This is a genomic window from uncultured Finegoldia sp., from assembly GCF_947252345.1.
Lineage (GTDB): Bacteria > Bacillota > Clostridia > Tissierellales > Peptoniphilaceae > Finegoldia.
This window is the reverse complement of sequence record NZ_CAMXVC010000001.1, coordinates 1-57671: the sequence shown is the minus strand read 5'-3', so window position 1 is coordinate 57671 and position 57671 is coordinate 1. Positions and strand designations below refer to the sequence as shown.

The following is a 57671-nucleotide window of genomic DNA, read 5'->3' as shown; positions in this document are numbered from 1 at the left end:
CCTCGAGCTGTTTTTCGTAATCCATATCTACCCCTTCTTAATATCTTTCACAGTAATATCACAAATTTTTATCAAATCCACGGGATTGATTTTAATTTGCGTGCCAATTTTACCCCCTGACACATAAATATACTCTTTGTCTTCGCAACTCTCGTCAATAAAAGTCCTAAACTTCGTCTTCATTCCGATAGGAGAGCAACCGCCTCTGATGTAGCCGGTTGTTTTGAGCAAATCCTTGACGTGAATCATTTCGAGTTTTTTCACTCCACAGGCTTTCGCACACTTTTTCAAATCCAACTCGTCTTTCACAGCTACGACGAACACAAAATGCTCGTTGGTATTCGAAACGGTTACAAGCGTTTTGAAAACGAAAGATTCATCCTCGTTCAATTTCTTGGCGACATTTTCGCCGCTGACATCATCTCCTACGGAGTATTCTATAAATTTATACCCAATTTTTTCTCTGTCGAGTATTCTCATTGCATTTGTCTTTTTCATAAAACATCCTTTCGTTATTAATATTATACTACAACAAAAATATTTGTGGTTTATTGACGATTTCTGATGATTGGAGAATATTAAAAAATTTTGCGAGAAAATTATATAAAATGTTATACTAAAAATATAAATAAAAGGAGGGAAATATGAGAAAGAAAAACATTTTTAAAATTTTTCTTGTTCTTATGTTAATTGTTATCACAGCTTGTTCTAACAATCAAAAAACTGATAACAAACAGGAGTCAAAAAGTGAAAAGAAAATCAGTGATATGAGCTTTGACGAAATCAAGGCCAAGGCAAAGGGGAAAACTGTGAATTTTTATGGATATGGCGGAGATATTCTCAGAAATGATTTTATCGACAAGACATTCATTCCATACGCAGAAAAAACTTACGGAATCAAAGTTAAAAGAGTTCCAATGGACATCGACGCAATCAACAATTTGTTGATGAACGAAAAGCAAGCCAACAAACCGAGTAACGTAGATGTTGTGTGGATTAATGGGGAAAACTTCTACTCCAACAAAAAACAGGGGTTGTTGTTCGGTCCATTCACCGACAAGCTTCCAAACTTCAACAAATACATCGACAAAGAATCTTCTGATGTAAAATACGATTTTGCAAATCCGACAGATGGCTACGAAGCTCCTTATGGAAAGGCTCAATTGGTTTTGATTTACGACACTGCAAAAGTTCCAAATCCACCTAAAAATCTCGACGAGTTAAAAGAGTGGATTAAGAAAAATCCGGGCAAGTTCACTTACGCACAAATGCCTGATTTCACATCTTCTGCATTCGTGAGAAATATCATCAGCAACACCGTAGGTTACAAACAATTTATGGACACAAGCAAAAATTTCTCCGAAGAAGAACTCACAGGAAAAATAAAACCGGCGTTGGATTATTTGAAAGAAATAAAACCATACTTGTGGAAGGAAGGGAAAGTATATCCTAAAGACCAAGGAACGCTCAACAATATGTATCGTGACGGCGAAGTTTATATGACGATGAGTTACAATCCATCGGCGGCAGATGCGGAAATTGCAAAGGGAAATTATCCAAAAACTACGAGGACATTCCTTTTGGACAAGGGTATGATTGGAAACACTCACTTCTTGGCGATTGCAGAAGGCTCTCAAAACAAAGAAGGGGCAATGTGTATGATAGATGCTATGCTTTCTTTTGAAATGCAATTGGAAAAAGCACAACCAAAAGTGTTGGGAGATATGCCTGTTTTTGACATCAACAAATTATCAGCTGATGAAAAACAAAAACTCGATAAAATGGATTTGGGAATCGCAACGCTTCCACTAAAAGAATTGCAAGAAAAGAGAATCCCTGAAATGCCAGCGAAACTTGTGCCACAATTTGAAAAGATATGGGAAAAAGAAATTTTACAAAAATAAAACCTTACATTTATGTAATGCCAATAGTTGTATTTGTTTTAGCGATTACTTTTTTGTCAATGGGTCAATCGCTAAAACAGAGTTTTGGCATTTACGAGCAAATAGGTTTGACCAAATTCACAACAAAATACTACCGTGAAATTCTAAAATCAAAGGAATTTATCGACTCTTTGAAATTCACGTTTGGCTATTCGATATCCTCGTCTGTGATATCTATATTTTTGGGAACTGTGTTGGCGTTCTATTTGAAGGCAAAAAAAGACAAATACGTTATGGATATGATTCAACTTGGAATAATACTTCCGCATATGATTGTCGGGGTTTTGATTTATCAAATGCTCGGTCAAACGGGATTGATTTCGAGGATTATGTACGATGTTGGAATTATCAAAAATTTTGAACAATTTCCATCCTTCGTTTACGACAAAAATTCTATTGGAATTGTGATTGCATTTGTATTCAAAGAGATGGCATTTGTAGGCTACACGATGAGCTCCGTTTTGATGAGAATTTCTGATGAATACAAAAGTCAGGCTTATCTTTTGGGAGCGAATAAAGTTCAGACTTTTTTTAAAGTCACATTGCCGATGATTTTTTCAAACATTGTGTATTGTTTCGTCGTGATATTCACATACACATTTTCATCGTATGAACTTCCGGTTATTTTGGGGCCGAGTTATCCCAAGACTTTGTCGGAAATTTCGATGATTTACTACACTTCTGCTGAAATGGAAGACCATTTGTATTCGATGGTCATCAACAATATTTTGTTATTGATAGGGGCGATAGGATTTGTGATTTTTTGCATCAGTTACAACAAGATGATATCAGAGGAGGCCAACTATGAATAAGAAAATAACGAGAATTGTGCTGACGGTGTTTTTCGTAGTTCCTGTAGTTTATATGATTATGTGGGCTTTTGTAGAAAGCTGGCCGTACAACAAAATGGTGCCACAACTTTTTACAGTGAGGGCGTGGAAATCGCTGTTGACGAACAAAGACAATTTAACCATAATTTTGAAGAGCATTGGAATAAGCAGTTCAGTTGCGATATTGTCGATTGTTTTTACATATCCGGCTGCAAAGGCGATAGCGTTGTACAATTTCAAATTCAAATCGGTTTTTAGAGTCATACTTTTTATTCCCATACTTCTTCCGGTCATGAGCTTGGCGATAGGGCTGCACTTGAATTTTCTTAGATTGTCACTTGCAAACAAAGTGTCCGGCGTTATGATTGTGCATATATTTCAGTGTATTCCGTATTGCTTTTTGATAATCGAGCCTGTGATAAGCTCGGTTGGGATAAATTACGAAAACCAAGCCAGACTTTTAGGGGCAAATGATGTTCAAACGTTGATTCACATCAATCTGCCACTTTATTTGCCAGCACTCTTGGCGGCATTTTTTATGAGTTTCATCGTGAGTTTCAGCCAATACATCGTCAACTTTTTGATTGGCGGGGGATTGGTCAACACTTTTTCGACGGTGATTTTCCCTATACTGAAAGAAAAGGACAGGCACGTTTCGAGCGTGTACTCAGTTGTATTTTTGTTGATTTGTTTTGCGGTATATTTTGTCAGCAATTATTTTTCGAGAAGGATGGTTGAAAATAATGAATAAATTAGAATTACGAGATATAACATTCAAATACGACGACAAATTAATCCTCGACGATTTTAATTTGAAGGTAAAGGACGGGGAATTTATCACGTTATTTGGAAAATCCGGAGTGGGCAAATCCACGATACTGAAAATAATTGCGGGATTGGAATTTCCGACAAAGGGGAAGGTTCTGTTGGACGATTTGGACATAACAAATATCCCAGTTCACAAAAGAAATATAACGATGGCGTTGCAGGATTCGTACTTGTTTCCGCATATGAATGTCGAGAAAAACATCGCATTTGGAATGAAAATAAGGAATATGGACAAGAAAAAGATTAAAGCCAGAGTTGAAGAATTGTTAGAGCTTGTAGAATTAAAAGGCTACAACAATAAAAAGCCCAGAGAATTATCGGGTGGCGAGAAAAAACGCGTGAGCCTTTGTAGGGCGGCAAGTTTCAATCCGAAAGTTTTACTGTTGGATGAACCTTTCGTGGGACTTGATGATGAGCTTCGTTTCAAATTGCGAGATATTTTGAAGAAGATTCACACGCACAACAATATGACCACGATTTTGGTGACACATGACAGGGACGATGCGGAAATTTTATCGGATAGGATAGTGAAATTATGAAAATAATGGTCGATTTTGACAACACGTTGGCGGTCAGACACAGAGATGTGGACGATTTCTTAGCGCTGATGTATCTAATCAAGAAAAATTGCGACATAAAATTGGTGACGACGACCTTCGGCAACGACACAATTGAGGTAGTCAATGGCGCCACGGAAAAAGTGTTCGACGATTTGAAATTAGACTACGAGTTGGCGTTTGGGAATGAGGATGCGGCAGAAAAAATCGTCGATAAAATCCACGAAAACGAAAATATCACTTTGTTGACGTTGGGAAGCTTGGACAACATCAGAAAAGCTTACGAACTGGACAATTCGATTGTGGACAAATGCAGGATTGTGTCGATGGGTTCCATCACCGAAGATTTGATTATCAATGGCAAGAAGATGGACGAGTTGAATTTTTCTGTCGATTACAAGTCGAGCGAGGTTGTGCTCAAAAATTTCAAAGACATCAGCATAATAAACGCCAATAATTGCCTCGATTATTATGTGACGCTCGATGAAATTGACGATATTTTTCAAAAATACGAGTATCTGCGAGAAAATGCCTACGCTTGGTTTGATTTTCACTCAAAAGATTACAAGTTGGACTATATCATAATCTGGGATTTGATTGCAGCGGTTTTCGCTACGGACTGCGAATTGTTTTCTGACAACTACAAAAAAGTTTCGTTCGAAAAACTCAATACGGGATTGTTGGTCGAAGACGAAGACGGCAAAGAAATTAATTTTCCGGTTTTAAAAAGCAGATTGGATTACATCAAAGCCTTGAAAAAAGTTTTTTGAGGCTTTTCTTGCGTAATTTATCATTTTGTGTGTTAATATATTGTAGGGGGATTAATAATGCAGGATAGTTTGAACATTAGATATATATATCACAGCTCGTTTTCGTTGGAGTTTGAGGACAAGATTATTATTTTCGATTATTTCCAAGGGACGTTGCCAAAAAATGTGAACGACAAAAAGGTTATATTCGTTGTGACGCATTCTCATGCCGACCACTACAACGAAAGTATTTTTGATTATGAAAATGCGAGTGATGTTACATACATTGTCAGTGAAGATGTTTACGAAGATGTTTTCGATTATGACACTAAGGGCAATGTCGTGTTTCTCGGTGAGGACAACATCGAATTGTTGAAGAAGCATTTCGACAAGAATGTAGTCAAGCTCGAAGTCGGAGAGTCCGTTTCGGTCTATGGAGTTGATTTTACAGCTTATGGTTCAACTGATATGGGAATCAGCGTGTATTTTGAAACAAATCACTTGAAGTTTTTCTTCGCAGGTGACCTCAACAATTGGGCGTGGGAGGAAGACACCGAGGAAGACAGAAAAAGTATGCAGGACAGATTTTCGAAGGAAATCGACAAGCTCGGCAATTTGGATATCGGATTTTTCCCAGTTGACCCTCGTTTGAAAAAAAACTACGATTTGGGCGTAAACGAGTTTGTAGAAAAGTGCCATCCGAAAGTTTTGTTTCCGATGCACTTCACGCAAAATCCGGCGATTGTGGACGAGTTCATCGACACTCACGATTACGAGGACACGAAAATTGTGAATATGAAAAAAGAACACGATACTTTTCAGATAATAATAAAATAATTGCATTTCAAAAATGCTTTTGATAGAATATATATTATACAAAAGGGAGTAGCTTAAAAATATTGTGTCGTCATTACGGTATTAACCCGGCACAAAACCACTTTGGTTAGCAAGACTTTTGCCATTTATGGTGAAGGTCTTTTTTATTATAAAACAGGAGGGAAAAATTGGATTGGTATAAAACAAACAGAGAAGATGTACTGGAAAATCTCGACACAGACATTGAAAAAGGTCTATCGAATGACAAGATTGCATCTTTGATGGAAAAATACGGGAAAAATTCTCTGAAAGAAAAAAAGAAGAAGTCGATGGCAACCAAATTAAAAGAGCAGTTTTTGGACCCGATGATAATTATTTTGCTTTTCGCATCTATCTTGTCGATTGCAATTGGAGAAATCACAGATAGTTTGATTATCATAGCGATTGTCATCGTGAATGCACTGCTTTCTATTTATCAAGAGGGAAAGGCAGAACAGGCTATCGAGGCGTTGCAGAAAATGGCGAGCCCAAAAGCGAAGGTAATCAGAGACGGACAGGTGCAACACATCGATTCCAAAGATTTGTTACCGGGAGATGTCGTCGAGTTGGAAACGGGGGATATTATTCCAGCTGATTTGAGACTGATAGAATCTACAAATTTAAAAATCGACGAATCATCGCTGACGGGAGAATCTGTTTCCGTTGAGAAAAACGCAAACGACGAGATAACTTCAGATGTGTCAATCGGTGACAGGACAAATATGGCGTACAGCTCCTCCATCGTCAGCTACGGTAGGGCGAAGGGCGTAGTTGTAGAAATCGGTCAAAACACAGAAATCGGGAAAATCGCGACTAGCTTGTCGGAGGTCGAAGACGAACAAACTCCTCTTCAAAGAAAGCTCGCACAGTTGTCCAAGCAACTCGGAATAATCACAATAGTCGTGTGTGCAATCGTGTTTGCTGTCGGATATTTCTTGTATGATTTTGACGCGTTGAATATGTTGATGACGGCTGTATCACTCGCAGTTGCGGCGATTCCGGAAGGACTTCCAGCAATTGTCACAATTGTTTTGAGCCTTGGAATGGGAAGAATGGCAGACAAAAACGCCATCGTCAAGAAATTGTTGGCAGTTGAAACGCTGGGAACAACAACAGTGATTTGCTCGGACAAGACTGGAACGTTGACACAAAACGAAATGACGGTGAAGAAAATACACATCGACGGAAAAGACATTGACGTCACGGGAACTGGATACAAACCAGAAGGCGAGTATTTGATTGACGACAAAAAAATCCAAGACGATGACGTGAAATCACTTAAGACTTTGCTCAACATTATGAGCCTTACAAATGATTCAAAATTAATCGAAGACGACGGATTGTATAAAATCATTGGGGACCCTACGGAAGGGGCACTTCACACAGCCGCTGGAAAACAAGGCATAACAAAAGAAATGTCGAATGAAAAATATCCGAGAGTGGAAGAAATTCCTTTCGATTCAGAAAGAAAAATGATGACAACATTCCACGACAAATTCTCGAATCATAAGCTCGTTTCGTTCACAAAAGGCGCACCGGATATAATAATCGAAAAATGTAGCCACATTTTAATCGACGGCGAAATCAAACCGTTTACTGAACAATTAAAACAAAAATTATTGGACAAAAACAGCGAATACGCAAAACAAGCGCTGAGGGTACTTGCGTATGCTTTTCGTGAACACGACGATTTGCCAAGCGAGATAAATTCTGACACAGTAGAAAAAAATATGGTATTCGTAGGGCTTTCGGGAATGATTGACCCACCGAGATTGGAAGTTAAAGATGCCATCAAAGAATGCAAGACTGCGGGAATAACGCCGATTATGATAACGGGGGATTATTTGGAAACAGCAGTTGCAATCGCAAAGGATTTGGGAATTTGTACGGACGATTCACAGGCGATTATGGGAAGTGAACTCAACGATATGACAGACGATGAAATCCGTGAAATCGTCAAAGTCAAGAGAGTCTATGCGAGAGTTTCGCCACAAAACAAAGTTCAAATCGTAAAAGCGTTGAAGGAAAATGGACACATCGCAGCTATGACAGGAGATGGAGTAAACGACGCACCTGCAATCAAAAAAGCGGACATTGGAATTGCGATGGGAATCACAGGAACTGACGTTGCGAAGAACACTTCGGAAGTTATCTTGACGGACGACAACTTTGCGACAATTGTCCACGCAGTTGAAGAAGGAAGAATAATTTATTCCAATATCAAAAAATTCGTATCATTCTTGTTGAGCTGCAACATCGCAGAAATTCTAATCGTGTTCTTGGCGATAATGTTCAAATGGGACACTCCATTTATCCCAATCCAATTGTTGTGGCTAAATTTGGTGACAGATTCATTCCCAGCGATGGCACTCGGAGTTGAAAAGGGAGAAACCGACATTATGAACAGAAATCCTCGTTCACCGAAGGAACCTATCATCGACAAGAATATGAGAATTAGCATCGCAGTGCAATCAATAGCGATTACGATTGCGACGTTGTTCGCTTATCACTACGGACTAAATCACTTCGACGGACACATCGAATCTGCACGAACAGTAGCATTTGCGACTTTGATTTTGTCCGAATTATTGAGAAGCTACTCGGTGAGAAGCGACAACAAATCTGTATTTCAAATCGGAGTATTCTCCAACAAAGCATTGGTGATGGGAACGTCATTGTCGTTGGCAATGATGTTGGCAGTAATCTACATCCCTGGAGTGAACAAAGTATTTGAAACAATACCACTCCACATCGAACACTACAAAGTAATCTTGCCATGCGCATTTTTGCCATTTGTGGCTGGAGAAATATTCAAATCCATCAAAAGCAAAAATTAAAAGACAAAAGACGTATCTGGTGAATTGACTTCACTTTCGATACGTCTTTTTTTATTGGGAAATTTAGAAAATCAAATTAAAAAAATTAATTGAAGAAATTTATTTTCACAAATCTTTTTGGTCTGCCGATGTTGTTTTGGATGTTGTTGTCGATAAATTCACCGTAGCCGTTTTTGACCAAACTGTTGATTATTCTGTTGGCACTTCTGACGCTAAGACCAAGTATCTCTGAAATTTCATAACTAGAGAAGATGTACTTGTTTAATTTCAGCATCGAATCGTACAGCTGATGGATTCTCTTGGGGATGATTCCCGTATCCTGCGCAATCTCCAGAACGTCGTCGTTTGAAATCAAATTCAAAGGATGCAGTTTTTCGCCATCATCATAGTGGTGAAAAGACAATCCGTCAAAATACGAGATGTTGTTGTCATACTCATCCAAAGCCTTCTGGGAATTTTTCAAAGCCTTTTTGACGGAAATGTCAGAGCCAATCCCTGCCTTAAAACAGTTAAGCTTGTTTTCCTTCAAAAAATCCGACACCAAAGCCATACTAAACCTGTTGTTGTAGTAATTTTTCGTGGAAATAATAGTGATGCTGTTGTCTTCGTTAAAATCGACAAAGGCATCGATGGATTTTGAAAATTTCGTAAAAGGTGATTTGTAATCCAACACGTCTGCACAATTCATCGGTTTAAATCTGTAGACGAGGATTTTTGACTTGTCCAATTTTGAAATCTCAATTTCCAACAGCAAATCTGCGATGTTGTTTTTCAAATCTATAATCGAAGGAAACATTCTGTATACTGGAAGCTCCAGACCCTTGAAAAGCGAGTAAATATATCCGAATGAAGTGACGACATAGTCGATTTTCTTTTCGTAAAACAATTTTAAATGCTTTGTTATATAATAATCTTCGTTTTTTTCGGGCGAAGATTCTTCAATGTAGAAGTCTTTTATCGAGTAATCAAACTCGCAAATAATATCCTCGATGGTCGTGTCGGAAATTATATCGAAGGAAATTTTTGCATTTTGCGTTAGGCAATCGTCTGCCCTCATTTGCTCCAAACACTTTATCAAAGAAATCGAACCGTGTTTTGCAAAAGAAATCGGAACATTCAAATCGTACTTCAGCAATTCAAAATACACTCCCATTCCTGTCACAAAAATCCCGTCGACATCTTTTGCGATACTATCTACGATGTCTTTTATTATTTTTACTTTGTCTAAAATCAAATTACAATAAGTTATATCCTCAAAATTTTTATCTATAATTTTGTTTATTAAATTCACACTCTCTCGAGTTCCTATAATTGCTAACTTTACCATATTTTTCTCCCTGAGAAATCTTTTCCCATTTATATTATATCAAAATAATACGATTTTAAAATAATCAAAGGGAAAACACTTGACAAAAAAATAAAAAGACACAATAATATACTTAAAGACATAAAAAAGACATAAAAACAAATTAAAAAAAGAAAGGAAGTATTTTTATGGAAAATCAATTTTTTTATGCAAATCATCCACTGATGTACATAGCTTGTTCTGTGGGAATATTGTTGGTTTTGTTCCAAGCGACGGTGGTTTTAAGAAAAACTATCAAGTGCGCTAAGGAAAAGGGAATGGATAGCAAAAGAGTAAAAAAAGGAATCACAACTAGTGCTATTTCAAGCGTAGGGCCTGCATTGGGAATCGTTGGCAGCATTTTGGCGTTGATTGTATCGTTGGGCGCACCAGTTACAGCTCTAAGAATGAGCGTAATCGGTGGAACAAATTACGAAACAATGGCTGCGAATTTCGGTGCCAAAGCGTTGGGCTCTGAACTTTCTACAAAAATGGATCCAGTTGTTTTTGCAAACTGCTTGTGGGTTCCAGCGATGGGAGTAATGGGCTGGCTAATCGTTATGTTTATTTTTGGTCACAGAATGGACAAAATAAATAATTTACTCACAGGAGGAAGAGAAGCGTTGCTTCCAGCAGTAAGCGTCGGGGCGATGCTCGGAGCGTTTGCGTATTTTAATGTAGACAATTTAATGAAAATCACTGTCAAACCACAACTTGCTGTATCTACAATAGCGGGTTTTGTTATTATGGTAATTTGTCAATATATTGGCAAAAAAGTAAATTGGATTAAACAATGGTCGCTTACATTTGCAATGTTTGGCGGAGCGATTATTGCGAGCTTTTTTATGTAGGAGGTAAATTATGAATACTTACGAAAAATACACAAAAGATGTTCAAAAATTTGGAAGAATGACTATGATTTTGGGTATGATTGCAGTATTGCTTCCACCATTGATGATGGCGTTTTATTTCAGAATTATGCCTCCAGTTGCTGCGATAATTGCGGGAACTATAAGTCAAATTTCCGTTTCGGGGGCGTTCTATATAAGTGAGCCAATAAGTTACTATCCGATTTTGGGTTCGACAGGATTGTACGTGTCGACATTGTCGGGTAACAGCGTCAATATGAAAATCCCAGCTGCAGCTACATCGATTGAAGCTTCCGGATACAAAGCAGGAACCGAAGAAGGACAGTTGATGGGAACAATGGGAGTGGCAGTTTCGGTATACGTTGCTGTGTTCTTCGTTATTTTGGCGACTGTGTTGGGTCAAGGTGTCATCTCCAACATTCCAGAATCAATCAAAAATGTTTTGACATTGATAATCCCAGCGCTTTACGGTGGAATTTTCGCACAATTTTCGGTCAAATCATTCAAGACTGGAATTTTCGCATTGGTTGTTTCATTCATTATGATAAATTTGATGGCGTTTTTGCACTTGAAGAATTTGTCATTCGTAATCACATTGACGACAGTATTTTCATCGATAGCCGTTGCTAAAACTCAATTGGAAACGATAAAGAAAAATAGTTAGGAGTGTTTTATGGTAGATTTAGAAAAACTAAAAAATATATTTAAGGAATTGGTCAATATTTACTCTCCATCGAAAAAGGAAAAAGATGTGTGCGATTATGTTGTCAATTACTTAAAAAATTTGGGCTGCGAAATTTATCTCGACGAATCTCAAGATAAATACGGCGGCAATTGTCCGACGATTTTCTCCGTTTTAAAGGGAAACAAACCCTCAGCGATAACACTTTCTGCGCATATCGACGTAGTAGAACCAAACAAGGGCGTCAAAATAATTGAGGACGGAAATATTATCAAAACTGACGGGACTACGACATTGGGAGGCGATGACAAGGCTGGAGTTGCAGTTATATTGTACGCGTTGGAATATTTAGTGAAAAACAACATAGACCACGAAGATATTTACTGTATGATAACTCCGGGAGAAGAAGCCGGAATGCTCGGAGCGAGAAATGTGAACTGGGATGAGGTGTACAAGCATATTAATCCTGCAAAAGATACAATAGTATTGGATAATGCTGGCAAATCAAAATACATCGCATACCAAGCTCCTGCTTGCAACACTTTTGAAATAACTGTTCACGGGAAAAAAGCTCACGCTGGAATTGAACCTGAAAAAGGAATAAGCTCCATCAAAGTTATTTCTGAAATAATATCCAAGATGGATATTTTGAGAATAGACGAGCTGACAACTGCGAATATTTCATACATCAATTCTGATTTTCCGTCAAATGTTGTTCCCGACAAGACAACTTGCACGGGAGAGTTGAGGTCTCACTCTTACGAAAAGATAGAAAGTGTTTTGAGTTCGTACGACAATATTTGCAAACAAGTGTGCGACAGATACAAAGCGACTTATGATTTCAATCACATTCAAGCGTATCCGTTGTTGAGGTCTTTGGACGAGCTCAAATTGGCAAAGAAATTCCAAAAATGTTATTCAGAAATTGGAGTAGAAAGCGAACTTCAAATAATCGGTGGTGGCTCAGATGCAAACTTCTACGCTGAACAAGGTTTTAATGCGATAATAATAGGAGTTGGAATGCAAAAAGTTCACACTACCGAAGAATATTTGGAAGTTGACGAAATGAAAACAGCAGCAGAGGTGCTACTAAAATATTTAATGAGAGATTAGGATGAATATTATAGAAAAGATTAAAGAGTATGAAGGATTTTTGATTAAAGAAAGAAGGATTCTTCATCAGTTACCAGAAATTGGATTGGACACTTACAAAACTTGCGAAGAAATAGAAAAAGTGTTGGTTGAAAACAAAATTGCCCACAAAAAAGTTTTGGGCTCGAGAGGTATCATAGCGACAGTGGATTCGGGAAAGCCCGGAAAATGTCTAGCGATAAGAGCGGATATGGATGCACTAGAAATAAAAGAGGACACTGATTTGGATTTCAAATCACAAAATGGATATATGCACGCTTGCGGACACGACTGTCATATGGCGAATTGTTTGACGACGTTGTTGGTGTTGAACTCTATGAAAGATAAATTTTCGGGAGTCGTGAAGTTTATTTTTCAACCGGGAGAGGAATACCCTGGCGGAGCGGAGCTTATGATAAAAGAAGGCGCGTTGGAAAATCCTAAAGTGGACTGCATTATCGGTCACCACGTTGGAGGATTATTTCCTATAGTTCCCCACGGAAGCGTTGGGTTTAAAAGTGGAAACCTAATGGCTTCGATGGACAAATTTGTCATAAAAATCGAGGGAAGCGGTGGCCACGGCTCGATGCCGGAAGGTACCATTGACCCAATTGTTTGCTTAGTCGACATTGTTCAGGCAATCAACAGGATAAAATCGAGAGAAATCAGCTCATCGGAAAGGTGCGTAATTTCTGTGTGCAAAGTCAATTCTGGAATTAATCAAAATATAATACCATCCACAGCAGAAATAGAGGGAACAGTTCGAACTTTCAATGATGACATCAGAAAATACATCAGAAAAAGGATAGGAGACATTGCAGAACATTATTCCATAGCGAACAGGTGCAAAGTGAACTACGACTACGCATGGAAGTATCCTCATCTTGCGAACGACGAAACAGTTGTGGAATCGCTCAAAAAATCCACGAGAAAGATTTTTTCTGAGAATATAATATACAACATTGAATCGGAAACTATGGCGGCGGATGATATGTCGTATTATCTCGAAAAAGTTCCAGGTGCGTATTTTATGTTGAGCAATTTGAAAATGGATAAAAATGGCAAAACTTATCCAAACCACAATGCAAAATTTGACATAGACGAAGGAGAATTGTACAAAGCTGTTGCAATATGCGTACAATTTGCGCTCGACTATTTGAACTAAAAAGCCAGAAACAAACCCCGAAATCCACAACTGCGGATGGAGGGGTTTTTGTGTTGGTGTTGGCTTATGCGTTTGAGGGAAATTTTCTGAAATCTCTTTTGGATTTTTGAAGTAAAGAGGTGTTTGATGAGAAATTTGTGCTGGATTTATAGTATTATTTTCAATTTGCTATGGTATAATAAAATTGGAGGATAGTATGAATTATTTTAATTATTGGTCGAGCGTTTTGATTTTGTTCGCGTGTGTATTTTTGTTTGCGAGGACGATATCGAATGAAAAACAAATAGTGGAATTTTTCTCGAAACTAATCTACGTTGTTATAGTTCCCGTGAATATTGCGATTAGTTTTAGCGAAATCAATTACAAGAATTTCAACGTCAATCTCGTCGTGTTTTTCGTGTATTTGTGGGTTTTGTCCAAGATTATGTCGATGATTTTTCAAATCAATCCCAAGGATGCAAAGTCGATGGAACCTGCGTTTATTTTCTCGAATGTAATCGTTATGAAGCCTTTCTTGCAAAGCGTTATGGACAGGAATATTTTGAACAACCTTATAATAATAGCCTGTGTGATATATCTTATATATATGTTGTATGTGAGAGCTCACAACGTGGCTGATTTTTTGATGGCCTTGGGATTTACGGCTTTTTTCTGCGTCTGTTCATTTTACAAAATTTCGTACATATTATATCCTCTAAATGTGATTCAATCGGCAAGCGCTGTCATCTTCATTATAGCATTTGCTATTTCTATAAGCGGCATAGATTTCAAAAAGCTTTTGAATGTGACGAGCATAATGATGACTTTGGTGAATTTGTTGATTATTCCCGTGTTCACATTTGTAGTGGTGAGTGCCGTGACGAACAATCAAAAATTGATACAGTCAATAATTATGTACACGGCAATCGGGCCGACGTTTTTGATATCTGTGGATTACTACAAAAACAACAACCGAAAACTGTCGGAGCTTGGATTTTTGTTCTCGATTGTCACGGTGCATTTGATTAATTATTTATTTTTCTAAAATATGAAGGCGAGGTGTTCGCCTTTTTTGTTGCAACAAAAAAATTGCCATATTGTCGTCTACTGACAAACAAAATGACAATCCTTGAATTTATTCTACCGGTCTGTAGTCTTCTGCCAATGCGTCACGCAAATACACAAATAATTTGTCGTATTGTTTTATCGAATTGTAGTATTTGTTGTTTGGAAGAATGTAGTATTTTTTGTAATCTTTCGTGAAAGCCTTGATGATTCCCTTTCCATTTCTGTCTACCAAGGGCTTGTCGATGTCAAGACCCGATATTAAAATCACCTGAGTCGAGTAGTTGTTCTTGGTTACGGTGTTAAACCCACCGATTGTAGTCAATTTGTAGATTGAATTTGTGTGTTTCAAATACAACTTCACTTTTTCTGGAATGACATCTTTCTTCACTAGCAAAATCGGAGCTTGGATTTTTTGCGCAACTGTTGAGGACACAAGAGCATCTGCAAAAACCTCGCCACTTGTCGTGATGACTTCTGCTGGATTAGCGTTGACTCTTTTCGCCACCTCAACGCTCGATTCATATCTGTCGACTCCGGACAATCTCACAGCTTGTCTTCTCGTGGCGGATTCTATCGTGGATTTTATTTTTTCATTCACGGAAATATTTCCGCCGACAATCGTGACGTTTTCGATGTTTTTGATTGATTTGATGTAATTCAAAGTCGAGTTATCAACGCCGTCATTGCTCACGAGCAAAATCGGAGCCTTTTGATAAGCTGCGAGGCTTGTAGCGTATAATGCGTCTGCGTAGTTGGTTCCAGCGGCAAATATCAAATTTTTCGCTTGAGCACGATACTTAGCTGACGCAGAAGAAGTTTCGTAGCGGTTTTTGCCTTGGATTCGTGTGATTTTTGCAGTTGGAAATTCTTTTTTGAGATAGTTCTCAACTTTTTTGCTGATGGAATTTACTCCGCCCAGCAAATATATCTCATCCAAGAACATCTTGTCGAGCGCAGACTTGGTTTCTATCGGAAGCTTTCCCTTTCCCGTGTACAATAGTGGATATTTTCCCATCGACATATTAGTCGCACTGATTGCATCGGGATAGGCGTTGTCGTTGACCAATACAACCTTGTCAGTGTTTGCAAAATAGTGGCGTTGAACATTAACAGCTGTTTTTGCTCTGTTGTCACCTTGAAATCTCTGATGAATTACATTTTTGAAGATACCATCTTCATTCGTAGCGATGTTCGGATTTTTGTCCTTCTTGTCATTTTTATCGCTCGATTTTGAATTATCGTTTTTACCGTTTTTATCATTTTTATTGTGATTATCTGTCTGAACTTTTTTGTCAGAATTTTTGTCGACGCTTGTCACCGATTCAGCTTTCGCCGATGGCTTGACTGCCTTCTCGTTATCTGCCAACGATACAGTCGACAAGCTAAGAGTTAGCGCAAGTGCCAACGAAATAAATTTTTTCATAAAACTCTCCTTTATAATATCGCGATTAAGAACAGCACCGTAAATCCGAGCGCGTATCCAATAACATCCACAATCGCTGCGATAACAAAGGCAATCAAAGTCACCTTGTTCAATAAATTTTCGTTGAATTTGTCGTACATCACACAGCTGTACACAAAACCCACAAATGCTCGTGCGATTACTGATATCAACACGGATTTCCACACTAACAACGATGTAAACACAATGCCAATCAACGCGAACACGCTCGCCTTTGATAGAAACTCACGATTGGAAATTTTTGATGTCATTTTTTTCTTCAAAAAATCCGTAATGAGCCAGAAGCTAAGTACAAACGAGAAAGGCGTCATAACAGTTCTGGAAAAATACAAAAGCGAAATAAAAATATTTTCGAAGTCCTTGGATGGACTGAGCGGGCTTATTCTGTTGTAAATAATGAACGTAACCAAGCTCACAATCCCCGACACAATCAACGTGAACATCCACAGTCCCGGTCTGTTTTCAATTTTTTTTATGTGATTTTTTAATTTTGAAAAAACACTCAAATAAAGTCTTTGCATAAAAACTCCTTTCAATCTATATTTTAATTATAACCCAGCGCACAAAACGATTCAATAAAATAAAATTAGCACAAAAAATGAATGCGCTCGCAAAATACGAAACGCATCCACTTGAAAATAATTTTAAATTGTTCTAAATTTTTTTGAATATTACATCGCCATTAACGTGCCAAGCCGTTGGAAATCGTGTTGTACATAATAAACGCAATTATTCCGACTATAAATGCACCTATCAAGAAAACAATGATGCTTATGATAAGTTGTGCCAAAAATGATTTTAGGCCGACTTTGAAACTGTCTTTTTCGAGAACCAAATCCATAAAACTTGCAGAATAAGCGAGCATTCCCGTGAAGCAACCCAAAATTGAGCCGATAAATCCGAGCGGTGTTAGCACGAACATAAACAATTGATTGATTATACTGAACACGCCGCCCTTGACATCTCTCGTGCAAGGAGGCGGAGTTGGTCGCATATATTTTTTCGTAAACAAATATATGAATCTAGTCATCAAATAATTGATAAAAGGCACAGTAATCAAAGTGACCAACGAAATCGAAGAGCCTCTAAAAACCTTCGTCAGTTGGCCGAGAGTTCCGGATTTTGTAGCATTCGCCCATATCATATTGCCAACGGCCGCTATAACTCCTGAAGTCAAAAATGAATAAATGATTCCGTGCTTTGTCGCTGCGTAAAAATCGTAGATTTTTTTCGAATAATTGTAGATGAATTTCACAGCCTTCAAGTACCAATCAGGAGAATCGTTTTGCTTGTAATTCTCGTAGTTGTCGTTGTCTTCTTTGCGTTGTTTCGAAGTGTATTTTTCGTTTACATCTTCAAAAAAATTATCCGATTTTGGTTTTTCAAAATTATCTGATGATTCATTTTCAGAAACAACTCCATCGTGTTGTATTTTGTCATCGGATATGTAACTTTTGAGATTTGATTTAAAATCGTTGTTCTTTTCGTCCATAATTTCCTCCAATTAATATTTGTTAGTAATAATATACCCATTTAAAAAATATTAATTCACAAAAATTGTGTTTTTGGGCAAAGCTTTTTACAAATTTGCGATTTGTATTGTATAATAAGAGAGAACTTATGTCATTAGTACGGACGATAAGTAAATTGAAATTTAATTTGAGAACTTGAGGAGAGTTTTATGTCAATTTTAGTTATAGGCAGTGTCAACGTAGATACAACGTACAATTTGGAAAATTTTCCGAAGCCGGGGGAAACTATTTCGTCTCTGTCCAAGAGCAAATCTGTCGGGGGCAAAGGAGCAAACCAAGCGATTACTTGCCAGAAATTAGCAGGCGATGTGAAGTTTTTGGCGTGCGTTGGAAATGACAATGACGCTGATTATATTATGGATAATTTAAAAAGCTACGGACTCGATACGTCTAACATAATCAAAAAAAATGTCGACACAGGAACGGCACTCATAAACGTGGACAAGAACGGTCAAAATCAAATCGTGCTGGACCACGGGGCAAATTACGCCCTCAGCATCGAAGACATCGACAACAATTTGCACTTGTTAGATGAGTGCGATATTTTGATTCTTCAAATGGAAATTCCACAAGAAGTCAACGAGTACGCGATAAAAAAGGCGAAGGAGAGGGGAGTTTTCGTGATATTAAATCCCGCTCCGAGCGAGTTTGAAGTGGATGATATTTTGGACAAGGTCGACTTGTTTGTGCCGAACGAAAACGAGGTTATAAGATATTCCAGCAAGGAAAACTACATGGATGCAGCGAATGAATTGCTAGATAAAAATGTGAAATCCGTGATAATAACTTTGGGCGAAAATGGCTCGGAGTATTTCACAAAAACGGAGTCAATCAAAGAATCTGCAATAAAGGTCAATGCTGTGGATACGACATCTGCCGGTGACAGCTACATTGGAGCTCTCGCTGTGAAGCTCGACGAGAAGAAATCTATGCAGGAAGCGATGAGATTTGCGACGAAGGTGTCTTCTGTGACTGTTTCGAGAAAAGGCTCGGGAGTGTCGATTCCAACGATTGATGAGATAATTTAGTATTTCAAAATATTTTGAGGTGATTTATGGAAAAATTTAGCGTGAACAAGGACGATATGATAATTTTGTTGATTGATTTACAAGAAAAATTGGTTCCAGTACTTCACGACAACGAGTACGTCATTAAACACACGAAGGCCGTTTTGGAGATGGCGAAAATTTTCAATATCCCCGTGGTCACGACAAGGCAATACCCAAAGGGCTTGGGAGATACTGTGGAATGTTTGAAACCGTACGAAAAAAAAGTGTTCGACAAAGTGGATTTCACGGCGAAGCTTGACGAGGTTATGAGTGAAATAGAAAAAACCGGAAGAAAACAAATCGTTGTCGTCGGAGCCGAAGCGCATATTTGTGTCTACCAAACTATACGAGATTTGATTGACGAGTACAAGATGATTGTGCTCGAAGATTGCGTCACGAGTAGACGTGTTGAAAACAAAATGAATGCGATTCAAAATTTCCGAGAAATGAATTGTTTGGTGATAAATTCCGAGACGTTGATTTTCGATATTTTAAAAAGAGCGGGAAGCGATGAGTTCAAAATACTGTCAAAATTAATCAAATAAAAACCAAAACCAACTTTACTTTTGAAAAGCAAAGTTGGTTTTTTTTATCCCAATAACATAAACAAGAAATGAGCGCTGATTCCGGCTGCGAGTCCTCCGATTGTGTGCGACAAAATCGCCTTCGGTGCGAGTTTTCGTGCGTTTAACGTGTCCATCATCCCAACGTGTGTTGACAAATATCCCGACCAACACATACCGAGAGCTGTGAAGACTGCGATGTCATTTCCATTTATTAAATTTTTCTCCAACAATTTCGGAACAAGCCCAAGAGCTGCCCCGACAGAGCCCAACGCTGTGATTGGAAATGCGATACATTCGGACGAGCTGAAGCCGAAAAGCGGCTTCAAAATCGGATTTAAAATTGCACCCAGTTTCGGAATGAGACCGACTCCCTCGTACGCTTTGCCTGTGTAGACCATCACACCGTTTTGAACAGTTCCAGTCGATGTCAATATCATAACCAAAGTGCAGATGACAACGACTCCGGGAATTATATCCATACCGGCTTGCACTCCAGCTTTTCCTCCTTCTAGCATTGAGTTCAAAATTCTCTCAATCAAAGTCTGTTCTTCTATTTCTTCGACGATGTTTTCATCTTCGACTGCGAGATTTTCATCTGTGTCTTCGTAGTATTTTTTCGTGAAATACATCATAATTCTGACCGAAACAATCGAGCCAATCGTCGCTCCCAATACTCCCAGCGATGCAGCCTTCAAGTATTTTGTCCCATGACCTAGTGAAGACATAAAAGTCCACACGATAAATCCCATTCCAAACGATGTTCCGAGGTTACAAAGCGTCGGAAGCTGATAGTTTTTGAAATACTTTGCAAATCCCTTGTCCTTTGCAAGCCCAATGATTGCAGGATTGTCCGACAAAAAAGTCGTCAATATTCCGAGTGCAGATGCGCCCGGTAAATTATACAAAGGTTTCATAATTGGACTTATGAGTTTGTTTATGAGTGCGATTACTCCAAACTCGCTGAAAATCTTCGACAACGCCCCCGTCAGTACGGCAATCGCCATAATGAAAAATACGGTGTTGAGCAATAAATCATGAGCGGTTTTCATAATCGTGTTGAACATATTGCCGAGGCCCATAATATTTGCTATGTATCCAAAAAGCCCGAACACGACGAAAATCGTGAAGAAAGATTCCAGTCTAACCTCATTTGATTTTGATTTTTTCATAAAATTCTCCATTGATTAATATTAATTATAATTTTAAAATATTTTCTCGCAAATTACAACACATTTTTAGCCCAATAAATTTCTGATTGCAAAAATCAAAAGCAGATGAGCCGGATAGAAAATGTAAAAAGCCCATTTGTTTACATTGCCCTTTTTGCCGTTGTAAAAGTGAATGATGGGAATTGACAAATACACGAACAAATACATATAAGCCTCGAAAAAATATCCGAACAAAATCGCAATGTAGGTGTTTTTTCTCGAAACAGAACCCATATACAACAACAAAATCGCCAATATTCCAAGCATCGGATAATCGGTTTGGAGCAAATTGGAGATGACACAGAAAAAAACTATGCTCACAATCTTCAGTGAAAATTTTGCGGACGATTTGATTTCCAGTTTTTTAATCTTCTCCAATGTAAATATCAAACACGCACCCAATCCCAACGTGAAAAACACATTTTGGTTTGAAAAGTCGAACGCATTTCCACTTGTCGCCAAGTCGAATGGGATTTCGGAGATAATCGCAAACGAAAAAAGCCTTGCGATGGATTTTTCTACATTTCTGGTCAAAAACATTCCATTCACTATCAAAAATGCGAAGATAGGAAACGCAATTCTCCCGATGAAAAGCATTAACGCTCCGACGAAAACTCTCCAATCGGATGAAAAAATCTCGCTTGTCGAGAATATTCCGTATTTTTGCAGCATATTGCACTGCACGATGTGGCTGATGAGCATAGATGTGCAGGCTATTACTTTCAATCCAGAGCTGGATAATCCGTTTTTTCTCCTCCAAATATTCAAATAGTTTTGCCTTTGAGTTTCGTTCAGTAGTTGCATTGAAATCTCCTTAAATTCACTAATAATATTTTATCACAAAAAATGGCTGAAATTTCTGATATAATGAATGAAAGGTGATAATATGAAAATGGAAATTTACGAAAATTCAGTAGATGAGAACAACCGATTTGAAAATGAAAAAGACAACGAAATGGCTGTGATGCTTTCGTTTTTCTTGGAAAAATTGAAATCCAAAAAGATTTTTGTCGACAGATACAAATTGAACAAGGACACAGAAAAATTTGAGCAAAACAAAATTACGGAGAAAATAAACGACAAAACTAAACTTCCGATAACAGTCGTAGATGGAGTGGTCGTGCTTTCGGGGAGATATCCAAAAAGCTACGAGATCCTCGATTTTTTAAAGCTCGACAGAAATATTTTCAACCAAGCTTACGTCAACGATAAGCGCAAATTCTGATGAGGATGTCTCCTAAGGTTTAGGAAACAAAAAACCTGTGAAAAATCACAGGTCTACATTCTATTTCATTGAATCCAAAAACATTTTGATAATCTCGTGGCCTTGTTCTAACGTGTCAAGCGCCATTTCCGGATGGTATTGCACGCCGAGGAAAAATTTCTTGTCGGGGGCAAATGCAGCCTCGATGATTCCGTCCGAAGATTTTTGAAGAATTTCTAGCTTGTTGGAAATTTCTTTGATGGCTTGGTGATGAAGGCTGTTCACATAAAAAGAATCGTCGAATTTTTTCTTGAAAAACCCAAAATTTGTGACTTTGTGCACCAAATCATCGTAGGGTTTGTCTTGTGAATGAATTATTTTGATGTCTTTTTGCTTTTTCAAATCCTGATACAAACTTCCTCCCAAGTAGACGTTCATAAGTTGAAGACCTCGGCAAATTCCAAAAGTTGGGATGTCCTTTTTGTAGCAAATATCCATAAGCTCAAATTCAAAATCATCCCTGACAGAAGATGAAATCCCACACTCATCAATTTTGTCTTCGCCGTAAAAAGATGGAGATATGTCTTGACCACCCGTAAATACAACCCCGTCCAATCTGTCGGTGATGTCTTCGAGAAAATCTCTGTTTGTGTTAAATGGAAGGACAACTGCGAATCCTCCGTTTCTCTCGATGAGTTCAATGTATTTTCTAAGCATAAAAAGTCTGTTTTCAGCCACGTCATAAAGTGGTGTAAGTCCAATTATTTTCATATTCCCTCCAATTAATATACAAATATTATATCAGACAAAACAAACAATAACATTTTTTTGAGAAATTTTTGAAAAGTGCTATAATATTATTGTATCTGGAGAAATATCGAAGTGGTCATAACGGGGCGCACTCGAAATGCGTTTGGGATTATTTCCCACGTGGGTTCGAATCCCACTTTCTCCGCCAAAAAAGCACGACCTTTAAAACAAAGGACGTGCTTTTTAATTTTTAAATTTACGATTGTAGGACTTTTTTCTTCAAAAAAGACAACTTCGTCTCACTGACCAAGATTGCGCTGAAAATAAACACAAATCCAATCACGGAGAATAAAGTCAGAGATTCCATCCCGGCGAGAACGGGAATTAAAATTCCAAATATAGATTCAAATCCCAAAATAATTGCAGCCGTCGATGGGTTTGTGTATTTCTGTCCGATGTTTTGCAACAGCAATGCAACAGCTGTACACATAACTGCCAAGTAACACAACTCCATCACAGCTCTCGAAGTGACAACCATATGAGAATTGTCTTCGATGAGCAAAGTCGTAATCCACGAAAGGCTCGCCGCCATTATAAATTGGAAAACAGTCATCACGATAGGGTCTCTGCCCTTTGCAAATGCACTGACTGCGATGATGTGAGATGCAAAAAGGAAACCACTGAGTAGCGCCAACAAATCACCGAGCCATGCCAATGGGTTTTGCGTGTGAGATGTTGAAGAAGACATCGAAATAAAAAATATTCCCGTGATGCACAAAGCTGCAGCCGACAAATTGTATCTATCTGGGCGTTGCTTGAAAACAATCCATGCTAAAAATGGAACTATAACACAATAAGACGCCGACAAAAATCCGCTTCTACCAGGGTCTGCAAATCTGACGCCGAGAGTTTGCGATGAATATGATACAAACAAAAAAACTCCGATAATCAAACCGTGTTTGGCATCTTCGAATGTCGCCTGTCTTAATTTTTTCCAGAAAATAATAGACAATAAAATAGTTGCCAACGTGAACCTAATCGCCAATATAAAATTGGGATTGAAAGTTTGAGAAGATTGTTTGACAACTGTAAGTGAACTTCCCCACAAAACCGCAACAATCAAGAGAGCCAATTTTGCGAGCAAATTATTTTTTTTCGTATCCATTTTCTCCTCCTCTTAATTTATATCAGATATATTATCCCAGTTTTCGATTGATTTGTAAACACTTTAAAATGGGAAAAATCACGACAAATTTTCACACAAAAAAACACGAAATCACGGCAAATTTTCAAAAAAAAAGAGGAGGTGACCTCCTCCATAAACTTACACAAATGGAATGTACTGACCGTATCCTTCTTCCTCCATTTTTTCCAGCGGAACAAATCTCAAACTAGCACCGTTGATGCAGTATCTCAGACCGCCTTTTTCAGAAGGCCCGTCATCGAAAACGTGGCCCAAATGGCTGTCAGCGTGTTTGCTCCTGACCTCAGTTCGAACTCGTGACAACTTGTTATCCTCGGAGTAATTCACAGAATTTGATGTGATTGTCTTTGTAAACGAAGGCCAACCACAACCCGCATCGTATTTGTCCTTTGAAGAAAAAAGCGGCTCTCCACTTGTGATGTCCACAAAAATTCCCTTTTCATCGAAATCATTAAAACAAGACGTGTGAGGTCGTTCAGTCGCTGCGTTTTGAGTGACGCGATAGCTCACATCGGATAGATTTTGTTTCAATTCTTCATCGGACATTTTTTTGTATTCAGTTGTGTCCAAATCCTCATCAAAAGCGTTCAAATTGATGTGGCAATATCCGCCCGGATTTTTGTCCAAATAATCTTGGTGATAATCCTCAGCCAACACAAAATTTCTGAGCTGTTCAACTAAAACAGTTAGCTTCTCATCGTATTTTGATTGAATGAATTTCATCACGGAATTGATAATCTTCAAATCATTCTCGTCTTCGTAGAAAATTCCAGTTCGGTATTGTTCGCCGACATCATTTCCCTGTTTATTCACAGAAGTTGGATTTATAATTCTGAAATAGTGCAGCAAAATCTCAGCCAAATCCAACCTGTTTTTATCGTAGACAATTCTCACGGTTTCAGCGTGGTGAGTTTGTTTTATTTTCTTGTAGTCGGTGTCATTTCCGTCGCCATTCGCATAACCTGTGTCGGTATCAATGACGCCGTCTAATTTTTTGAAATAAGCTTCAACGCCCCAAAAACATCCACCAGCCAAATAAATTGTACTTTTTTCAATAAATTTCATTTTTCACCTCTCAATAATTATACCCTCACGAAAAAATCTTAGTCAAATAAAATTGCACACAAAAAAACTAACTGCACACACAGTTAGTTTTCAAAAATTATTTGCTCAATTCCTCTGCGATTCGAAGGGATTTGCCAGCGTAAACCGCAGCAGGACCTCCACCCATTGCCACGCAAACTTCCATCATTTCAGAAATTTCTTCCATCGTGCATCCTGCATCCAAACAACCCTTAGTGTGATGAACGATACATCCGTCACATTTAACTGTTATCCCGATTGCAAGAGCAATCAACTCTTTTTCTTTCAAAGATAATTTTCCGTCCTTGAAAATTTCTCCGCACATTCCAGAGAAATTCTTAGCGACATTTGGCAAATGTTCGCCAAATAATTTTGAATTTTCAGCTAATACTTGTTTACTGTCCATAATTGCCTCCTTTTTTCGACAACGAATTGTCTTTTCAATATAATATTATCAAAACGATTTGCAAAAATCTCAATTATTTAACATTTCAATAAATAAGCGCTTATTTATTGAATCCAATTATAAATAGAAAATTAAAATATGTGATATAATTAAACCATAAAATTTAGGAAGTTAATATGAAAAAGCTTTGTAAATTATTGGTTTTGATGATGGTTATGGCGATAGGATTTACAGGTTGCGCCAACAACAATCAACAATCAAAAGACTCTAATCAAAAACAAGCTGAATCAAAAGAAAATTATGAAATCAGTTTCAGCGGTTCATCTACATTAGCACCGGTTATCAGCAAAATTTCCACAAATTTCATCGAAAAAAACGTGACGTGGAACAAAGTTGACCCATCGTTGCCAGAGAAAAACATCACAATTTATGTATCAGCTGGTGGCTCGGGTGCAGGAGTGAAGGCTGTGTTGGACAATGTAGCAAACTTCGGTATGTTAGCTCGTGATGTAAAGGACAAGGAAAAAGAAAAAGTAAAAGATTTCAAGGAATACAAGCTTGGACTTGATGCTTTGACTCTCGCAGTTAATCCGATGAACAAAGTAATCGCCGAAAAAAAGGGTAATTTGACGAAGGAAGAAATCGTGAAGATTTTCTCCGGCGAATACAAAAAATGGAGCGACTTAGACCCTTCTCTTCCAAAAGAAGACATCGTAGTTGTAACTCGTGATTTGAGCGGAGGAGCTCACGAAGTTTTCCAAAAGAAAGTTATGAAGGATGTAAAAGTCAGACAAGACGCAATTCAAGCACCTACAATGGGAGCATTGGTTGCGAAAATAATCGAAAATCCTAACGCAATAGGATACGCGTCATTTGGAATTGCAAACCAAAATAAAGGCAAATTAATTCCTTTGAAAGTCGACGGAGTAGAACCAACAGAAGAAAATATTTTGAACAAATCGTATTATATTTCAAGACCGTTGATTATTATGAAAAGCGGTAATTTGACAAAGACAGAACAACTTTTTATTGATTATTTGAACTCAAAAGAAGGAAAAGAAATTATAAAAGATATGGGATTCATTCCAAGCAAATAAAATTTAAAGGCAAAGTGATTTTTCACTTTGCTTTTTGTACATAAAAAAGTAGAGGATGAGTTATGAAAATAAAAAACAACATATTTAAAAGCTTGGTCTGTATTTTTACATTGTTTTCCATATCGGTGCTTTTGATTTTGATTGGCTTTGTGCTAAAAGAATCGCTGCCTTTTTTCAGACAGTACAGTGCGTTTAAATTTTTGTTCGAAAATGTGTGGAGCTCGATGGACGATAATTTCGGAGCGTTCAACATAATTCTTGCGAGTTTTTACATTGCGCTGTTGGCGTGTTTGTTTTCTTTTCCGATTAGCTACGGGTTGAGTTTGATGATTGTGTTCTACACAGACAAAAAACTCAAAACGCTCATAAGCTGGATTGTCAGAATATTGGCGGGAGTTCCGTCCATTGTCTACGGATTTTTCGGATTATTCGTTGTCGTGAAATTCTTGGAAAAAAATCTCAAAATGGCCGCCGGGGAATCAGTTCTAGCGGCGAGTGTGATTTTGTCGATAATGATATTGCCGTATTTCGTTGAAGTGTTGACTGAAACTTTTGAAAAGACAAAACAAAAATACAAAAAACAGTCCGATTGTTTTGCGGTGAGCAGGGAATATTTCATCAGAAAAATCGTACTCAAACAAAGCGTAAGAAACGCTGTGAGCGGATTTTTGCTAGCATTTTCGAGAGCCATCGGCGAGACAATGGCGGTGATGATGGTGATAGGAAACGCACCGATTTTTCCGAAAATTTTGTCGAAAGCAGAGACAATAGCATCGCTAATTGCACTTGAAGTTGGAATGAGCGAAGTTGGAAGTTTGCACTATCATTCGCTCTACGCAAGCTCGTTTGTGCTTTTGGTCTTTGTGATTATTGTGGATTTGATTGTGTTTGTGTTGAACAAAAAGAGGGTTCATTATGATTAAATTTAAGGATTTTTTGATTAAATTGTGGGTGTATCTATCATTTGCAATCGTGTTTTTGTTTATATTTAAAATAATGATGTTTTTAATATCAAAAGGCTTATCCTCGGTTAACATCGAATTTCTCACGCAAAACCCACAAGGGCTTCCTCTGGGAACTGCGGGAGGAATAAAATCCAGCATAATCGGGTCATTTTGGTTGATGATAATAGCGATGATGTTATCGAGTTTGCTCGGAGTTTCCTGTGCAATTTATCGAGTTTTTTACTGCAGAGCAGAAATTTTAAAATCAATTATTTCGCTTATAATTCAGTGCATTGCATCGGTGCCGTCGATAATCATCGGAATGTTTGTCTACGGATTTTTCATCGTTACACTCAACATTTCCAAAAGTCTACTCACAGCGTCAATCGCACTTTCTCTGATTGTGTTTCCATTTGTCGAAGTGAACATCGAAAAATCAATCATGGAAATCAACAACGCAACGATAAAAGACAGTTTGTCGCTCGGAATCGACACGACATATATGATAAGAAAACTGATATTGCCGATGATTTCAAGAAATGTAATCACAATCTCGCTTTTGGCGGGAAGCTATGCGATAGGAGCGACAGCCCCGCTATTGTTAACGGGAGCGGTGTTTATGAACAACTCTATAAGCTTGTTCAAACCGGTTACAGCACTGCCATTTCATTTGCATATGCTGCTTAGCCAATCAATCGCAGTTGAAAAAGCTTACGCAACAGCGTTTGTGTTGATTATGATTTTGGTGTTCATTCACATATTGGCATACATCGTATTGGTGTTTTCAGGAGGAAAATTAATTGAGCATATTACAAATAAATAATCTGTCGATATCCTACAGAGAAAAAAACGTACTTGAAAATGTAAACTTGACAGTAGAAGAAAAAGAAATAATAAGCATAATGGGAAATTCAGGCTCGGGAAAATCGACATTCTTGTCGTGCTTGAACGGATTTTTGACAGAAAATGGCGGACAATATTCGGGAGAAATACTATTCGATGGCACAGACATCTCACAATACAAACTAATTGATTTGAGAAGACAAATCTCAATGCTGTTTCAAGATTCCACAGTATTTGATATGTCCATCGAAAAAAATCTGACATATACATTGGAGTATTTTCACGGCAAAAATTACGACAAAAAAACGGAAATAGAGCAAATACTCAAAAGCGTGAATTTGTACGAAGAATTAAAAGACAATCTGAAAATGAACGCCAACAAACTATCGGGAGGACAAAAACAGAGACTCTGCATAGCCAGAATGCTCACAACAAATCCCAAAATATTGATATTCGATGAGCCTTGCTCATCACTGGATTTGCAAAACACATTGGCGATAGAAAATCTGTTGAAAAATCTGTCACAAAACTACACGATAATAATTTCCACACACAACGCAGACCAAGCAAAGAGAATTTCCGATAGAATTTTGTTCATTGAAGATAAAAATTTGGTTGAAAACGATGAAATATAAAAATATAAAATTAAAACACGAGGGCAAATATGAAAATTATGGTAGTTGAAGATGACATTGATTTATCAGAATTAATTAAGATGTATTTGATTCCAGAAGGATGGGAAATAGAAATTTTTCACACAGGTAAAAAAGCAGTAGAAAGTTTCAATCGAGCTCACTATGATTTAATACTTTTGGACTTATTGCTTCCAGATATAAATGGGTTTGAGATATGCAAACAAATACGAGAAAAATCCACAATTCCAATAATTATGCTCACTGCTCTGGAAGATTCTATTCATAAAGTACAAGGATTAAATATGGGCGCAGATGACTATATCATAAAACCCTTTGAGCCAACAGAATTAGTCGCCAGGATTAAGTCAAATCTCAGGAGAAGCTATGAATTTTCTTCTGTAAAATCTTTAGACAATGAAGAACACGAACGTGACGAACTCGTTGTAGGAAGTTTGCGATTGAACAGAAAAACGCATAAAAGCTTTTATAATGAAATAGAAATAATTTTAACGCCGAAAGAATTTGAAATTTTATGGCTGTTGATGGAAAAACCAGACGATGTTCACAATATGGATGAAATACATTACAAAATTTGGAAAGATGAAGTGCTGTCAACAGAGGTAAATCCAGTTATGGTTCACATAAGAAGAATACGAGCTAAATTCGAACAATGCGGAATAAGTTCTATAATAAAGACAATATGGGGAGTGGGGTATAAGATTAATGCGTAAAGAAAATTCATATATTAAAAGAATTATTCTGTATCAATGCTTATGGATAGCTGTTGGAATTTTTATTACATTTGCTTTTCATCAATTGATAGACAGCTTGATAATTTACAATATTGACACAGAAGCCGAGTTGAGTTCAATATATAAGATTTATTTTGGATTTGGTCATTACTTTTTCATTATGCTAGGCGCAATTGTAATAACCATCGGATGTTTTTACATTCAGAACAAACAATTTGAAAAATATCGCGAGTATTTTGTATCTGGAATTAAATACATTAAGGGCGAAAATCCCGATATAAAAGAATTTCACGAATCTCTATCCAACGAAAGATTGGATTTCATCAATATCAGAAAACAAATTTTAGAGATGGAAAATAATTATGAACTGGCATATAAGGAAAAAACGGATTTGCTGACGTATTTGGCACACGATATCAAAACGCCTCTGTCAAATTTGTTGGGATATTCAACGTTGCTTTACGATGAAGACAATTTAACTTATGAGCAACAAAAAAAGTTCATAAAAGTTATATACGAAAATGTGAAATCACTAAACAGTTTGAGCGAGGATTTCTTCTCCTATTTGAAATTCAATTTAAATGAAATTCCAATCAACATCAAAAAGTTTGATGCAGAGCTATTTTTAAAACAATGGGAAGAAGAAAGAAAAACACTGGTGAACGATAACGATTTGGATATTAGATTTGCAAATGCTTCCGGCAAAGAAATTAATACAGACCCTGAATTACTCGTGAGGATTTTGGATAATTTGGTATCGAATGCGACCAAATACTCAAAAAAGGGTACGACCATTATTGTTGAAGTTGGGATAAAGGATAAATCATTAAATTTGACGGTTAAAAATGAAATCGAAAATAATTTAAACGTAGATTGGAAATTGGTGAAAAATAAATTTTATCGCGGAGATATGTCACGAAATCGCTTGAAAAACAGCGGCTCAGGAGTTGGGCTTACAATTGTAAATGATATTGTAGCGCATTTGAATGGAAAATTTGATGTGTGCAATAAAGATAATTGGGTAATTGCAAATGTAAACATTCCAGTTTATTAAAAAGAAAGAAAAAAGCAAGAATTTATACAAAAAAACTTAATCTCTTATATTGAAGACTAACCTATAATGACTTTATAAGGTTAGTTTTTTTATTGGCAAGTCATAAGGGGGAATAGTTTATGAAAAAAATAATACGCTTATTGACATTTTTGTTGATTTTTGCTGTGGGGTTAGGATTTTTCTCTTACAAGAACTCACGTTTGATGGAGTTTTTTATAAGAGAGTTCGACACCACTGTGAATATAACCACTAAGCCACAAAATACTGAAAAAAACATTCTTGAAATTCAAAAAATTGCTAAGAAAAACAAAATTAGTTTCATAAAAGAAGTTTACAAACCCAAAAACTCATTAAAAGAAAAACAGAAAATAAATATATTTGTTTATCTTGATGATGCGAGGTGGTTTAAGAAATCATTTAAGAACATTGATATCGATGAAAATTACAACGGAATTAATAGATTCAAAAATGTAACCGAGCACAGTATTTTGACAAGCAAGGAAGTTGATTTTGTTGAATATTCTAAGATTGAAAATCACACTTTTAATGGAGATTATCACATTAAAGGAATGCCTTCTAATATTGGGAAATTTATCGACGAATTAAATGGTAGAAAAGAATTGGGAATTGATGCCACAATTGACAAATCTTTTTCAGTTGCCAGTGAAATCACACAAAAACAAGCCATATTATACGCGATGCTTATTTTAATAATTGTTTTTGCTTTGGCGTTCAGCGTTGTAATTTACAATTCATCAATTTCCAAGGAAATATCTATAATTTCTCTATTGGGTCATGACAAAATGAGTTTTTGCTGTAAGAAGGCGATGAATTTGTTGAAAATTCCAATATTGATTTCGTTGATGGCATTGCTTGGCGTGTTGTTTTATTTGACACACCCGGACTCGATGATTGGCTTTGCAATAGCCGTCAAACAAATATTCATATCACTTGTTTTAATGGGAATTTTATTGACACTAATGTATTTTCTTATGCTTTACTTCAGAGTTAAAAATGTCAGCACCATTTCGTGGCTAAAAGGCTACAAAAAAATATACAAAACAAGCCCTGTTATTTTCAAAGTGTTCTCATTGTCTGTCGTCTTGTATCTTTTTACAGTAACTTTGTTTGGATTGAACGACTACCTTGCATCTACATCATTTTTTGATGCGTGGGAAAAATCGAAAAATTACGCAAACATAGCTTGTGCGTGGCCGTGGACTTATGTTGAAAATGATGATAAATTTGAAAAAATCGTCGCACCAAAGTTAAACAGCTTGTGGGACGAATTGGACTCTAAAGGGGCAATACTTTTCTTCGCGCCAAATATTCAATATGAAAATGATGATGAATATTTAAACAAACAGGCTTTTAGAGGTAGGTTTGCTTATGTTAACAAAAATTACCTCGGAACAACCAACTTGATTGATTCACAAGACAAGCCACTGACGACTCATACGCCAAATTCTGATGAATGGATTGTATTTGTTCCTGAAAATATTACAATAACGGAATTTGACAAGCAAAATATAAGAAAATCACATATTTTTAATTGCGTGAATCAAAAAGACGATGTCAGTGAGAAATACATCAAAATCAAGAAAAAGCAGTATGTTTTTACGTTTGATTGCCAGCAAAATATAATTAGTCCAGATATATTTAATTATGTTTTGGTTATGGTAAATGGCAAAGAATTAGCACCTACCAGAGAGATTAAAATACCGTCACTGGTTAACGGCAAGTTTCATCCCTACATCCCAAATCCGAATAAGGGCTATGATTATTTAAAACCGGCCATTCAAAAAACACAATCATCTGACTATATACTTTTCGTCACGAGCGTATATGACGAAGTCGTTGAAAAAATAGAAATGTATAAAACAGAAACGACCATATATTTTTTAGGATTTTTGCTATCGGTTTTAATATTGTTTGTAACGATAAAAATAGATGAAGAATCATATTTTTATAATTATGGACAAAAAATCTATGTTTCAAGATTGTTTGGCTATGATTTTAAATCCATTCATAAATATAAAATAATTAAGATTTTACTGGGAGTTATCGCAAGTGTTATCATTTGCTATCTGATAATACTATTCACGATGTATTTTAGAAGTTTTGAATTTTATGAGCCAAAAGACGGATGGAATTTAAAAAAATTATTGGTCTGTTTATTGATGTACACTCCTAGCGTTATTGTTTGTTTTGTATATGAAATTATCAACATAAAAAAGAACGAAAAAAATTTAATGACAAAGATAAAGGAAGGTGATTAAATGAATATTGATAAACCTCAAATCTCATTGAAAAACATATCTAAAAAATACGGCAACCACAAAATATTAGAGAATATAAATCTCGAAATTTATGAAGGAGATTTTATTTGCATTTTTGGCAAAAGTGGTGGAGGAAAGACAACTCTGTTAAATATAATCGGAACTCTTGAAGAATATGATGAAGGAGAATTGATTTGCTTTTCTAAACACAATCCATTTAGAAATGAAAAAGAATCTGAACTTTTACGAAGGTATAAAATAGCCTATCTTTTTCAAAACTTTGCTCTAGTTGATAATATGACAGTTCAAGAAAATTTGAATTTGGCAGTAAAATACAGTAGAAGTACAGATAAAAAATCAATTATCAAAAAAGCTCTTATGGATATGGGAATAGAAGACAAGCTTAAATCCAAGATATTTGAACTATCGGGTGGAGAACAGCAAAGAGTAGCTCTCGCGAGAAATATGGTTAAGCCATACGAAATAATGTTAGCAGACGAACCGACAGGCTCATTGGATAGCGAAAACAAAAAGATGGTAATTGATACACTTGTAAGGCTAAATAATATGGGAAAAACCATAATTGTTGTAAGCCACGATAGGGAATTTGAAAAAATTGCACACAAGAATTTTATTATCGAAAATGGCAAACTGAAACAGCTAGAATTTGCGTAGAGAAAAACTTCGGATTATAAATTAAGCTCTCAAAAATAGAGCCTTGCTTTTAGCACGGCTCTATCTTCTCATATTTTTTATTTTATTCTTATTGTTTATTTTTTGTTCTTCTTTGTATTTTGTATTCTTCCTCTTATTTTCTTATTGTGGAATCAAAATATATGAGAAAAGAATTACCACTTTTGAAAAAACTCGCACAATCTGAAACTATAAAAGAAAGAGTCAAAGTAGAAGATATGGAATTTTCTAAAATGGGACAAAAAGTTATGGATTTGGATGATTTGATTAAGGAATTGAATACTAAAAAATCTCAATCTGAAAAAGCTATCGAACAATTGACAAAAGAAATGAAAAATTTATAAAAATCAAATCCTATTCGCGTTAATTTACGAGTAGGATTTTTTTTCGAGAAATCTAAAAAATTCTAAAGATTGTAGAAAATATGAGAAATTTATACGAAGTTGTGATATAATTTTAACTGTTAAATATATTAATAGGATGATGAAAAATGGAAAAACCAAATCAAAAAAAATACACTTTTTTGATTAACACGACGCCCCCTCCTAGGCTGATAAAAAGAATGGATCTCGTGAAAGAAAAGTTCGATTTGTATGCGATTTGCTGGGACAAGGGAACGGATGAGAAATTTGATTTCAAGCGTGATTTTTGCAAGAAGGAAATAATAAAGATTGATGCCGACAACAGCAATCCTATGAAAAGACTTATTCCCACTTACAAATTCGCAAAAAAAGCTTATAAAATATTGGAGAGAATTAAACCGGATTTAATTCACGTCCAAAGTTATGATATGCTAGAGATAGCTACAAAATACAAAAAAAACGACGACAATAATGTTAAGATTATATACGAAGTGCCAGATATTCACAGATATTTGACCGATGACAAGAAGAATTTCCCGATGAATATCGTATCCTCCATTTTGAAAAAAAGAGAGAACGATATGCTTTGTTATGTCGATTTGATGATTGTGACGAGTATGAAATTCTGGGAGCATTTCGATGGCAAATTCAATAAGGACAAATTGGTTTTTATGCCGAATATTCCAAACCTACAATTGTTCAAAGATTACAAATTGTTGCGAGAAAAAAATCGCCACGACACTTTCACTGTCGGCTACATCGGTGGGTTGAGGTATTTGAACGAGTTAAAAAAATTGACAAAGGCTATGGAAGGCTTAGGAATGAATCTTATGATGGCGGGTTTCGAGAGTGGAACTTATTTCAAAGAGCTCGCTCAAACGAAAGATTTCATCGAATATCGCGGCAAATTTTACTACGACGATGAGATTGCAGAGCTTTATTCAAAATGCGACTGCATATTCTCGGTTTACGATGCGTCGATGAAAAATGTCAGGATTGCGCTTCCGAACAAATTATACGAGTCCATCCACGCAGAGCTTCCGATAATTGTCGCGAGGGACACTTATCTGTCAGAACTTGTCAATGAATGGAAAGTAGGAGTTTCCGTTGACCACGAGTCAGATGAGGAGATGAGAAATGTTTTGTTGAGGCTTAGAGATGACAGAACATTCTACAATTCACTCCAAGAAAATTGCAGAAAAATGCAGTCGGAATTGAATCCACAAAAAAACAACGAGAATTTGTTAAAAGAAATAGAAAAATTATTTTAAAGGAGAAGATTATTATGATTAATGTAATTGGATTGGGCTATATTGGTCTACCTACAGCATTGATGCTAGCTACATCAGGAAACAAAGTTGTTGGAACAGATATTAAAGAAGAAGTAGTAGATAAATTAAAACATAGACAACTAACTTTTGAAGAAAAGGGAATGGACGAGCTTTTTGAAAAAGCTTTGAACGCAGATATAACTTTTCAATTAAAACCAGTGTCTACGGATTTCTACATCATCACAGCTCCTACTCCATACGACCCTGTATCTAAGAAATTGGATTGTTCGTATGTTGTGAAGGCTGTTGAATCTGTGTTGGAGCCAGCGAAAAATGATGCGATTATCGTAGTAGAATCTACGATTTCACCGGGAGCAATCGACACTTATGTCAGACCGATTGTAGATGAATATATGAAAAAATCCGGCAAGAAATTGAATTTGGTTCACGCTCCTGAAAGAATTATTCCGGGAAATATGGTGTACGAATTGGAACACAACGCCAGAACAATCGGCGCCGACGAGCCTAAATACGGCGAAAAAGTAAAAGAAGTTTACTCTACTTTCTGCAAGGGCGAAATCAATTTGACAAATATCAAAACTGCCGAAATGACAAAAGTTGTTGAGAACACATTCAGAGACATCAACATCGCATTTGCAAACGAATTGGCTAAGATTTGTCGCCAAGGCGGACTTGATGTCAACGAAGTTATCAGAATTTCCAACAAACACCCTAGAGTTAATATTCTTTCACCGGGACCTGGAGTTGGTGGACATTGTATTTCAGTTGACCCTTGGTTTTTAGTTGGCGATTATCCACTTCTAACAGAGATAATCTACAAGGCACGTCAAATTAACGATTCAATGCCAGAATATGTTCTAAAACGCGCTTACAACATAATGAAAGAAAACAATATGACTGATTTCTCAAAAGTTGGAATTTACGGTTTGACTTACAAAGAAAACGTAGATGACATCAGAGAATCTCCAACACTTCAATTATTGCAACACCAAAAAGAACATTTGGGTGACGGATTGAAAGTGTACGACCCAATGGTAAAAAGAGAAGTCGTTGACAATCAATACCACGATTTGAAAAAATTCTTGGACGATGTTGACTTTGTAATTGTTATGATTGGTCACGATGAAATTAGACAAAATATGGACGTATTAAAAGACAAAGTTGTTCTCGATACAAGACACATCGACGTTGACAACAAATACGGTTTCTACACATTATAAAAAAACTAAAAGACGCTTGTCGAATAAAGCGTCTTTTTTTAAAAAGAGGTAAAAATGAAAAAAGTAATGGTGGTTTTTGGAACAAGACCAGAAGCGATTAAAATGTGTCCGCTTGTAAAAGAGCTAAAAAAAAGAGACAACTTTGAAGTTTGCGTTCTCGTGACGGGACAGCACAAACAAATGCTCAGACAGGTGTTGGATGTTTTTGAAATAAAAGAAGATTACAACTTAGAGATAATGAAGGACAAGCAAACTCTGTTCGATGTTACAACAACCATTTTGGAGAAAATCAAATCAATACTTGAACAAGAAAAACCAGACATCGTGCTGGTACACGGTGACACTTCCACGAGTTTTGTCGCAGGGCTTGCCGCATTTTATTTAAGAATACCGGTAGGTCATGTGGAAGCTGGACTGAGAACTTACAACAAATACTCGCCTTATCCCGAAGAATTTAACAGACAGGCGATAGGTTCGTTGGCGGATTTTCACTTCGCACCGACGACAACTGCGAGGGACAATTTGCTAAGGGAAAACAAAAATGAGTCACGAGTTTTTGTAACTGGGAACACTGTTATTGATGCTTTGCAGACGACAGTTCGTGACAATTACACAAACGAAAATTTAATCGCAGACAAAAAAATGATTCTACTCACAATGCACAGGAGAGAAAATTTGGGAGAATCAATGAAAAATTCATTCAGAGCAATCAAACGAGTTGTCAACGAAAACGAAGACATCTATGTGATTTATCCGATACATTTGAATCCGAAAGTGCGAGAAATCGCAAACGAAGTGTTCGACAATCATCCGAGAATAAAACTCATCGAGCCGTTGAACGTGGTTGATTTTCACAATTTTATGAAACAATCGTATTTTGTGATGACGGATTCTGGTGGAATCCAAGAAGAAGCTCCGGCTCTTGGCAAACCCGTTTTGGTGATGAGAGATACAACTGAAAGGCCCGAAGGAGTAGAGGCTGGGACGTTAAAATTAACGGGACTTTGTGAAGAAGACATCTACAACGAAATGACGACGCTTCTTCACGACAAAAACGAATACGAAAAAATGAGCGAAGCCACAAATCCATACGGAGATGGACACGCATCCGAGAGGATTTGCGACATCTTGTCAGAAAAATTATAAAATTTCAAACAAAAAACCAACTTCATTGAAGTTGGTTTTTTCGCTTATAAAAGCTAACAGATTGGATTTTCTCAATTATCTTAATCTGGAATCGCAATATTGATTATGCGTTTTTTCTAGTCTTTTTTGATTTTCTATCTGAATTAAATAGAGGACTAACTCTTTCGTAGAAGGCATTCATTTGAGCGAAATTCATACTAGCCATATTTGAACTCAAACTTATTGTACAATTTTTACCGAAATTTCTGATTTGTTTTTGTGTTGTATTTGTGAACATAATAATTTCCCCCTTAATTGATTTATTTCTTATTTTTCATTCGGCGAACAAAAATATTCACTGTATGAAAATTGTTCTGTCTAATATTCATAGGATATTCAAAATAAAAATTTTTCATATCCCTCACTGCCTCAAGTATTATATACCCGAAAAATAGCTGTGTCAACAGTTTTTTTTAAGTTATTTTAAAAAAATCTGCAAAAAATTTCTAGGAAAACGAATGAATTTTATGCACAGCGTTTTCATAGCGGATTAATTTTTATGCGAAAAACAATTTTTGAGGAAAACAAATGTTGAGTTATTCGTATTCTCGGGCGAAAATAAAAATTCCCTATTTATTCAATGTTTTCCTGCGGATTTTCACAAAAAAATCAAAAAAAAATTTAGAATTGGGAAAAAATATTTGAAAATCAAATTTGTATATTATTAGTTGCAAAAAAATCTGAATGAATAAAGTTTTTGGACAAAAAAATTAGCCGAATTATTCGGCTAAATAAGTTTGATTTATTTCTTGTCTTCGATGTATTTTATACACAAATCGATAGATGCTTGTAATCCTTCTTGGTGAGTTCTTTCCATTGCGTGTGATGCATCAACTCCAGGGCCAATCAAAGCAACTCTCAAATTATATCCTGCTTCTAATGCTGCTGATCCGTCTGAACTGTAGAATGGATAGATGTCAACTGCGTGAGGGATATTATTTTCTTCACAAATTCTAACCAATCTTTCTTTTAATTCCAAATCGTAAGGGCCTGAAGAATCTGCTGCACAAATTGTTGTCTTAAATTCAGAAGATGTTTGTCCGTCTCCAGGAGCAGCCATGTCAACAACGATGAATTCATCAGTTTCTTCTGGAATTCCGTAGCATGCACCGTGGCCAACTTCTTCGTAGTTTGAAATGAAGAAGTTAAGAGTGTGTTTTGGAGTGATGTTGTTTTCTACGAAATATCTAACTGTTTCATACAATACATATACACAAGCTTTGTCGTCTAAGTGTCTTGATTTTACGAATCCACTTTCTGTTAATTGTGTTCTTGAATCTAAATAGATGAAATCACCAACGTTGATTCCAAGTTTTTTTACATCTTCGGCTGATTCTACCTTTTCGTCGATTCTTATCTCCATTGTCTTGGCAGTTCTCTCGTTGCTTTTAGCTTCTGGACCGTAAACGTGAACTGATTGTTTGTCGTTTAAGCAAGTTCCAGTGTATTTCTTGCCGGACATTGTAGAGATAGTTACGTATTCATTTTCAACAGAGTTGTATGCATAACCACCAACTAAGAATGTTTTTAATCTTCCATTAGGTTTGATTTCTTTAACCATTAATCCCAATGTATCAACGTGAGCTGCGAATGTAGATTGTTTTTCGTCAGTTTCACCACGAAGAGTAACAACCATTGCACCTTTGTTAGTGAAGTTGATTTCAACTTTTCCTAATTCTTCGAATTTTTTTCTAACTTTTTCCATAACGACTTTAGTGTCGCCAGATGGAGAAGAAGTCATTAAAATTTCTTGTAAAAAATCTAAATTTTCCATATTGAGAACCTCCTAAAATATATTTTTATGATAGCACAAACCAAAACGATGTTTCAATACGACGAACTAAAGGTTAATATTTTAACCCAAATCTCGCAAAAAAACGTGATTGAAGAATATTTCAATCACGCGTTTTTGAGCAGGTGAACGCTAAAAGTTCGTCCGTCGTAGTTCAAATTCATCTTGTAGTTCATATCTTCGAGCAAATTGTCTACGATGTACATTCCGATTCCCTTTGATTTGCTTTTTGTTGAGGAAACAAAAGGCTCGGCGATTTTTTTAATTATAGATTCATCTACAAACGTAGGAGAATTTTTTATGGTGATATCGCCTTGGAAATCGCACACTATTGAGCCGTTATTTTCTGTGTACTCTATGGCGTTTTTGAGCAAATTGTCGAAAATTATTCTGAAATGGTCGTAGTCGACAACATCCGTCGTTTCTCCGTTGACAGTCACATTCAAATTCTTGCTCACAATCAAATCGCTGTGGTTGTTCACGGATTCTCTCATTATTTCCGCCAAATCCATCTTCTCCATGATAGGATTTTCGTCGATTTTATTCATAAACATTAAATCGTCGATTAAAATTTGGATTTTGTACAATTTATCTCTCAGTTCGGGCAAGTACTTATCCGTGTCCTTGTATTTTCCGATTTTTGTAATCATACTGTCGTTCAACAATATCGCCGTTTGAAGAGGCGTCTTCAATTCGTGCGATGTGGATTTGATGAAGATTTCCTTTTTTTTGGAGTTTTTTTCGAGGGTTTTGTAGTTTTCAGTCAGCGTCTCGTAGAGCGATTTCAAATTATTTGAAAGTTCCTCGATTTCATCGTTTGTGTGTATACGCAAATCGTAGTTCGCGTTTTTTTGATTTTTTGATTTTATCGTGAAATTTGTCATATCTATGATGGGCTTTGTGATTGATTTTGAGTAGAATTTGTTCGACAAGAAGACGATGAACACGATAAGCAAAAAAATCACCGGAAATGCGGAAATCACAGTCGACTTGATGTCTGAAATGCTGTTGAAAATGTACGGAAACATTGTGATATACATTCCATCGTCCCTTTTTGACATAATGACTAAGTTGGTCGCAGTCGAATCTTTTTCTGTCGATTGGAATTTCAAAATCATATTGTCTTTTTGTCTTTTGAAGTTGATTGTGTCATTTGATTTAACGCTTATGATTTTTGATTTTTTGATGGTTACAAAAGAACTCAAATTTTTTGTCAAATCCTGAGAAATGGGCTTGATGTATTTTAAAACAAAGCTGTCCACGTCTTTTTGCGTGAGATTTTTGTTGTCGCCATTTTTCATAAAATCTATAAGATTTTTGATTTGAGGATTTTTAACTCGGATTGTTGCGTTGAATCTCATAGCACAGACTGTCACATTGTCGGAGTTTTCGGGAATGAATACACTCATCATATTGTCTTTGGCGAGGATGTTTATCTTGTCGTAATTCTTGTTAGTGACGAATGAGTCGTGAACAGAAATGGCGTTGGATTCTGCGGAATCGAGTTTCTTTTCCAAGTAGACGTTGGGCATATAAAAAGCCATATACGAGAATATAATCGTGCAGATTAAGACTGTAAGTATTATATTGTAGAGGAAGTTTTTTTGAGAAATATTTAATTTAAGATTGTTCATTTAATTTGTACCCCGCTCCTATGACCGTTTTGATAAAATCCTTAGGAAGTTTTTTCCTGAGATTTTTTATGTGGGAATCTATAGTTCGACTGCTTCCGTAAAAATCCGTGTCGTAAAGTGAGCTTATTAGATTTTCCCTCGAGAATACTTTGTTTGGATTGTTGATGAACAACGACATTATCTGAAATTCCGTTACGGTCAATTTCAAATCGACCCCGTCTAACAGAACACGAAAGCCTTCTGTGTCCAACGATAGCCCCGATTTTTTCAGATTGTCGTTGGCGCTTCGTCTTTTCATAATCATCTCCAACTTTTTTATCAGAAGAATAGGCAAAACGGGCTTGACAATGTAATCGTCGCAGTACAAATCAAACGCGCTTATCTGCGTGTTCAAATCGTCGAGCGCCGTCAACATCAACACGTTTGTGTCGCAGATTGATTTCGTGTTGCGAATGAATTTGAGCACGTCGATTCCGTTTTTTTCTCCTTCCACCATTATGTCCAAGATTACAGCGTCAAACTTTTCCGATTTTAAAATTTCTATCGCATCGTCTCCGTTTGACGTTTCTACTACACAAAATCCAGCTATTTTCATATATTCAGTTAGAATTTCTCGGATTTGCACCTCGTCTTCCAAGAACAGAATTTTTTTCATAATATCACATCCCATCTCAATTATATACCATCCTCAGTTTGATTTTCTTTTGTTTTTATAAAGAGATATCCAAAACAAAATTGCAGAAAAAAGCACCAACACGACCAACGATTGCAAGAAAGAATAATTCAACTTTGAACCTTTTGCTATCTCATTAACATAATCATAGGACGAGAAGTGGCTTATAGGGAAAAACTCTGCGATTTTTCGCAAGCAAGCTGGCATATCTTCGACCTGTATTCCCATCATTCCACCCAAAATCATACTTAAAAAATATATTCCCATAGTCAATGGAAATGCTATCGCAAATTTCTTCGACAGCAAACAAATCGAATATCCGATTAGAAAAGAAGACACGGCGATGAACGTTGCAAACATTGTGTGTTTTGCTATCGAAACAAAAGCTATGTCAACTTTCAACCCAGTCTTTATAACGACAAAATAAATCGCATTGCAAATCATCCAAAAAACAAAATAAACGGCGAATTTGTATTTTGCCATTTGCAAGTGATTGATGGAAAACAAATCCAACCTATCGTAAACACCTTCCTCCAAGTCCTTGGAAAAAACTGCGGAAAGTCCAATCATAAATATCGACAATGGACTTATTATGCTTAACGTGACAATAATGCCCTGCTTAACTTCGTTCAAATGCGATTGTGGGATGTTTTTTAGTCCTGATATCACGAGAAACGACATCAAAATCGGAAAGACTACTCCGAAAAAAATGCTCGAGAAATTTTGTAATAAAAGACGTATTTCAAATTTGAAGATGTATTTATTCATTATTTCGTTGCCTCCTTGTTAAGTGCATTTAGCACAGTGAGTTCTATAGAATCGTTCAGACGCTCGAACGACTGATTGTTGTCAACCAGTTTTTCAATCAATTTCTTCTCAGATTCTACATCACAAAATCCAGCAGCAATCTTGTTTTCCATAGCGACAAGTCTTGTTTTTTCGTCTATCAAAGATTCAGTGATGGAGTTTTTATCGCAGAGAATCACAGATTTCGAACAGTATTTCAAAAACATTTCCTTTTTATCGCCGAAAAACAACACCTTGCCATCGTTCAAGTACAACAATTTGTCGCAGATGTCCTCCAATTCTTGGTAGTAGTGACTTACCATTAGAATTGTTGTCGGCTTGTCCTTGTAGTAATCGACGATTTTTTTCATCAACGATTGACGAGTAACAAAATCGAGGCCGGTCGTCACCTCGTCAAAAACAGTCACGGGAGAATTTTGCCACATAACCAAAATCAACGTGAGTTTTTGTTTTTCCCCGCCAGACAATTGCTTGAAAGTTTTCTTCAATAATTTTTCAAAATCAAAATATTTAATCAAATCCATCAAATTTTTATCCGATTCTATTTTTCTGTTCGCAATCATTTGGATAATGTCACGAGTTGGGACGGACTCCGAGTAATTGTTGAATTGCATATGAACAGCGATTTTTTCTGGGGCGATATCGTTGTAGATATTTCCATCGTAATTTACAATTCCGAGAATCGCTTTGATGAGTGTCGATTTTCCGGCGCCGTTCGAGCCGATTATTCCGATTTTTTGACAATCTCCAAAAACAATCTCGTCGGTTATGTCGACTGCGAGTTTGTTTTTGTAAGAAACTTTTACATTGTTTAATTTAATCATATACTCCTCCTAACTTGATTTTATTTTACAATCTCGGTGTGGATTTTGTGTGCAAATGATGTATGATTTTCGTAAAAATTTATGATAGAATTAATCGAGGTGAAAAAATGAAAGGATATTTTGCATCGCATTTCTTCAACGACGCTATGTTTCGTTGGACTGAAGAATTGGCGAGTTTTATAGAAAAACAAGTGGACATTGATTTGTATGTGCCACAACGAAATGATTCGATAAACAACAAGAAAGACAATGATGCTACAATCACTGACATCGACATCGCGAGAAACGATATGGCGAAGCTAAAAGAAGCGGACGTTTTGATAGCTTGCCTCGATGGATTGTCGATTGACGACGGAGTTGCAGGAGAAATTATGGCTTTTTCGGTGATGAAAGATTACGAAGAAGAATACAAATTGACGGACAAAAAGAGAATCATCATCGGATTTGTAACGGATATGAGGTATTTGGGAACTGGCGAGAACAAATTATACAGAAACCAAATGATAGTCGGTCAAGTAAAAGACAAGGGATATTTCATTGTGGGCTATCCAAACACAGACGATTACAAAAAAGAAATCGTGAATATTATTAAAAGAGAATACTAGAAAAAGCTAGCTAGAAATAGCTAGTTTTTTTATCGACAAATCACAGGGACAACCATATCATATAAGTGACAAGGATATTCACTATCAGGAGGAAGGACAATGAAAAACAAGTACTTATCAATAATTAGCAAATTAATTTTTTGGTGACATTAATTTTACTGTTTATAATTAACAAGAGAAATATTCAATTACCAAAAATCACATTGATTCTTTTAGTGGGAATTAATATTTTTAGCGCGGCTGCAGATACATTTTTATCGGAAACATCAAAAAAGCTAAAAATTGGATTAATTTCCGCAATGGTAATTTTTTATATAATTTTCATAATTTTAAATATGACTTAATAGCAAATTGAAATATTCTTATCGTAACATATCGAAGTTCTCGTTAAATTTGTTGTAGAAGCAAATTAGTGAGGACTTTTTTGTTGGTATCAGAATTAGATATAACTTGGTGTATAATATAAATGAAAGAATAATTCAAAATAACCAATCAGACAATTTACAGTTTTTATACTATTTTTAAATGAGTTAATATGGTATAATAATTAGTTGTGATTTGCAGTTAACTTAACAGTTAAATAAATCTAATAATTTGAAAGGAAGTTGTTATGAATAAATTAGCGATAATTGGTGCTCAATGGGGAGACGAAGGTAAGGGAAAAGTTGTAAATTATTTTTCCAAGTTTAGTGATATTATTGTGAGAACTTCTGGTGGTGCCAACGCAGGACACACTATTTATTTTAAAGACAAAAAATACGTACATCATTTGTTGCCATCAATAACATTTGACACAGATTCCAAGGGCTTTTTGGCAAAAGGAATGGTAATCGAATTAGAACAAATGATTGAAGAGTTGGAAGTTTTGGAAGCGGATTTCCCTGGAATTTCTAAGAGATTTATGGTCGATGTGGAAACATTTATTGTTCTACCTTACCACAAACAAGAAGACGAATTGTTGGAATCTATGAGAAAAAATCCTATCGGAACTACAAAAAGAGGAATAGGACCTGCTTATCAAGACAAAGCCGCACGACAAAACGTTAGAATTATTGATTTGTTTGATGATGAATCGTTGAGAAAACGTGTTGAAGAAATAGTTTACTTGAAAAACAACATCTACGAAGGAAAAATGCACATCGATGTAGATGAAGTTGTAAAATATTTGCTCGAGAAATTCGACAAATTGTTGGAAATGGGAGTGAAATTCACATCATCATCTGAAATCGAAGATGAAATGAAAAACTCTTACTTGTTGTTTGAAGGAGCGCAAGGAATAATGCTCGACTTAGACTCCGGAACATATCCATACGTTACATCCAGCACGACAACTGCTTACAGCACATCTTGCGCAGATGTCACATTGACTGATGATGACACAATTATGGGAGTTGTAAAAGCGTACACATCCAGAGTTGGCGAAGGAGAATTTCCTACGGAATTGTTCGATGACGAAGCTGACAAGCTTAGAAAATTAGGAAATGAATTTGGAGCAACGACTGGCAGAAACAGACGTGTAGGCTGGATTGACCTTGCACAATTACGTTATGCAATCAAAAAGAGCAAAATCAACTCAATCGTAATGACAAAAGCAGACGTATTGAACGGCTACGACAAAGTAAAAGTGTGTGTTGGATATGAAATTGATGGAGTTGAACAAAAAATGCCATTCATTTCAAATGATTTCAAAAAAGCAAAACCAATCTACAAAGAATTTGATGGTTGGAATGATGTGTTTGAAGTAAACTTCTTGAAATACATGACATTTATCGAAAAAGAATTAGACACAGAAATCTCTTACGTTTCCTATGGTCCAAAAACAGAAGAAATTATGGAAAAAAGAGATTTTATCATGAATATAAAATAAAATATTACAAATTATTCCGTGGGATGCTTCCACGGAATTTTTTTGCCCAAATTTAAATTAATCAAAAAAATTTTTCGAAATTATTGAACATAGTTCAAAAAAGTGGTACAATAAAAAACATCAAAAGAAATGAACATTGTTCAAAAAGAGTGAGAGGAGGATTTTATGTCGTACTTGGATGAAAAGAAAAAGGATAATAAATTACAAATAATCCAATCTGCAATTAAGATGTTTGAGAAAAAGGGCGTTGAGAAGACTACTATCAGGGATATTATGAATAACACTGGTTTGGGATTGGGAACTTTTTATTCGTATTTTAAGGACAAGGAGGATTTGAAGGAACAAATCGTCTTGTCAAAGGTTGTTGATTTGGTGCTTGAAGCCGAGAAAAAATGCACGCAAGAAGACCATGTCGAGAGGTTTATTAGTTTTACAGAGTTTATAATTGATTATTACATTGCTCATACTTTTGAGTTTGAACTTGTTGCGAGCAATTTGAACTGGGCGTTGTATGCGAAGGTTGAAAATGAAGAAAGATTTGTCGAAGCGGACACTACACTGAAATACATTTTGAACAAGTATTCGCAGTTGTTCTCAAGGGAATATTCTGATTCACAAAAATTGTATATTTTGTCTTTGACGATTGAAACTGTGATTTCAACTTGCAAACTTGCAATCAGAAAGGATTCTATTTTATCGATTGATGAAATGAAGTCTGTTTTGGTTGAGGTGATTAAACAAATTTTAAATAGAAAAGGGTGATTTACATGAAGAAATTTTCAGAATTTATAGCTAATCATCCCAAGCTAGTGCTTTTGGTTATGACTTTGTTGTTGATTCCATCAATAATTGGTTACAAGGCTACAAATATCAACTACGATATTTTGTCTTATTTGCCAACTGATTTGAAATCAACACAAGGTCAATCTATTTTGGATAAAGATTTCAAAAACGCAGCTACTGGGATGTTGATTTTAGAAGGCACAGACAACGATGCCGAGAAATTGAGAGAGCAAGTGCAAAAAATCGACGGGGTCGAGGATGTTATCTCCAAGACTTCGATTATTGGGCCGACTGTTCCCAACGAATTTTTGCCAGATGATATTAGAGATGTGTTCTACGCAAAAGATAGCACATTGATGATGGTTAAGTTTAGCGAATCATCATCTTCAATAAGAACTATGAAGGCAATCGAACAAATCAAAAAAATCGAATCGAAACAAAAATATTTGAGTGGAATTAGCGCTCTTGTAAAAGATACGAAGGATTTGATTGACAAGGAAACGCCGATTTATGTAATGTTGGCTGTGGCACTTGGACTTGTGGTGTTGAGCTTGACGAATGAATCGACTGTAATTCCATTCGTGTTTATGTTGAATATAGGATATGCAGTTGTTTATAATTTTGGGACTAATATATTTTTGGGAAAAATATCCTACATTACCAAGGCAATCGCAGCGGTGTTGCAACTTGCTGTAACGATGGATTATTCGATTTTCTTGTATCACAGATACGCAGCGGAAAAGAAAAAGAGAGATTCACACGCAAAGGCAATGGCAAAGGCAATTGAAGCGACATTCTCATCTCTTTTCTCATCTTCACTTACAACTTTTGCGGGATTTTTGGTTTTAATATTGATGAGATTGTCTTTGGGTAAAGACATTGGACTTGTAATGAGCAAGGGCGTGTTCATCGGACTTTTATCTACTTTGATTGTTCTTCCACCAATGCTACTTCTTACAGAAAAAGTTGTGGACAAATACAATCACAAGGTATTACTTCCAGAATTTGACAAATTATCAAACTTCGTCGTAGACAAGAGAAAAGTGTTGGCAATGGTATTTGTAGTGCTATTTATTCCAGCGATTTACGGTTCTGTAAACACAAAATTATACTACAATTTGGATAGATCATTGCCACAAGATTTGGATTCAATAGTATCGCTTAATAAAATGAAGAAAGACTACAATATGGCAAGTACTCATTTTATCGTTGTAAAAGACAATTTAACTAACACTGCTATGAATACTATGATTGATGAATTAAAACATATCGACGGAATAAATTCAGTTGTTGGAACAAGCTCGATTACTGGAGTTACAATTCCTGCAACATTCTTGCCCGACAAACTTCGTGACAATTTCGTAAAAAACGGCTACGAAATGATTATGGTTAATTCAAAATACCAAACAGCATCTGAAGAGGTTAACAAACAAATTTCTCAAATGCGTGATGTAATTGCAAAACACGACAAGGACGGATATTTGACGGGCGAAGCTGTTCTTACAGACGATTTGACAGATATTTCTGACCAAGACTTCAAGATGGTTAACATAGCATCATTAATCGCAGTATTCATAATCATCGCAATATCATTTAAATCATTTGGAATTCCAGTTGTATTGATAGCGGCAATTGAACTTGCAATTCAAATCAACATGGCAATCCCATTCTATTTCAATCAAACAATTCCATTTATCACATCGATTGTTATCGGCGTAATTCAACTGGGATCGACGATAGATTATTCTATACTGATGACCGACAGATTCTTGTACGAATATCGAAAGAGCAAAGATTTAAATGGCTCGTTGAAAACATCGGTAAAAGAAACTTCCAAATCAATTGTTACAAGTGCATTGTCATTTATGGCAGCTACAATTGGCGTAGGAATTTATTCAAAAATGGAAATAGTATCCACAATATGTACGTTACTTGCTAGAGGAGCAATCATCAGTATGGTTGTAATCATAATATTACTTCCAGCAATATTGAGCATTACATTCCCATTTATCAAGAAAACAACTAAAAATTTGGCGTAAAGGAGTACAAATATGAAGAAAAATATCGAAAAAATCTTAGCGTTGTCATTAATTTCTTCGATGACATTTGCTAATTTATCATTTGCAGAACAACAAGATTTAATCAAAAAATCAGAAACTGTTTATGTAACAGTAGAAGGCAATGAAATCAAAGACAAATCAGTCTCTGTGTGGTTAAATTCAGATAAAAATATAAAAGCAAACGACAAATCTAATTTGACAAATGTAAAAGATTTGAAAACAGACAAAATGTTAAAATCTGAAAACGGATATTTGAAATTAGACGAAAACAAAAAAGACATCTACTACAAAGGTGACACCGACAAGAAACTTCCAGTGGATGTATCTGTAAAATACTTCTTGGATGGAAAAGAAATGAAAGCTTCTGAATTGGAAGGAAAATCTGGCCATTTGAAGATTGTAATCACTTCTAAAAATAACAGATACGAAAAGAAAACAATTGATGGTCAGTCCAGAAATATCTACTCACCATACGTTGTAGTCGCTGCGATGACATTTGACGATGAAAAAGTAAACAATGTATCATCAGACGATGTTAAAATCATAAAAGACGGCAAAAACGAAATAGTAACTACGGTTATTACACCAGGGATGAAACAAAACTTGAGAGGGATTGTAGAAGACAAAAATTTGGACAAATTCAAAGACGAAGTTTCGATTGAAATGGACATCAAGGATTACAAACCAGTAGAAATCTATTCTGTAATCACTAATGAATTTTTCCAAGAAAAGAAAAACATCGATTCATTGGATAAACTTCAAAACGGTGTTAAAGAATTACAAGACAATTCACAAAAACTTGTAGACGCATCAGTTAAATTATCTGAAGGACAAGACAAACTAAACTCAGGAATTTCACAAATGCAAACAGGAGTTACCAAACTACACAATGGTTCACAAAAACTTGCATCATCTACACAACAAATGCAAGGCAAATTCTCAGGAATACAATCAAAAGTAGGCCCAATCCAAGGATATATAGCTCAAATGAATGACGGTAGCTTGAAACTATACAACGGAGTTTCAGATTACACAGATGCTGTAGCTAAAATCAAAGAAAACACAGCCAAAATCAAACAAGGCTCCGAAAAATTAGCGAAAGGTGCTACTGATTTGGATAATGGAGTTGGCAAATTAAAAGATGCGACTTCACAATTAAGAGCTGGAACTGAAAATATGAAACAAATGAACGCACAAAAAGACCAATTACTTGAAAAATCAACACAATTATCAAATGGATTGAATGGTTTGGCAGGAAGTTATGGTCAATTAGCAGATACAGTTGAACAAATTTCTGGGAAATCTCAACAATTAAAAGATTCAAGCGCACAATTCAACGAAAAACTACAACAAGTTGCACAATTGGCAGGTGGAGCTGATGGAAGTGCAAACGCAGAAAAAATAGCCCTTGGACTTGAAAGTTCAGCAGAAGGATTGAACAATGCAATCCAACAATTACAAGCAAAAAATGAAGATGGACAACTAAACGACACAATTGCATATCTTCAAGCACAAAAAAATGTAATGTATGCACAAGCAGAGTCCATCAGAAAAGTTGGTTCACAAAACGCTGGGCAACAAAAACTACAAGCAGCATTAAATGAATTAGCACAAAGTTCAAGTCAATTGTCAAAAGGAAACGCTGATTTATCCAATGCACTTATGAGAACATCTGCCGCTATGAATCAATCCAAATCAAAACTTGTAGATTCTTCTAACCAATTATCTCAAGGATTGGGACAAATGGGTGGCGCATTAAATGGAGCAGATGGATTATCAACGTTGAAGGATTCCATCGACAAACTTGACGATGCAACAGGTCAAATCAAAGGTGGAACACAATCATTAAAAGAAGGTACATTGCAAAACGAACAAGCAATGACAATGCTTTTAAATGGAATGGAAGAATTGGATAAGAATTCAAGTGCATTAGTTGAAGGCTCTAAGAAATTATCTGGTGGATTGCAAGAGTTCAACAAACAATCAGCTCTTTTATCTTCGTTGTCACAAATCAATGAAAAAGCCATCATTCCAATGAGTAATGCAATCAATATGTTAAACGATGGACTTGGACAATTAGATTCATCAACAGGACAATTGAAATCAGGAAGCGACAAGCTTTCATCTGGACAAAAAGAATTCAGTTCCAAATTAAAAGAGTACAAAGAAAAAGGAATTGATGAATTATCCAACAAGACAAAAGATTTGAACAAATTCAAAGACATTGTAAATGCTATGAGTGATTTGGCAGTAAAAGATTCTTCATTTACAGGGACAGACGATAATTTTGAAACAAAATCTAGAATCGTCGAAAAAATAAAATAGTCATCTTTACAAAAACAATCTATTCTGATACAATTTTAAATATCAAGGAAGAGAATATTAATTCTGTACGATTTTTCAGAGAGAAAGTGTGTGGTGCGAACTTTCATTTACGGCGGGATGAACCTAACTCAGAGATTGTGTCAAAAGCACAGGGTTGTCACCTTATAACTTTAAAATTGAAGTGGTATAGCGATCCTTCGTCTTCGTGACGGGGGATTTTTTTTTAGATACAAAAATTGAAACACTTAAAAAAGGAGATTGATTTATTATGAGAATGAATAAATTTTATATGCCAACATTGAGAGAAGACCCTCAAGATGCTGAGATAGCAAGCCACAAATTGCTGTTGAGAGCTGGTATGATTAGAAAGACGGCAGCAGGATTATACAGTTATTTGCCATTGGGATATCGAATTGTAAGAAAGGTAGAAAACATCGTTCGTGAAGAAATGGATAACTACAACTCACAAGAAATTCATATGCCAATCACTCAACCTCGTGAAATCTGGGAAGAATCTGGAAGATGGAAGACATTTGGACCAGAAATGTTCAAGCTCAAAGACAGAAACAACCGTGAATTTTGTCTTGGACCAACAGCTGAGGAGTATTTTACAGATTTAGTAAAAGGAGAAATCAAAAGCTACAAGCAACTTCCTCTCAATATCTACCAAATTCAAACGAAATACCGTGACGAAAAAAGACCGAGATTTGGAATCAATCGTTCGAGAGAATTTTTGATGAAGGACGCTTATTCATTCGACGTTGACGAAGAATCTATGGTCGAAGCATATATGAATATGTGGAGAGCATACGAGGTTGTCTTCAACAGACTGGGTTTGGATTACAAAATCGTTGCGGGAGATAGCGGTGCTATGGGCGGTAACAGTTCGCACGAGTTTATCGCGTTGAGTGATGTCGGCGAAGGCGTGATTTGTTACAGTGACGACAGCGATTTTGCGGCTACTGATGAAAAGGCGTATGTTTACTATCAAGTGAACGATGAAAATGTGGAAAAACTTTCGTCAGAAAAAGTCCTCACACCAAACTGCAAGACGATTGAAGAAGTGAGCGAGTTTTTGAATGTTGATGCAGCGCATTGCTTGAAGGCTGTGGATTTAATGGTAGAAGGAAAACCTGTCATAGTTTTCATTCCTGGTGACCGTGAGCTCAATATGTCCAAGCTTGTCGGATATTTGAAATGTCCAGAACACGAAGTTGAAATGATGGAAGAACAAAATATCTTGGATTTGAACAGTGCCCCAGGATTTACAGGCCCAATCGGACTGGATTGTAGAATTATAATCGATTCGAGAGTTACTCAGATGAAGAATTTTGTCGTTGGAGCGAATGAAGAAAACTACCACATTAAAAATGTAAACTATGGAGATGATTTCGAAGGAGAAATCGTGGAAGATTTGTTGATGGTACAAGAGGGCGATATCGACCCTGAAACAAAATCTCCATTGAAATTCAAGAGAGGAATCGAAGTCGGAAATATCTTCCAATTGGGACAAAAATACTCCAAGAGTATGAATGCGACGTTCCTAGATGAAAATGGAAAAGAACAATTCTTCTGGATGGGTTCGTACGGAATCGGTGTTACGAGAAGTGTCAGCGCAATTGTCGAACAAAACCACGACGACAAGGGAATGATTTGGCCATTAGTCGTAGCTCCATATCATGTAATCATCACAATTGTTAACACAAAAGATGAAGAACAAAACACTCTCGCAGAAAAACTTTACGAAAAATTACTTCTTCAAGGAGTAGAAGTTCTACTTGATGACAGAAAAGAAAGAGCCGGAGTCAAATTCAACGATCGTGATTTGATAGGAATCCCATTGAGAATAACAGTCGGCAAGAAAGCTGCTGAGGACATCGTAGAATTTTCTGAAAGAAAAACGCTCGAAAATGTAGAATTGTCATCACAGGACGCATACGACAAAGTAATGGAAATCATCAACTCCAACTTGAAATCAATTGGTGGATTATACAGATAATTTATACTGATATTTAAAATGAAAACTACGGGTGAAATTGCTCGTAGTTTTTTTATTTAGAAAAATGTAAAGTATACTTGACAAAAAAATGTAAAGTGTACTATACTAAAAAATGTAAAGTGAACTTTGCAAAGGAGGAAAAATGAAAAATATTATTTCCCAATTAAGAAAAGAAAACAAAATTACTCAAGAAGAATTGGCGAATGAGGTAGGAGTGACAAGACAAACTATCACATCGATAGAAAACGGAAAATACATCGCATCACTACCACTTGCATTCAAAATCGCAAAATTCTTCGCAATGAAAATCGAAGACATATTTACAATGGAGGATGATGATTAAATGAAAAACTTACAAAACTACAGAAAAGAAATAGCGCGTAGAATATCTTTGCTAGTAGTATTTTGCGTCACAGCTCTCTTAGCTATTTCTCTAGGAGCGGACTTTTTGAAAGATATATCACCACAGGCTTCAGATACAACGGACTATGTTTTGGGATTTTTCACAGGAATAGAACTGGTTTGCGTATTTTATATGGGATGTTTGATAAGAGCCTACAGAGATGAAAAATATCTAAAAGAAATGTACACAAAAGAAACGGACGAACGTGAAATATTAATTAGAATGAAATCCGGAAAAGAAATTGTACCAATATTGTCATTAGTCATAGCGGTAATCGCCTGTGTAATGTCTTATGTAAACTATGAAGTGTTCATCGCACTTACAGCAGTAGCCATTGCACAAATAATTATAACTTTGATTTTGAAAATATATTGGAGCCGGAAATTGTAGTAATAAAATTTTTTTTCTCGCCACATTCGATTTATCATAGCCAAATCGACAAAAATGGCGAGAAAAATCTCGCCAACGTTGATTTATCTACGCCATTTATGATATAATGGCGAGAAAGATGGTGAGTAATATGAGAGAGTTTGATTATTCAAAATTGTTACAATTAAATATTCCTGCAAATATGTACGATTTGATATCAAAAATTTACGAATATAAAGGTAAACAGGAACTTTATGTAGCAAATTTTTCGGATGTACTTGAAAAGATGGTGGAGGTTGCGAAGATTCAGTCAACAAAATCTTCTAATGCAATCGAAGGGATTTCTACAAATGATAGCAGATTAGAAGAATTGATGAATAAAAAAAGTGAACCCAGAAATAGAAATGAAGAGGAAATATACGGATATAGGGAAGTGCTGGATATTATCCACGAAAATTATATGGATATTGAATTTACGAAAAATAATATCTTGACCCTTCATAGTAGGTTGTATTATTACTCTTCTGAAAGTCATAAAGGTAAATTCAAAACTATCGATAATAGCATTGTGGAAACAAATGTATTTGGAGAGAAAAAAATAAGGTTTCAGCCAGTATCTGCATTTGAAACGGAAAATTATATTTATAAGATGATTAGTGCTTATGATGAAGCCGTAAAATTAAACATACCACCATTGTTGTTAATTCCAGCTGTGGTGCATGATTTTTTGTGTATTCATCCTTTTTATGACGGAAATGGAAGAATGTCAAGGCTGTTGACGCTTTTACTTTTATACAAAAATGGATTTTTCGTAGGAAAATATATTTCCTTGGAAATGATAATTGAAGATACTAAGGATATGTATTATGAACAATTACAAGCATCAAGCGAGAATTGGCATTCTGGAGAGAATAACGAGTTGCCATTTATAAAATATATGTTGTCGGTTATTTACAAAGCGTATTTCGAGTGTGATGAAAGATTCAGACTTATAGGAGAGAAATCTTTGACATCTTCTGAGAGAATTATGAAAGTTTTCGAGAAAACTTTAGAACCGTTGTCTAAGTCTGATATAGTTATACTCTGTCCAGATATTTCTCAGAGAACTGTTGAAAGAGCCTTGAAAGAATTAAAAGACAGAAAATTAATTAAACAAATAGGTAGTGGAAGAGCAACTAAATATATTAAGGATTAATTTTTGAAATCGAAAAAGCTGTGAGTTTTCTCGCAGCTTTTGTTTTTTGTTAAAAGAAACAATGGTTACCGTCACAGCAGTCGTCTGAGATAAGTGCGACAGAATCGCAGGATGGTTTTTTAATTTTGGCTACGAAATAAGCTATAATTGTTTTATTTTTCAAATTAGGGGTATAATTGAATGAAAACAACGCGATATTTTTATATAAAAAGGGAATGGAAAGTTATGAAAACTGACAAAATGATTTTAAGAAAATTTACAATAAATGATGCAGAAAAAATGTTTGAAAATTGGTCAAGCGACAGCAGAGTTACGAAGTTTTTGTCGTGGAATCCTCACACAAAAGTCTCAGAATCTGAAAATATTATTAAACAATGGATAAATGATGACAAGAACATCAATTTTGCAATCTGTAACACTGACGATGAAAACATCGGTAGCATTGCAGCTAGGTTAATCAAAGAAAACCCCAAGACTTATAATATCGGTTATTGTTTGGGATACGATTATTGGTCACAGGGAATAATGACAGAGTCTTTGAAGCTAATGCTAAAATATTTGTTTGAAGAAAAACACGCAGTCAGAGTAGAAGCTACACACGACAGGAGAAATCCTGCCAGTGGCAAGGTTATGGTGAATGCCCGTATGAAATACGAAGGATGTCTTCGAAAAAGATCGGTCAACAATCATGGCGTGGAAGATGCTTGTATGTATTCTATGATTGATGAAGATTACGAATGTGATTTCGTGATTCCTGAATTTGACGAGATGAATTTCAGAGAAAAGTTGTTGGCAGATGAAAATACGATGAGTTTCAACGAAAAATACGGCGGAGCTATTGATTTCTCAGAAGACAAATGGCGAAATTGGTATGACAAATGGATAAATTCTGACGACAGATTTTACTATTATATTATGGGTCGTAACAAGCCTGTAGGAGAATGTTGTATATATAAGGAAGATGATAGGTGGATTTGCAGTCTAATTGTAAAAGACGAATACAGAAACAATGGCTACGGGGAAAGAGCGTTGATGTTTTTGATTGATTTGGCAAAAAAATTGGACATAGATGAATTATACGATGATATTGGTACCGACAATCCTTCGCTTGATTTGTTTTTGAAATGTGGATTTGAAATCGTGGACGCTAATGAAGAGTGTTCAACTGTAAGAATTAAAACGAGTTAACTTGTATTAATTTTTCGTTAGGAGTATGATGGTATATAGCATTTTCAAATGAACGATAGAATGGATGATTAAATGAAGAATAAAAAATTTTACAAAAGAGCGATAGAAATTGCTTGGCCATCTGTGTTGGAGAGTTTTTTCATAGCGCTGGCGGGAATTATCGACACTTATATGGTTAGCTCGATCGGCAGTTCTGCAGTTGCAGCGGTGGGACTTACAACACAGCCCAAATTCATAGCGCTGTCGATGTTTTTTGCAATCAACATCGCAACATCGGCACTCGTAGCCAGACGCCTCGGCGAAAAAGACAAAGAAGGTGCGAACAGGATTTTGGTGACAACACTTTTAATGTCGGTTTTGTTGACGGTTGTGGTGAGTAGTTTTATGGTTTGCTACTCGGATTCAATCCTGAAACTAGCTGGAAGTAACTCCGACACTCACACAGACGCATTCAATTATTTCAGAATAATTATGGGCGGAATGATTTTTACTGTAATCAGTATGGCAATCAACGCAGCGCAAAGAGGAAGCGGAAACACGAGAATCGCATTCACAACCAATCTAGTCTCCAGCGTTGTCAACATTTTTTTCAATTACTGCCTCATAGGTGGTAACTTCGGATTTCCACGACTTGGAGTTTCTGGAGCTGCCATGGCGACGGTGACAGGAACAGTTGTCAGCAGTTTGATGTGCGTCAAATCGCTCTACAAAAAAGACGGATTCGTACAAATCAAATACATTTTCGAAGAGAAAATCAAACCGACACTTGACGTGTTCGTCAGCATCGTCAAACTAGGGACGAACTTGTTCGTGGAAAACATAGCCATGAGAATCGGATTTTTGACAACGGCGTTGATGGCAGCAAGCCTCGGCACGGACACATTTGCAGCGCACAATGTCGGAATGAACATACTAAGTATATGCTTTGCATTCGCAGACGGAATGCAAGTCGCAGCTGTCGTACTCACAGGTTCGAGCCTCGGTGCCGGAAAAAAAGAAGACGCCAAAATTTTCGGAAAAGTCTGTCAGAGAATCGGATTTTGCATATCAATGGTATTGTGTGTAATACTGTTGTGCTTCGGCAAGCAAATCTTCGATTTATTCTTCGAAAAGCAATCAATCGTTCAAACCGGAGAGATAATCGCACGATTTATCGCCGTGATAGCACTTCTACAAATCTCGCAGATAATCTACGGAGGATGTTTGAGGTCGGCTGGAGATGTAAAATACACGCTGATATCTTCAATCGTAAGTGTGACCATCATCAGAACAACAGTCACATACATCCTTGTATCTGTGTTTAAAATGGGAATAGTCGGCATCTGGCTCGGAGTGCTATCCGACCAATCGTCGAGATTTTTATTCAACTCAACAAGATTTAGACAGGGAAAATGGGTCAACATCAAAATATAAAATTCGCCTCGCTGGGGGCGATTTTTAGTACCATAAATAGTGTAAGAAAGGAAGTAATTCCTATCTTGCACTATTT

The 57671-nt window shown here is 36.2% G+C and carries 56 protein-coding genes and 1 tRNA gene (1 of these 57 running past the window's edge); 39 read left to right on the top strand and 18 right to left on the bottom strand.

Going from position 1 to position 57671, the window contains the following annotated elements; translation table 11 throughout:
* Together Q0X02_RS00285 and ybaK are read right to left on the bottom strand one after the other, a co-directional pair.
* Window positions 1–25 carry the start of a glutamate--cysteine ligase gene (locus Q0X02_RS00285; RefSeq protein ID WP_297809824.1) on the bottom strand. It extends 1280 nt beyond the left edge of the window, so 25 of the gene's 1305 nt are visible here — the first part of the coding sequence; its start codon is at window positions 23–25; the stop codon falls past the left edge of the window.
* Window positions 26–27: 2 nt separating this feature from the next.
* Window positions 28–498: a Cys-tRNA(Pro) deacylase gene (gene ybaK, locus Q0X02_RS00280; protein WP_297809821.1), complete on the bottom strand. Its 471-nt coding sequence runs from the start codon at window positions 496–498 to the stop codon at window positions 28–30.
* Between the two features lie 146 nt (window positions 499–644).
* Here ybaK and Q0X02_RS00275 point away from each other — a divergent pair, with 146 nt between their 5' ends.
* The 7 genes from Q0X02_RS00275 to Q0X02_RS00245 all read left to right on the top strand — a co-directional run bounded on the left by Q0X02_RS00275 (window position 645) and on the right by Q0X02_RS00245 (window position 8599).
* A complete protein-coding gene (locus Q0X02_RS00275) occupies window positions 645–1904 on the top strand; it encodes an ABC transporter substrate-binding protein (RefSeq protein WP_297809818.1) in 1260 nt (419 codons plus the stop codon).
* A complete protein-coding gene (locus Q0X02_RS00270; RefSeq protein WP_297809815.1) occupies window positions 1877–2755 on the top strand; it encodes an ABC transporter permease subunit in 879 nt (292 codons plus the stop codon). The genes Q0X02_RS00275 and Q0X02_RS00270 overlap by 28 nt, the downstream gene beginning before the upstream one ends.
* Complete coding sequence (locus tag Q0X02_RS00265; protein ID WP_297809812.1) at window positions 2748–3524, top strand: ABC transporter permease; 777 nt, start codon at window positions 2748–2750, stop codon at window positions 3522–3524. The genes Q0X02_RS00270 and Q0X02_RS00265 overlap by 8 nt, the downstream gene beginning before the upstream one ends.
* On the top strand, window positions 3517–4140 hold the full coding sequence (locus Q0X02_RS00260; RefSeq protein ID WP_297809809.1) for an ABC transporter ATP-binding protein: 624 nt from the start codon (window positions 3517–3519) through the stop codon (window positions 4138–4140). The genes Q0X02_RS00265 and Q0X02_RS00260 overlap by 8 nt, the downstream gene beginning before the upstream one ends.
* Window positions 4137–4928: a nucleoside hydrolase gene (locus Q0X02_RS00255; RefSeq protein WP_297809806.1), complete on the top strand. Its 792-nt coding sequence runs from the start codon at window positions 4137–4139 to the stop codon at window positions 4926–4928. The genes Q0X02_RS00260 and Q0X02_RS00255 overlap by 4 nt, the downstream gene beginning before the upstream one ends.
* Window positions 4929–4985: 57 nt before the next feature.
* On the top strand, window positions 4986–5744 hold the full coding sequence (locus tag Q0X02_RS00250; protein WP_297809803.1) for an MBL fold metallo-hydrolase: 759 nt from the start codon (window positions 4986–4988) through the stop codon (window positions 5742–5744).
* A 167-nt stretch (window positions 5745–5911) separates the two neighbouring features.
* Window positions 5912–8599 carry a calcium-translocating P-type ATPase, SERCA-type gene (locus Q0X02_RS00245; RefSeq protein ID WP_297809800.1) on the top strand — a complete coding sequence of 896 codons (2688 nt, stop codon included), beginning with the start codon at window positions 5912–5914 and terminating at the stop codon, window positions 8597–8599.
* Between the two features lie 85 nt (window positions 8600–8684).
* Here Q0X02_RS00245 and Q0X02_RS00240 read toward each other — a convergent pair whose 3' ends face one another.
* Window positions 8685–9926 carry a hypothetical protein gene (locus Q0X02_RS00240; protein WP_297809797.1) on the bottom strand — a complete coding sequence of 414 codons (1242 nt, stop codon included), beginning with the start codon at window positions 9924–9926 and terminating at the stop codon, window positions 8685–8687.
* A gap of 167 nt (window positions 9927–10093) precedes the next feature.
* Here Q0X02_RS00240 and Q0X02_RS00235 point away from each other — a divergent pair, with 167 nt between their 5' ends.
* The 5 genes from Q0X02_RS00235 (at window position 10094) to Q0X02_RS00215 (ending at window position 14815) form a co-directional block, all read left to right on the top strand.
* A complete protein-coding gene (locus tag Q0X02_RS00235) occupies window positions 10094–10795 on the top strand; it encodes a DUF5058 family protein (RefSeq protein WP_297809794.1) in 702 nt (233 codons plus the stop codon).
* 10 nt (window positions 10796–10805) lie between these two features.
* Window positions 10806–11477: a hypothetical protein gene (locus Q0X02_RS00230; RefSeq protein WP_297809792.1), complete on the top strand. Its 672-nt coding sequence runs from the start codon at window positions 10806–10808 to the stop codon at window positions 11475–11477.
* Window positions 11478–11486: 9 nt separating this feature from the next.
* On the top strand, window positions 11487–12608 hold the full coding sequence (locus Q0X02_RS00225; RefSeq protein WP_297809789.1) for a M20/M25/M40 family metallo-hydrolase: 1122 nt from the start codon (window positions 11487–11489) through the stop codon (window positions 12606–12608).
* A 1-nt stretch (window position 12609) separates the two neighbouring features.
* Window positions 12610–13791, top strand: coding sequence for a M20 family metallopeptidase (locus Q0X02_RS00220; protein WP_297809786.1), 1182 nt, complete (start codon window positions 12610–12612; stop codon window positions 13789–13791).
* Between the two features lie 196 nt (window positions 13792–13987).
* The gene (locus tag Q0X02_RS00215) at window positions 13988–14815 is read left to right on the top strand and encodes a hypothetical protein (protein ID WP_297809783.1); all 828 of its coding nucleotides are present in this window, start codon (window positions 13988–13990) and stop codon (window positions 14813–14815) included.
* A gap of 90 nt (window positions 14816–14905) precedes the next feature.
* Here Q0X02_RS00215 and Q0X02_RS00210 read toward each other — a convergent pair whose 3' ends face one another.
* The 3 genes from Q0X02_RS00210 to Q0X02_RS00200 all read right to left on the bottom strand — a co-directional run bounded on the left by Q0X02_RS00210 (window position 14906) and on the right by Q0X02_RS00200 (window position 17792).
* Window positions 14906–16261, bottom strand: a complete 1356-nt coding sequence (locus tag Q0X02_RS00210) for a cell wall-binding repeat-containing protein (protein WP_297809780.1) — start codon at window positions 16259–16261, stop codon at window positions 14906–14908.
* Between the two features lie 11 nt (window positions 16262–16272).
* The gene (locus Q0X02_RS00205; RefSeq protein WP_297809777.1) at window positions 16273–16821 is read right to left on the bottom strand and encodes a hypothetical protein; all 549 of its coding nucleotides are present in this window, start codon (window positions 16819–16821) and stop codon (window positions 16273–16275) included.
* Window positions 16822–16982: 161 nt separating this feature from the next.
* Window positions 16983–17792: a hypothetical protein gene (locus Q0X02_RS00200; RefSeq protein WP_297809774.1), complete on the bottom strand. Its 810-nt coding sequence runs from the start codon at window positions 17790–17792 to the stop codon at window positions 16983–16985.
* A gap of 189 nt (window positions 17793–17981) precedes the next feature.
* On the opposite strand from Q0X02_RS00200, the gene rbsK reads away from it, so the two are divergent.
* Together rbsK and Q0X02_RS00190 are read left to right on the top strand one after the other, a co-directional pair.
* Entirely contained in the window at window positions 17982–18860 is an 879-nt protein-coding gene (gene rbsK / locus Q0X02_RS00195) for a ribokinase (protein WP_297809772.1), read from the top strand.
* 26 nt (window positions 18861–18886) lie between these two features.
* On the top strand, window positions 18887–19426 hold the full coding sequence (locus Q0X02_RS00190) for an isochorismatase family protein (protein ID WP_297809769.1): 540 nt from the start codon (window positions 18887–18889) through the stop codon (window positions 19424–19426).
* Between the two features lie 44 nt (window positions 19427–19470).
* On the opposite strand, the gene Q0X02_RS00185 is transcribed toward Q0X02_RS00190, so the two are convergent.
* Together Q0X02_RS00185 and Q0X02_RS00180 are read right to left on the bottom strand one after the other, a co-directional pair.
* The gene (locus Q0X02_RS00185; RefSeq protein ID WP_297809766.1) at window positions 19471–20616 is read right to left on the bottom strand and encodes a hypothetical protein; all 1146 of its coding nucleotides are present in this window, start codon (window positions 20614–20616) and stop codon (window positions 19471–19473) included.
* A gap of 66 nt (window positions 20617–20682) precedes the next feature.
* Entirely contained in the window at window positions 20683–21459 is a 777-nt protein-coding gene (locus Q0X02_RS00180; protein WP_297809763.1) for a TraX family protein, read from the bottom strand.
* An 82-nt stretch (window positions 21460–21541) separates the two neighbouring features.
* Here Q0X02_RS00180 and Q0X02_RS00175 point away from each other — a divergent pair, with 82 nt between their 5' ends.
* Window positions 21542–21880: an arsenic metallochaperone ArsD family protein gene (locus Q0X02_RS00175; protein WP_297809760.1), complete on the top strand. Its 339-nt coding sequence runs from the start codon at window positions 21542–21544 to the stop codon at window positions 21878–21880.
* 60 nt (window positions 21881–21940) lie between these two features.
* Here the strand turns inward: Q0X02_RS00175 and Q0X02_RS00170 are convergent, their stop codons facing one another.
* On the bottom strand, window positions 21941–22630 hold the full coding sequence (locus Q0X02_RS00170) for a gamma-glutamyl-gamma-aminobutyrate hydrolase family protein (protein WP_297809757.1): 690 nt from the start codon (window positions 22628–22630) through the stop codon (window positions 21941–21943).
* 97 nt (window positions 22631–22727) lie between these two features.
* On the opposite strand from Q0X02_RS00170, the gene Q0X02_RS00165 reads away from it, so the two are divergent.
* Window positions 22728–22817, top strand: a tRNA-Ser gene (locus tag Q0X02_RS00165).
* 48 nt (window positions 22818–22865) lie between these two features.
* On the opposite strand, the gene Q0X02_RS00160 is transcribed toward Q0X02_RS00165, so the two are convergent.
* The 3 genes from Q0X02_RS00160 to Q0X02_RS00150 all read right to left on the bottom strand — a co-directional run bounded on the left by Q0X02_RS00160 (window position 22866) and on the right by Q0X02_RS00150 (window position 25302).
* Complete coding sequence (locus Q0X02_RS00160; protein ID WP_297809754.1) at window positions 22866–23774, bottom strand: DMT family transporter; 909 nt, start codon at window positions 23772–23774, stop codon at window positions 22866–22868.
* Window positions 23775–23933: 159 nt separating this feature from the next.
* Entirely contained in the window at window positions 23934–24878 is a 945-nt protein-coding gene (msrB, locus tag Q0X02_RS00155; RefSeq protein ID WP_297809751.1) for a peptide-methionine (R)-S-oxide reductase MsrB, read from the bottom strand.
* Window positions 24879–24975: 97 nt separating this feature from the next.
* Window positions 24976–25302 carry a carboxymuconolactone decarboxylase family protein gene (locus tag Q0X02_RS00150; protein ID WP_297809748.1) on the bottom strand — a complete coding sequence of 109 codons (327 nt, stop codon included), beginning with the start codon at window positions 25300–25302 and terminating at the stop codon, window positions 24976–24978.
* A gap of 176 nt (window positions 25303–25478) precedes the next feature.
* On the opposite strand from Q0X02_RS00150, the gene Q0X02_RS00145 reads away from it, so the two are divergent.
* From Q0X02_RS00145 to wecB, 12 genes are all read left to right on the top strand, one after another.
* Window positions 25479–26399: a phosphate ABC transporter substrate-binding protein gene (locus tag Q0X02_RS00145; RefSeq protein ID WP_297809743.1), complete on the top strand. Its 921-nt coding sequence runs from the start codon at window positions 25479–25481 to the stop codon at window positions 26397–26399.
* 62 nt (window positions 26400–26461) lie between these two features.
* On the top strand, window positions 26462–27322 hold the full coding sequence (pstC, locus tag Q0X02_RS00140; protein WP_297809740.1) for a phosphate ABC transporter permease subunit PstC: 861 nt from the start codon (window positions 26462–26464) through the stop codon (window positions 27320–27322).
* Window positions 27315–28166, top strand: a complete 852-nt coding sequence (locus tag Q0X02_RS00135) for a PstA family ABC transporter permease (RefSeq protein ID WP_297809737.1) — start codon at window positions 27315–27317, stop codon at window positions 28164–28166. Before pstC ends, Q0X02_RS00135 begins: the two co-directional genes overlap by 8 nt.
* A complete protein-coding gene (locus Q0X02_RS00130; RefSeq protein ID WP_297809734.1) occupies window positions 28144–28821 on the top strand; it encodes a phosphate ABC transporter ATP-binding protein in 678 nt (225 codons plus the stop codon). The genes Q0X02_RS00135 and Q0X02_RS00130 overlap by 23 nt, the downstream gene beginning before the upstream one ends.
* Before the next feature lie 29 nt (window positions 28822–28850).
* Window positions 28851–29552 (top strand): response regulator transcription factor, encoded by a 702-nt coding sequence (locus Q0X02_RS00125; RefSeq protein ID WP_297809731.1) that lies wholly within the window; start codon window positions 28851–28853, stop codon window positions 29550–29552.
* On the top strand, window positions 29545–30627 hold the full coding sequence (locus Q0X02_RS00120; RefSeq protein ID WP_297809728.1) for a sensor histidine kinase KdpD: 1083 nt from the start codon (window positions 29545–29547) through the stop codon (window positions 30625–30627). The genes Q0X02_RS00125 and Q0X02_RS00120 overlap by 8 nt, the downstream gene beginning before the upstream one ends.
* A gap of 119 nt (window positions 30628–30746) precedes the next feature.
* Window positions 30747–32906: a hypothetical protein gene (locus tag Q0X02_RS00115; protein ID WP_297809725.1), complete on the top strand. Its 2160-nt coding sequence runs from the start codon at window positions 30747–30749 to the stop codon at window positions 32904–32906.
* Entirely contained in the window at window positions 32907–33581 is a 675-nt protein-coding gene (locus Q0X02_RS00110; RefSeq protein ID WP_297809722.1) for an ATP-binding cassette domain-containing protein, read from the top strand. It begins immediately after the preceding gene.
* A gap of 161 nt (window positions 33582–33742) precedes the next feature.
* Window positions 33743–33943, top strand: a complete 201-nt coding sequence (locus Q0X02_RS00105; protein ID WP_297809719.1) for a hypothetical protein — start codon at window positions 33743–33745, stop codon at window positions 33941–33943.
* 146 nt (window positions 33944–34089) lie between these two features.
* Window positions 34090–35232: a glycosyltransferase gene (locus Q0X02_RS00100; RefSeq protein WP_297809716.1), complete on the top strand. Its 1143-nt coding sequence runs from the start codon at window positions 34090–34092 to the stop codon at window positions 35230–35232.
* A gap of 14 nt (window positions 35233–35246) precedes the next feature.
* Complete coding sequence (locus tag Q0X02_RS00095; RefSeq protein ID WP_297809713.1) at window positions 35247–36473, top strand: nucleotide sugar dehydrogenase; 1227 nt, start codon at window positions 35247–35249, stop codon at window positions 36471–36473.
* Window positions 36474–36527: 54 nt separating this feature from the next.
* Window positions 36528–37619, top strand: coding sequence for a non-hydrolyzing UDP-N-acetylglucosamine 2-epimerase (wecB, locus tag Q0X02_RS00090; protein WP_297809710.1), 1092 nt, complete (start codon window positions 36528–36530; stop codon window positions 37617–37619).
* 103 nt (window positions 37620–37722) lie between these two features.
* On the opposite strand, the gene Q0X02_RS00085 is transcribed toward wecB, so the two are convergent.
* The 6 genes from Q0X02_RS00085 to Q0X02_RS00060 all read right to left on the bottom strand — a co-directional run bounded on the left by Q0X02_RS00085 (window position 37723) and on the right by Q0X02_RS00060 (window position 43388).
* A complete protein-coding gene (locus Q0X02_RS00085; RefSeq protein ID WP_297809708.1) occupies window positions 37723–37896 on the bottom strand; it encodes a hypothetical protein in 174 nt (57 codons plus the stop codon).
* 504 nt (window positions 37897–38400) lie between these two features.
* Window positions 38401–39432 carry a M42 family metallopeptidase gene (locus Q0X02_RS00080; protein ID WP_002840171.1) on the bottom strand — a complete coding sequence of 344 codons (1032 nt, stop codon included), beginning with the start codon at window positions 39430–39432 and terminating at the stop codon, window positions 38401–38403.
* 125 nt (window positions 39433–39557) lie between these two features.
* Entirely contained in the window at window positions 39558–41084 is a 1527-nt protein-coding gene (locus Q0X02_RS00075; RefSeq protein ID WP_297809701.1) for a HAMP domain-containing sensor histidine kinase, read from the bottom strand.
* Window positions 41071–41739: a response regulator transcription factor gene (locus Q0X02_RS00070; protein ID WP_297809698.1), complete on the bottom strand. Its 669-nt coding sequence runs from the start codon at window positions 41737–41739 to the stop codon at window positions 41071–41073. Before Q0X02_RS00070 ends, Q0X02_RS00075 begins: the two co-directional genes overlap by 14 nt.
* A 33-nt stretch (window positions 41740–41772) precedes the next feature.
* Window positions 41773–42525, bottom strand: a complete 753-nt coding sequence (locus Q0X02_RS00065; protein ID WP_297809695.1) for an ABC transporter permease — start codon at window positions 42523–42525, stop codon at window positions 41773–41775.
* The gene (locus tag Q0X02_RS00060; RefSeq protein WP_297809691.1) at window positions 42525–43388 is read right to left on the bottom strand and encodes an ATP-binding cassette domain-containing protein; all 864 of its coding nucleotides are present in this window, start codon (window positions 43386–43388) and stop codon (window positions 42525–42527) included. The genes Q0X02_RS00065 and Q0X02_RS00060 overlap by 1 nt, the downstream gene beginning before the upstream one ends.
* 107 nt (window positions 43389–43495) lie before the next feature.
* On the opposite strand from Q0X02_RS00060, the gene Q0X02_RS00055 reads away from it, so the two are divergent.
* The 11 genes from Q0X02_RS00055 to Q0X02_RS00005 all read left to right on the top strand — a co-directional run bounded on the left by Q0X02_RS00055 (window position 43496) and on the right by Q0X02_RS00005 (window position 57595).
* A complete protein-coding gene (locus tag Q0X02_RS00055) occupies window positions 43496–43993 on the top strand; it encodes a nucleoside 2-deoxyribosyltransferase (RefSeq protein ID WP_297809688.1) in 498 nt (165 codons plus the stop codon).
* Between the two features lie 610 nt (window positions 43994–44603).
* Window positions 44604–45860, top strand: a complete 1257-nt coding sequence (locus Q0X02_RS00050) for an adenylosuccinate synthase (RefSeq protein ID WP_297809685.1) — start codon at window positions 44604–44606, stop codon at window positions 45858–45860.
* 165 nt (window positions 45861–46025) lie between these two features.
* Window positions 46026–46622 carry a TetR/AcrR family transcriptional regulator gene (locus Q0X02_RS00045; RefSeq protein ID WP_297809681.1) on the top strand — a complete coding sequence of 199 codons (597 nt, stop codon included), beginning with the start codon at window positions 46026–46028 and terminating at the stop codon, window positions 46620–46622.
* Between the two features lie 5 nt (window positions 46623–46627).
* A complete protein-coding gene (locus Q0X02_RS00040; RefSeq protein WP_297809678.1) occupies window positions 46628–48682 on the top strand; it encodes an RND family transporter in 2055 nt (684 codons plus the stop codon).
* A gap of 12 nt (window positions 48683–48694) precedes the next feature.
* Window positions 48695–51028: a hypothetical protein gene (locus Q0X02_RS00035; protein ID WP_297809675.1), complete on the top strand. Its 2334-nt coding sequence runs from the start codon at window positions 48695–48697 to the stop codon at window positions 51026–51028.
* Between the two features lie 268 nt (window positions 51029–51296).
* Window positions 51297–53027 (top strand): proline--tRNA ligase, encoded by a 1731-nt coding sequence (locus Q0X02_RS00030; RefSeq protein ID WP_297809672.1) that lies wholly within the window; start codon window positions 51297–51299, stop codon window positions 53025–53027.
* A 142-nt stretch (window positions 53028–53169) separates the two neighbouring features.
* Window positions 53170–53370 (top strand): helix-turn-helix transcriptional regulator, encoded by a 201-nt coding sequence (locus Q0X02_RS00025; RefSeq protein ID WP_297809669.1) that lies wholly within the window; start codon window positions 53170–53172, stop codon window positions 53368–53370.
* Window positions 53371–53820, top strand: a complete 450-nt coding sequence (locus tag Q0X02_RS00020; protein ID WP_297809665.1) for a hypothetical protein — start codon at window positions 53371–53373, stop codon at window positions 53818–53820. It abuts the gene before it with no gap.
* Window positions 53821–53950: 130 nt separating this feature from the next.
* Complete coding sequence (locus Q0X02_RS00015; RefSeq protein WP_366093789.1) at window positions 53951–54994, top strand: Fic family protein; 1044 nt, start codon at window positions 53951–53953, stop codon at window positions 54992–54994.
* A 225-nt stretch (window positions 54995–55219) separates the two neighbouring features.
* Complete coding sequence (locus tag Q0X02_RS00010; protein ID WP_297809659.1) at window positions 55220–56182, top strand: GNAT family N-acetyltransferase; 963 nt, start codon at window positions 55220–55222, stop codon at window positions 56180–56182.
* Window positions 56183–56254: 72 nt separating this feature from the next.
* Window positions 56255–57595, top strand: a complete 1341-nt coding sequence (locus tag Q0X02_RS00005) for an MATE family efflux transporter (protein WP_297809656.1) — start codon at window positions 56255–56257, stop codon at window positions 57593–57595.
* The last annotated feature ends 76 nt before the right edge of the window (window positions 57596–57671 follow it).

Bases quoted from the DNA above. Each gene is read 5' to 3' on its own strand.
- ybaK (WP_297809821.1), bottom strand. From the start codon at position 498: ATGAAAAAGACAAATGCAATGAGAATACTCGACAGAGAAAAAATTGGG.
- Q0X02_RS00275 (WP_297809818.1), top strand. From the start codon at position 645: ATGAGAAAGAAAAACATTTTTAAAATTTTTCTTGTTCTTATGTTAATT.
- Q0X02_RS00270 (WP_297809815.1), top strand. From the start codon at position 1,877: ATGGGAAAAAGAAATTTTACAAAAATAAAACCTTACATTTATGTAATG.
- Q0X02_RS00265 (WP_297809812.1), top strand. From the start codon at position 2,748: ATGAATAAGAAAATAACGAGAATTGTGCTGACGGTGTTTTTCGTAGTT.
- Q0X02_RS00260 (WP_297809809.1), top strand. From the start codon at position 3,517: ATGAATAAATTAGAATTACGAGATATAACATTCAAATACGACGACAAA.
- Q0X02_RS00255 (WP_297809806.1), top strand. From the start codon at position 4,137: ATGAAAATAATGGTCGATTTTGACAACACGTTGGCGGTCAGACACAGA.
- Q0X02_RS00250 (WP_297809803.1), top strand. From the start codon at position 4,986: ATGCAGGATAGTTTGAACATTAGATATATATATCACAGCTCGTTTTCG.
- Q0X02_RS00240 (WP_297809797.1), bottom strand. From the start codon at position 9,926: ATGGTAAAGTTAGCAATTATAGGAACTCGAGAGAGTGTGAATTTAATA.
- Q0X02_RS00235 (WP_297809794.1), top strand. From the start codon at position 10,094: ATGGAAAATCAATTTTTTTATGCAAATCATCCACTGATGTACATAGCT.
- Q0X02_RS00230 (WP_297809792.1), top strand. From the start codon at position 10,806: ATGAATACTTACGAAAAATACACAAAAGATGTTCAAAAATTTGGAAGA.
- Q0X02_RS00225 (WP_297809789.1), top strand. From the start codon at position 11,487: ATGGTAGATTTAGAAAAACTAAAAAATATATTTAAGGAATTGGTCAAT.
- Q0X02_RS00220 (WP_297809786.1), top strand. From the start codon at position 12,610: ATGAATATTATAGAAAAGATTAAAGAGTATGAAGGATTTTTGATTAAA.
- Q0X02_RS00215 (WP_297809783.1), top strand. From the start codon at position 13,988: ATGAATTATTTTAATTATTGGTCGAGCGTTTTGATTTTGTTCGCGTGT.
- Q0X02_RS00210 (WP_297809780.1), bottom strand. From the start codon at position 16,261: ATGAAAAAATTTATTTCGTTGGCACTTGCGCTAACTCTTAGCTTGTCG.
- Q0X02_RS00205 (WP_297809777.1), bottom strand. From the start codon at position 16,821: ATGCAAAGACTTTATTTGAGTGTTTTTTCAAAATTAAAAAATCACATA.
- Q0X02_RS00200 (WP_297809774.1), bottom strand. From the start codon at position 17,792: ATGGACGAAAAGAACAACGATTTTAAATCAAATCTCAAAAGTTACATA.
- rbsK (WP_297809772.1), top strand. From the start codon at position 17,982: ATGTCAATTTTAGTTATAGGCAGTGTCAACGTAGATACAACGTACAAT.
- Q0X02_RS00190 (WP_297809769.1), top strand. From the start codon at position 18,887: ATGGAAAAATTTAGCGTGAACAAGGACGATATGATAATTTTGTTGATT.
- Q0X02_RS00185 (WP_297809766.1), bottom strand. From the start codon at position 20,616: ATGAAAAAATCAAAATCAAATGAGGTTAGACTGGAATCTTTCTTCACG.
- Q0X02_RS00180 (WP_297809763.1), bottom strand. From the start codon at position 21,459: ATGCAACTACTGAACGAAACTCAAAGGCAAAACTATTTGAATATTTGG.
- Q0X02_RS00175 (WP_297809760.1), top strand. From the start codon at position 21,542: ATGAAAATGGAAATTTACGAAAATTCAGTAGATGAGAACAACCGATTT.
- Q0X02_RS00170 (WP_297809757.1), bottom strand. From the start codon at position 22,630: ATGAAAATAATTGGACTTACACCACTTTATGACGTGGCTGAAAACAGA.
- Q0X02_RS00160 (WP_297809754.1), bottom strand. From the start codon at position 23,774: ATGGATACGAAAAAAAATAATTTGCTCGCAAAATTGGCTCTCTTGATT.
- msrB (WP_297809751.1), bottom strand. From the start codon at position 24,878: ATGAAATTTATTGAAAAAAGTACAATTTATTTGGCTGGTGGATGTTTT.
- Q0X02_RS00150 (WP_297809748.1), bottom strand. From the start codon at position 25,302: ATGGACAGTAAACAAGTATTAGCTGAAAATTCAAAATTATTTGGCGAA.
- Q0X02_RS00145 (WP_297809743.1), top strand. From the start codon at position 25,479: ATGAAAAAGCTTTGTAAATTATTGGTTTTGATGATGGTTATGGCGATA.
- pstC (WP_297809740.1), top strand. From the start codon at position 26,462: ATGAAAATAAAAAACAACATATTTAAAAGCTTGGTCTGTATTTTTACA.
- Q0X02_RS00135 (WP_297809737.1), top strand. From the start codon at position 27,315: ATGATTAAATTTAAGGATTTTTTGATTAAATTGTGGGTGTATCTATCA.
- Q0X02_RS00125 (WP_297809731.1), top strand. From the start codon at position 28,851: ATGAAAATTATGGTAGTTGAAGATGACATTGATTTATCAGAATTAATT.
- Q0X02_RS00120 (WP_297809728.1), top strand. From the start codon at position 29,545: ATGCGTAAAGAAAATTCATATATTAAAAGAATTATTCTGTATCAATGC.
- Q0X02_RS00115 (WP_297809725.1), top strand. From the start codon at position 30,747: ATGAAAAAAATAATACGCTTATTGACATTTTTGTTGATTTTTGCTGTG.
- Q0X02_RS00110 (WP_297809722.1), top strand. From the start codon at position 32,907: ATGAATATTGATAAACCTCAAATCTCATTGAAAAACATATCTAAAAAA.
- Q0X02_RS00105 (WP_297809719.1), top strand. From the start codon at position 33,743: ATGAGAAAAGAATTACCACTTTTGAAAAAACTCGCACAATCTGAAACT.
- Q0X02_RS00100 (WP_297809716.1), top strand. From the start codon at position 34,090: ATGGAAAAACCAAATCAAAAAAAATACACTTTTTTGATTAACACGACG.
- Q0X02_RS00095 (WP_297809713.1), top strand. From the start codon at position 35,247: ATGATTAATGTAATTGGATTGGGCTATATTGGTCTACCTACAGCATTG.
- wecB (WP_297809710.1), top strand. From the start codon at position 36,528: ATGAAAAAAGTAATGGTGGTTTTTGGAACAAGACCAGAAGCGATTAAA.
- Q0X02_RS00085 (WP_297809708.1), bottom strand. From the start codon at position 37,896: ATGTTCACAAATACAACACAAAAACAAATCAGAAATTTCGGTAAAAAT.
- Q0X02_RS00080 (WP_002840171.1), bottom strand. From the start codon at position 39,432: ATGGAAAATTTAGATTTTTTACAAGAAATTTTAATGACTTCTTCTCCA.
- Q0X02_RS00075 (WP_297809701.1), bottom strand. From the start codon at position 41,084: ATGAACAATCTTAAATTAAATATTTCTCAAAAAAACTTCCTCTACAAT.
- Q0X02_RS00070 (WP_297809698.1), bottom strand. From the start codon at position 41,739: ATGAAAAAAATTCTGTTCTTGGAAGACGAGGTGCAAATCCGAGAAATT.
- Q0X02_RS00065 (WP_297809695.1), bottom strand. From the start codon at position 42,525: ATGAATAAATACATCTTCAAATTTGAAATACGTCTTTTATTACAAAAT.
- Q0X02_RS00060 (WP_297809691.1), bottom strand. From the start codon at position 43,388: ATGATTAAATTAAACAATGTAAAAGTTTCTTACAAAAACAAACTCGCA.
- Q0X02_RS00055 (WP_297809688.1), top strand. From the start codon at position 43,496: ATGAAAGGATATTTTGCATCGCATTTCTTCAACGACGCTATGTTTCGT.
- Q0X02_RS00050 (WP_297809685.1), top strand. From the start codon at position 44,604: ATGAATAAATTAGCGATAATTGGTGCTCAATGGGGAGACGAAGGTAAG.
- Q0X02_RS00045 (WP_297809681.1), top strand. From the start codon at position 46,026: ATGTCGTACTTGGATGAAAAGAAAAAGGATAATAAATTACAAATAATC.
- Q0X02_RS00040 (WP_297809678.1), top strand. From the start codon at position 46,628: ATGAAGAAATTTTCAGAATTTATAGCTAATCATCCCAAGCTAGTGCTT.
- Q0X02_RS00035 (WP_297809675.1), top strand. From the start codon at position 48,695: ATGAAGAAAAATATCGAAAAAATCTTAGCGTTGTCATTAATTTCTTCG.
- Q0X02_RS00030 (WP_297809672.1), top strand. From the start codon at position 51,297: ATGAGAATGAATAAATTTTATATGCCAACATTGAGAGAAGACCCTCAA.
- Q0X02_RS00025 (WP_297809669.1), top strand. From the start codon at position 53,170: ATGAAAAATATTATTTCCCAATTAAGAAAAGAAAACAAAATTACTCAA.
- Q0X02_RS00020 (WP_297809665.1), top strand. From the start codon at position 53,371: ATGAAAAACTTACAAAACTACAGAAAAGAAATAGCGCGTAGAATATCT.
- Q0X02_RS00015 (WP_366093789.1), top strand. From the start codon at position 53,951: ATGAGAGAGTTTGATTATTCAAAATTGTTACAATTAAATATTCCTGCA.
- Q0X02_RS00010 (WP_297809659.1), top strand. From the start codon at position 55,220: ATGAAAACTGACAAAATGATTTTAAGAAAATTTACAATAAATGATGCA.
- Q0X02_RS00005 (WP_297809656.1), top strand. From the start codon at position 56,255: ATGAAGAATAAAAAATTTTACAAAAGAGCGATAGAAATTGCTTGGCCA.